This window comes from Sphingomonas sp. Leaf33, from assembly GCF_001421785.1.
Classification (GTDB): Bacteria; Pseudomonadota; Alphaproteobacteria; order Sphingomonadales; family Sphingomonadaceae; genus Sphingomonas.
This window is the reverse complement of sequence record NZ_LMLB01000001.1, coordinates 1,430,711-1,479,662: the sequence shown is the minus strand read 5'-3', so window position 1 is coordinate 1,479,662 and position 48,952 is coordinate 1,430,711. Positions and strand designations below refer to the sequence as shown.

Sequence of the window (48,952 nt, the reverse complement as noted above, 5' to 3'; positions counted from 1 at the left end):
GGCCGGCACGGCAAGCCGGTCCACAGGACACGGCTTCGCCGGGTCCGACGGGCCGGCGGGTGGAGAAAACGATGACAGATCCCCAATACATGACCGGCTTCGGCAACCACTTCGCCACCGAAGCGGTCGCAGGCAGCCTGCCCGTGGGCCGCAATTCGCCGCAGAAGCCAGCCTACGGCCTGTACGCCGAGCAGCTGTCGGGCACCGCCTTCACTGCGCCGCGGCACGAGAACCGCCGGTCGTGGCTCTACCGCCTCCGCCCGTCGGCCAGCCACCCCGCCTTCACCCGCTACACCGGTGCCGAGCACTTCGCCCCCGGCACTAGCGACGCACCGCTTGCGCCCAACCGCCTGCGCTGGCGCCCGCTGGAACAGGCGCATCCAGGCGACTGGCTCGACAGCCTGACGACGATGCTGGTCGCCGGCGAAGGCCCGGCGGCGCAGACGGGCGTGGCCGTGCACCTGTACCACGCGACGACCGACATGGTCCGCCGCGCCTTTGTGTCCGCGGACGGCGAACTGCTGATCCTGCCCGAGCTGGGCGCAATCCGCCTGCTCACGGAGATGGGCCGGATCGACGTCGCACCCGGCCAAGTCGCGATCGTCCCGCGCGGCGTCCGCTTTCGCGTCGAGCTGCCCGATGGCCCGGCGCGCGGGTATGTCGCCGAAAACCACGGCCAGCCGTTTCGCCTGCCCGACCTTGGCCCGATCGGCGCCAACGGCCTCGCCAATCCGCGCGATTTCGAAACGCCGGTCGCGTGGTACGAGGATGTCGAGGGCGACTATGAACTGGTCCAGAAATTCCTCGGGTCGCTGTGGACGACGCAGGTCGGCCGCTCGCCGCTCGACGTCGTCGCCTGGCACGGCAATCTCGCGCCGTGTCGCTACGATCTGTCGCGGTTCAACACGATCGGCACGGTCAGCTTTGACCATCCCGATCCGTCCATCTTCACCGTTCTGACCTCGCCGAGCGACATGGTCGGTACCGCCAACGTCGACTTCGTCATCTTCCCGCCGCGCTGGATGGTGGCGGAAGACACGTTCCGCCCGCCGTGGTTCCACCGCAACACGATGAGCGAGTGCATGGGTCTGATCCACGGCGCCTATGACGCGAAGGCCGATGGCTTCCGCCCCGGCGCGCTGTCGCTGCACAACCAGATGAGCGGCCACGGCCCCGATGTGGCCAGCTGGAAGGGCGCGAGTGAGGCGGAGCTGAAACCGCACAAGATCGACGGCACGATGGCTTTCATGATCGAAAGCCGCTGGGTCTTCCGCGCGACCGATTACGCCCTGGAAACGAGCGCGCTGGACGAGGATTACGACGAGGTTTGGGCGGACTTTCCCAAGGCGCGGTTGCCCTGAAGCGCGGCCGTTAGCCCTTCACCGACTGCGCGATCGTCCGCCAAGTCGCCTTGCCATAGGGCGGCTTCAGCCCGGCCAGCTTCGCCACATCCAGGCGCGATTGCCTGAACACCGCCTTGGCATGACTGAAGGTGCGGAACCCGTCGCGGCCGTGATAGGCGCCCATGCCCGACGGCCCGATCCCGCCGAAGGGCAGATCCTCCATCGACACGTGCAGCACGACATCGTTGACGGTCACCCCGCCGGAGATCGTCCGATCGAGCACCCGCGCCTGTTCGGCTGCATCCGCGCCGAAATAGTACAGCCCCAGCGGCCGGTCGCGGCGGTTTACTTCGGCGATGGCGTCGTCGACGCGCTCGTAACGGCGGATCGGCAGGATAGGGCCGAAGATCTCCTCCTGCATCACCGTCATGTCGTCGGTCGCACCGCGGATGATGTGGAGCGGCATCTTGCGGCTGTTGCTCGCAGCGAAGTCCTCGCCTGCCGGGTTCACGACCTCGACGTCGGCGCCCTTCGCGCGCGCGTCGGCGATCCAGTCGGTCAGGCGGGCATGATGCCGGTCGTTGATGATCGCGGTATAGTCCGGGTTCGCGAGCAGCGTCGGATACATCGCCGATGCCGCCGCCTTCAGCCCGTCGACCACCGCCCCCTCCTCGTCGGCCGGCACCAGCAGATAATCGGGCGCGAGGCAGATCTGCCCCGCATTCAGCATCTTGCCGAGCGCGATCCGCTCGGTCGTGCGCGCGATATCGGCCGACCGCCCGACGATCACCGGCGATTTGCCGCCAAGCTCCAGCGTGACCGGCACCAGATTGTCCGCCGCTGCATGCAGGATGTGCCGCCCGATCCCGGTCGCGCCGGTGAAGATCAGGTGGTTGAACGGCAGCGCGGCAAAGGCCTGTCCGACCTCCGGCCCACCCGACACGAAGGCGAGTTCGTCCGCTGCGAAATATCGACCCGCCAGTTCCTCGAACAACGCAGCCGTTCGCGGAGTGTATTCGGATGTCTTGACCATCGCCCGGTTGCCCGCCGCGAAGATGCCGGCGAGCGGCGCCATCACCAGGTTGACCGGGAAATTCCACGGCGCGATCACCCCGACGACACCCTTGGGCTGATACTCGACCCACGCCCGCGCCCCCAGCAGCCCGAGCGGAAATCGCACGCTGCGTCTCTCGCGGGCCATCCAGCGATCGACATGTCTCAGCGCATGGGACAGCGGGCCGATCGACGCGCCGATGTCCGTAATCATCGACTGTTCGCGGCTGCGGTGACCGAAATCCTCGCTGAGCGCATCGCACCAGGCGTCGGCATGGTCGCGAACCAGCGCTATGGCACGCTTCAGCCGATCCTTGCGCACCGCCGCGGCGACGGGAATCTCTATCATGATGGCGGCGCGCTGGCGTTCGAGCAATTGGACAAGGTCGGTCATGCGCGCGATCCTATCGCAGATTAAGGGCGATCCACATCCCGAAAGCCGCAACCGCGAGCAGCGTGCCGAGCGGCAGCCGATCGTCCGCACGCATCCGCCGTAGGAGCGCCCAGCCCAGCCCCATCAGGCAGGCGACAACCACCACCCAGGGAAGCGCCCGCCAACCGAGCCAAAGCCCGATCGCACCGAGCAGCTTCGCATCGCCCCCGCCAAGCCCCATCCGGCCGCGCAGGCGCCGGTATCCGGCAGCGATCAGCCAGAGGGTGCCGAAGCCCGCAACGCCGCCGACCGCGCGATCGGTCAGGTCCGGCGCCAGACCGGCGACACCCGTCGCCAGCCCCAGCATGGCGAGCGCCATCGTCACCGGGTTGGGCAGGCGAAACGCAACGAAATCGATCGCGCCGGCGAGCAGCAAAATCCATCCGAACACCGCGCCGGCGACCGCCAGCGATCCCGTAGCGGCGACACCCGCCGCCATCCCGATTACGGCGCCGATCAGCTCGATCGCCGGATGCAGCGTACCGATGCGTGCCCCGCATGTGCTGCAGCGCCCCCGCAGGACCAGCCAGATCAGGATCGGGATCAGCTCGAGCGCTCGCAGCGTCCGCCCGCAGCCATCGCACCACGACCGCCCACCGAGTGCAGACGCGGGCCAGCGCACCGCGACGGTCGCGATGAAGCTGCCGAAGATCGCCCCCAGGCCCCCGAGGCCGATCGCCCAGTAAATCGCGCGTTACTCGCTCTTCTTGCGGATCAGATAGCGATACACGCCGAACAGGTTGATGCCCAGCAGCACGCCGTTCTGCGCCGTCAGCGCCCAGTCCCGCGTCAGCACCGCCCCTCCGATCCAAGCGATGGCAGAGGCGACGAAGATCACGAACCCCCACCCGGTCACGCGTCGCCCGCTGTCGAGCGACACCATAAAGGCGGCGGTGATGCCGGTGCCGGTGGCGAACCACTTCAGGCCGGTAACGAAGGGGCTCTCATCCATGCGTCTCCAACGCCTACGTCAGGCGCCGGGCCGCGCAGAATCGTTGCGATCCAGATCGTAAGGGCCGATCAGCCCTTCTTCAAATGCCGCCGCCCGAGCAGTTCGGCGATCTGCACCGCGTTCAGCGCCGCACCCTTGCGCAGGTTGTCGCTGACGCACCACAGTGCGAGACCGTTTTCGACCGTCGGGTCCTCGCGCACGCGGCTGACGAAGGTCGCATAGTCGCCGACGCATTCGACCGGAGTGACATAGCCGCCGTCCTCGCGCTTATCGACCAGCATCACGCCCGGCGCTTCGCGCAGGATCTTCTGCGCGTCCTCGGCCGACAGCTCGTTCTCCATCTCGATATGCAGCGCTTCTGCATGTCCGACGAAGACGGGTACGCGGACGCAGGTCGCGACGACCTTGATCTTGGGGTCGAGGATCTTCTTCGTCTCGACCACCATCTTCCATTCTTCCTTGGTCGATCCGTCGTCCAGAAAGCTGTCGATGTGCGGGATCACGTTGAACGCGATCTGCTTGGTGAACTTTCTGGGCTCGGCCGAGTCACCGACGAAAATGTTGCGGCTCTGCTCGAACAGCTCGTCCATGCCGGCCTTCCCCGCGCCCGACACCGACTGATACGTCGCGACGACGACGCGCGTGATCCTGGCGGCATCATGGATCGGCTTCAGCGCGACGACCATCTGCGCGGTAGAGCAGTTCGGATTGGCGATGATGTTCTTCGCCTTGTAACCGTCGATCGCGTCCGGGTTCACTTCGGGCACGATCAGCGGCACGTCCGGGTCCATCCGGAACAGCGACGAATTGTCGATGACGGTGCAGCCGGCGGCAGCAAAACGCGGCGCGTGAAGCTTGGTCGCCTCCGACCCGATCGCGAAGATCGCCATGTCCCAGCCCGCGGGGTCGAAATGCTCGATATTCTGGATCTTGAGCTTGCGGCCGGTTTCGCCAAAATCGACCTCGTCGCCCTGGCTGCGCGCAGACGCGAGCACCGCGATCTCGTCGATCGGAAATTCGCGATCGGCCAGGATGGCGAGAACCTCGCGCCCGACATTGCCCGTCGCGCCGGCGACTACGACCCGATACCCCATGAAACCCTCCACTTGCTCGCGCGCGGCCCTAGCGGTGGGCCGGCGCGCGGGCAAGCAAAGCTCTACTTTCCGCCGGCCCCAACCGTCCTATCGAGGAAGTTCAGGATCGTCGTCCAGACGTGGATGTCGCGGCCGGCCGAGTGGGTCTTGCCGGGGTAGAACATCATCTCGAACGGCGTGTTCGTCGCCTGCATCTTGGCGGCGAAGGCGGTCGAATTGTCGAGCACGACGTTATCGTCCGCCATGCCGTGGATCAGCAGCAACGGGTCGCTGATCTTAGGGCCATCCTCGATCGCCGCCGACTTCGCATACGCCGCCTTGTCGCGGCCCATCGGGTCGGTGCCCATGTAGCGTTCGGTGTAGTGGGTGTCGTAGAGTTCCCACTTCGTCACCGGCGCGCCCGAGATACCGGCGGCATAGACGCCCGGATTCGCCTCCAGCATCTTCAGCGTCATGTACCCGCCGTAGGACCAGCCATAGGTCGCGATGCGCCTGGGATCGACGAAATCCAGGGACTTCAGGTAGTTCGCGCCGGCGAGCTGGTCGCGCACCTCGACCCCGCCCATCGCGTGCCAGATCGCATCCTCGTAGGCCTTGCCACGATTGGCGGAGCCGCGGTTGTCGATCATGAAGACGATGTAGCCCTTGTCAACCAGCAGCTGGTGCAGCGGCGGTCCCCAGTTGCGCGTCACCGTCTGGCTGTGCGGGCCGCCGTAATGTTCGAAAAACACCGGGTATTTCTTGCCCGGCTCGAGCTTGGGGGTCAGCATTTCCCAATACAGCGTCTCGCCGTCCGGCGCTTTCAGGCTGCCGAACTTGGTCTCCGCATGGCTGGCGAGATACGGGTAGTAGGGGTGCCCCGGCCGGATCGCATTCTCGGTGATCCACGACAGTCGCTTGCCGGTTGCGTCCGCCAGATAGACCTGCGTCGGCTGTGTCGGGTTGGAGCGCTGGACGATGAAGCGGCTGGTGCCCTCGTCGGCGGTGGCATTGTTCCACCAGCCCGCCTCGGTCAGGCGCGTGGTCGCCAGCGTCTTCAGGTCGAGCGCATAGACGTGGCGTTCGAGCGCGCCGTCCTTGTTGCCGTTGAAGTAGAGCTTTCCGGCCTTTTCATCGACGCCGTTGATCCCGGCGACCTCCCACGGCCCCTTCGTCAGCTGCGTCCATTTGCCGGCATCGAAGCGGTAGAGGTGGCCGTGGCCATCGCGTTCCGACCACCAGACGATACTGCCGTCCGTCATCGGCACGAACACGTTCGACAGGTTCACCCAGCTCTTCGACCCCGACTTTTCGGTGAAGAGGACGCTCGACGCGCCGGTCGCGGGATCGACCTTCAGCACGTCGAGCACGGTCTGCTCGCGGTTCTGACGCTGGACGTATAGCGTCTTGCCGTCCGGCGCCCACTTCACGCGGGCCAGATAGATGTCGCGGTCCTTGCCCAGATCGACCTTTACCGCGCCAGTGCCGTCCGGGCGCATCACGTAAAGCTCGACCAGTACGTTCGGCGTGCCGGCGGCCGGATAGCGTTGTTCGAACACCCGCGTCCCGTCCGCACCGATCGCTGCGCGGACGACGGTGCCGACCGGCGCCTCGTCGAACCGTTCGACAGCGACGTACTGCTCGTCGGGCGACCACCAGTAACCGGTGGTGCGATCCATTTCCTCCTGCGCGACGAATTCCGCCTCACCCCAATGCACCGTCCCGGCGCCATCGGGCGTGATCTTGCGCGCTTCCCCGCCGTTCAGGTCGGAGACGTAGAGGTTCTGGTCGCGGACGAAGCTGAGCAGATTGCCGCGCGGGCTGACCAGCGGATTGAGCTCGCCGCCCGGCGTGTTGGTCAGGCGCTTCACCTGCCCGTCGAGCGTCGCGAGATAGAGATCGCCATCGAGCGGGACGAGGATCGACTTGCCGTCCGACGACCATTGATAGGAGACGATCCCGCGCTGGCCGCCGATGCGCGCCCGTTCGCGCTGCATCTTCTCAGCCTCGCTCAGATCGGCGCCGGTGCCGACCTTCTTGCTATCGACCAGCATCCGCCACTGGCCGGTCGCGGTGTCCATCGCCCAAAGATCGAAGCGATCCTTCTCCTCCGCCCGCGGGCGCAGCGAGGTCAGCAACCGGCCATCGGGCGACAGTTTCAGCGCGCGCGGCTGCTCGCCGGCCAGGTCGGGACTGGCGAAGACGCGGTCGAGCGTCAGGTCGTCGGCTTGGGCGGGAATGGACATGACGGCGACGGAAGCGGCAAGCGCCGCGAGAGTGGTGCGAAGCATGGGGCGCAGCCTATCCGACCGCCGCATGCTTCGCCAAGCGCTCAGGCTGCGACCGGCACCCCTCCTGCAACGAGCGGCGACCGCTTGCGGATCGGCAGGACGCGGCGCGCGACGATCGACCGCCACGCCCATTCGACCGGCGCGATCCGGTACTGGCCGACATACCAGTTGGCCGCGATCAGCAGCACGGCATTCACCGCGACCGCGGTCAGCATCAGCGCCATCCAACCCTGCGTACCGTACAGGCCGAGTGCGAACGGCGGATAGAGTATCCAGAGGCAGATGATCGTCTGGCCGATGTAGATCGTCAGCGCGGTCCGCCCCGCCGCCTCGAACGGTCGCAGCAGCTTCGTGCCGAACGCAGTCGCCAGCAGCAGATGCACCAGCCCGATATGCCCGAGCGTCGTCGCAAGGCGCGACACCTCCGACAGCCCCCACATGATCGAGGGCGCGTCGTCGAACCGCATGCGATCGAACGCGCCGATCGTCCGGCTACCCAAGCCGATCGCATAGGCGATCAGCGTCATGCGCACATAGAATGCCCGCGACCGCGCACCCTGGATGACGCCCCATTTGAACAGCGCGGCACCGATCAGCATCGTCGCCGCCGCTTCCCAAATGAACAGGATTTCAAGGCCCTGCGTCTGGATATGCGTGAAGAACCCCCAGGCAGCATCGGCCCAGCCGGCAAAGCTTCCGGTCGCGGCACTGCGCGCCTTGTCCTCGGCAGCGACCCGGACGCCCTCCTCAGCCTTCGCCTTGGCACGCTCCGTCCGGCGCTCGACGGCAGCCTTGACCTGTTCCGCCTGCGCCTTGGTCAGAACGGTGCCGCGCGCCTGTTCGGCTTCCAGCCGGGCGATCTCGGCGCGCTGGCCGGGAACGGTCAGATAGCCGATGCCCCCCCCGACAAGTTGCAGCATCGCCATGCTCAGACCGATCCCGAGCAATGTCTTGGGCCCCAGCCGTAGAAACAGCACCGCAACCAGTGCAGCAAGACCATAGGTGTGCAGGATGTCGCCCGGCCACAGCAGGACGAACACGTGGACCAGACCGAACAGGAACAGGACGATGTTGCGCCACGCATAGCTGCGCAGGATCGGCCACGGGCCGAACAGCTTGCGCACGATCCGACCGGTCCGGCTCGCCGGCGGCGCGGCGGCGACCGCGCCGGCCGCGCGATCGGTCAGAATGACCATGCCGACGCCGAACAGCATTTCGAGCATGCAGCGCGCGGTACCGTCGGCGAAGACCTCGCGCAGGAACCACGCGACCTGGTCGGCCTGCGACCAGCCGACATGGCGGATGTCCTGTGCCCAGAACGCCCAGATCGACGCGCCCATGTCGTTGATGTTCATGAACAGGATGCCCAGGATCGCGAGCCCGCGCAGGATATCCAGGCTGGCGACACGCGGTGCGCCATCCGGCTCGGTCGCGGTCGTCATCGTCATGGCGTCGGTCAAGAATCGTCTCCCCCCGGAGTGTATCGCCAGACTACCACACTTTGCGGTTTGCGCAAGCTTGTCGTCGTCGTGGCATCGGGTAAGGGTGCGCACATGGACGGCGACGACTCCATAGAGCGCGGCTGGCGCGACCGGTTGCCCTACGTCATCGGCGTCCTGGGCCTGCTCGCCTGGTTTGCCCTGCTGTACTTCATGCTGCGCGACGTCGCGTAACCACTGTCGCCGGGGATTTGATCGCGCCCGCGGCACCGGCACTTGGCAGGCGCCGCTGAAAGCGAATCCACTGACCGCCAAACGAAAAGAGCCGCCTCCCTCGCAGGAGACGGCCCTTCGCAACCCTGACGGGCGCGCAGCTTATTCGGCTGCGGCGGTCTCGGTCGGACGCGGGTCGCGACGCTCGGCGATACGTGCCGACTTGCCGGTACGACCGCGCAGATAGTACAGCTTGGCACGACGCACGACACCGCGACGGACGACGGTGATGCTGTCGATGTTCGGCGAATACAGCGGGAAGACACGCTCCACGCCTTCCCCGAAGCTGATCTTGCGGACGGTGAAGCTCGACCCCATGCCCTTGTTCGCGCGCGCGATGCACACGCCTTCATAGGCCTGGACGCGGGTACGCTCGCCTTCGACGACGCGCACGCCGACGCGCAGCGTGTCGCCCGGGCGGAACTCGGGGATCGACTTGCTGTCGGTGAACTTGGCGATCTGCTCGGCTTCGAGCTGCTGAATGACGTTCATGTCTTGTCGTCCTCTGACGGTTGCCGCGCGCCAGAGGGAGGGTGGACCCGAGCGCCGACATGACGCTCCCACAGGTCCGGCCTCCGTAGCCGTGTATCGGTCTCGGCCTGTGCTTTACGCCAGGCCGCGATCTTCGCATGATCCCCCGATCGCAGCACTTGCGGGATCGTGCGGCCCTCCCACTCGACGGGTCGGGTGTAGTGCGGATATTCGAGGAGGCCGCTCTCGAAGCTTTCCTCATCCCCACTGAGGGCCGCGCCCATTACGCCGGGGAGCAGCCGAATGCAAGCGTCAAGCAGGACCAGCGCGCCCATCTCGCCGCCCGACAGGATATAGTCGCCGATCGATACCGGCTCGACCTCCCGCCCCTCGAAGATACGTTCGTCGAACCCCTCGAACCGCCCGCACAGGATCGCGACCCCGGGCCCCGCCGCCAGTTCGCGCACCCGCGCCTGGGTCAGCGGCCGTCCACGCGGGCTCATCGCAAGAATAGGCACGGGATCGGTTACGCTATCGATCGCCGCCGCGAGCACGTCGGCCCGCAGCACCATCCCCGCCCCGCCGCCCGCCGGCGTGTCGTCGACCGTCCGGTGCTTGTCGGTCGCGAAGTCGCGTATCTGCGTGGTCGTGAGCGACCATTTCCCCTCGCGCAGCGCGCGGCCGGCAATCGACGCGCCGAGCGGTCCGGGGAACATCTCCGGGTACAGCGTCAGGATGGTGGCAGCGAAGGTCATTGCGCCCAGTTCTCGACGCGCAGGCCGGGAATGTCGGTGAAGTCGCGTGTATTGTTGGTGACAAGGGTCAGATTTCGCGACAGGGCGTGGGCCGCAATCAGTCGATCGAAACTCGCGCGCCGAAATGGCAGACTGGCGTAGGTCATCGCTGCGTCCCGGTCGAAATCCAGGACAGGCACTTCCTCGACGAACGCGCCGAGCACGTCGAGAGACGGGAGCCGCCCCTGAAACGATCCATAACATGTTTCTGCGAACGCGATCGACGAAGTGACGATGTCGTCGTCATCGCATTCCGATGCGCGTCGCACGACATTGGCATCCAGATTGCTCAACAGGACGATGATGACGTTGGTGTCGATCAGATAGCGCATCAGTCGAAGGTCAGCCGGCGTTCCTCGAAGAGGCGTTCCTCATCAGGGATCAGTCTCAAGCCCGGCACCGACCCAACCACTTTCGCGACATTGAACTTGCGTTTGGGCTTGTCGGCGAGCTTGATCATGAGCCCGCCGTCCTCATCCTGAACGATCGTCGCCATGTCGCCCTCGGCCAAGCCAAGCGCCTTCGGCAGGCGCAGCGCCATCGAATTGCCCGATCGAAAGATTTTGGCCGGGTATTCTCTGCTCATCCGCCTGGCGTATATACACCCCGTATATACGTCAATCCCGCACGAGCCTGAAGTCGAGCACCTGCAGGCTCAGCACCGGGGTCGGTGCGCGCTGGATGCGGCCGGCGATGTGGCCGCGCTCGCAGTGCCAGTCGAACGTCCCTTCCATCGCGGAAATGGGCCGGATCGCCTCCGACATCGCGCAGGCGCCGACGTCCGTCTTGGCGTCGGCGATGTCGCGCGCCCGGCGGGTGGCGTCGCGGTCGAGCAGGACGTTGTTGGCGAGCGGCGCAGCGGTAGCATCGCCGGCGGTCCACGCCGTCTTGGCCGTCGCATAAGCCGCCGCCAGACCGTCCGATACGGGGGTCGCCCGCGGCTTGGCGAGGCCGGCCTCACGCAGAGCAAGTAGCGACTTCATGACCGCCGTGCCCCCGCCGGTGTAGGTCCGGCTGGAGAACACGAACACGCCCACCCCGGCGTCGGGCAGCAAGGCGACGTTCGAACCGTAGCCCGGATATCCGCCGCCGTGCGTCACCACGCGGCCAAGGTCGCAGTCGTCGATCACGCGCCAACCCATCCCGTACGCGCCCGCCTGCCGACAGGGCGTACCCACCGTCGCGGATCGCATCTGGCCGCCAGCGAAGTTCGCGCCTTCGACGATCTCGCGCACGGTCGATCGCCTGACCGGCCCGGTGTCGGCACCATCCCGCGCAGGCCAGCCCGACAGCAGGAAGGCGACCCAGCGCCAATAATCGTTCACGGTCGTCTCGACCCCGCCCATCGCCCCGAACGCACCATCGGCCATGTCGGGTTCGCGGACATAGCCGCCGTCCTGCCAGCGATAACCGATCGCCCGCGCGTCCTTCGGCGAGGCAAAGATGTCGTAGCCGGTCGCGGTCATCGCCAGCGGTCTCATGATCTCGCGGCGGATATACTCCTGGTACCGCACGCCAGAGACGTTCGAGACGATCCGCCCCAGCGTCGCGTAGCCCAGGTTCGAATATTCGAACGCAGTGCCCGGTGCGGTCGCGAACGGCACGCCGTCCTTCAGCATCTTCGTGAATACGGGCTCGGTCAGCACCTGCTGCCGGTCGCCCCACGGGTTGTCCTCGACATAGCCGGCGATGTGATGAAGCAGGTCGCGGACCGTGATCTTCGGGCTGTCGCCGGTCGGATATGTCCACCCGCGCATCTCGGGCACGTATTTTTCGGCCGGCGCGTCGAGCGACAGCTTGCCCGCATCGCGCAGCTTCAGGATGGCAAGCGCAGTGAACGCCTTCGACATCGACGCGATGCGGAACCGGCTGTCGGCGGTGACGGGACGCCTGCTCTCCTGGTCCTGCGTGCCGATCGTCCCGACGTGAACCAAGCGTCCGTCCTTGACCACCCCGTAGGCCGCGCCCGGCACGTGATTTTCCCGCGCCCAGTCGGCGAATATCGCATCGATCCTGGGGGTCACGCTGGCGACATCGGCGGCCGGCGCCACCTGCGCCACGGCCGGGTTCGCGATACCCGCCAGAGCCAGTGCGATCGCCAGACGTTTCATGAGCATCTCCCCCGTTTGCGCGATGGATACGTGGCAATCTCGAACGCGCCAAGCGGAACCGCGGCCGGCTTCGTCGTTTGGGAGCGCGTGGACGACTGTATCATCATCGGCGCCGGCCCGGCCGGCCTGACCGCCGCGATCTATCTCGCGCGCTTTCACCTCTCGATCCGGTTGTTCGATTGCGGGTCGAGCCGTGCCGCGCTGATCCCGCGGACGCACAACCATGCCGGTTATCCGGAGGGAATCGAGGGGCCGAAGCTGCTCCACCGAATGCTGCGCCAGGCCGAGCGCTATGGCGCGGTGCGCGAGTGCGTCGAAGTCACGCGGATCGAGCCGGTCGGCCGCGACTTCCGCATCCACGCCGGCGATCGCACGTTCGAGGCGCGGACGGTCCTGCTGGCGACGGGCGTCGTCAACAACCGCCCGGATATGCCGCGCGAGGCGCACGACGCGGCGCTGGCGGCGGGCCTCATCCGCTATTGCCCGATCTGCGACGGCTATGAAGTCACGGACAAGCGTGTCGGCGTCATCGGAACCGGCGACCATGGGATGCGCGAGGCGCTGTTCCTGCGCGGGTACACAAAAGATGTGACGCTGATCGCCCACGACGGCGAACACGACCTGCCGGACGCCTGCCGCCGCGAACTGGCCGATGCCGGGATCGAGTGGGTCGATGGCCCCTGCACCCCGCTGATGGCCGATGGCGCCGAGATGGTCGTGCAGACGGCTGCGGGCGAGCGCCGCTTCGACAGCGTCTATCCGGCACTCGGGTCGGTCATCCGCTCCAGACTGGCGGTCGCCGCCGGCGCAAAGGCGACCGACGATGGCTGCCTAGAAGTCGACGACCACCAGCGCACGTCGCTTCCCGGCCTGTTTGCCGCCGGCGATGTCGTGAAGGGCCTCGACCAGATCAGCAATGCCATGGGACAGGCCGGTGTGGCTGCGACGACGATCCGCAACGAACTGGCCGAGCGCGCGCCCCTTCGGCGATGATCAGGGCGAGACCCGGCCGGTCTCTATCCACAACGCCCAGTCTTCGAACCCCGCCTCTCGCGCCCGTGTCGCGGCGGAACCGAAATCGTAATCGACGGCACGACCCGTCAGCCTTCCCTCGTCGAGAATGGCGTAGCGTGCGCGCGGGTCACCGTTTGCGACCGCGTAGAAGAATGGCCGGTCATCGGTAAAGGCCTGCAAGCCGACGCTGCCGGGATTGGCGATCCGCCGCCCATCCGACACGCAGCGGTCCGCGGCGACATGCGAATGACCGCACAGCACCAACGGCGGCGTGTCGCCGAGACGCCCGACGATCTCGGCATCGGTCGATGCGCGAAAGCCCGCCGCATCGACCGAGAACAGCAGGTGCTCGACATCGCTCGACGGACTGCCATGGCAGAGCAGCTCACCGTCCACCACGCGTATCGCGGGCAGGCTCTCGACCCAGCGCCAGTGACGGTCGGTCAGACGTGCGGCGGCGAAGGCGTCGCTGGCGCCAAGCGCCGCGCCGAACAACTGTCGCTCGTGATTGCCCGCGATCGTCGGCCAATCGAGTGCGATCAGGCGATCCGCGGTCTCCGCCGGCCACAGCGGACCGGACAGGCTGTCGCCAAGGTTTAGAAAACTATCGCAACCCCTTTCGATCGCATCTGCGATCACCGCGTCCAGCGCGGCCAGATTGCCATGGATGTCGGACAGGACTGCGGTGCGGGTCAATCCGCCCAGCCGTCTGCGACAGTCAGCGTGGTCGCATCCCACCGTGGCACTGCGGCTTCGGTCATCGGGATCATGAAGCGCTTGCCGTCCGGCCGTTCGATTTCGATCACGTCGCCCGCGCCGAAATTGTCGATCGCGACGACGGTGCCCAAGGCCGCCCCATCCTCGGCCACGGCGGACAGGCCCAGCAGGTCGGCGTGATAATATTCGCCTTCGCCCAGCGGCGGCAGGCTGTCACGGGGCACGGTCAGTTCGGTGCCGCGCATCCTTTCGGCCGCGGTGCGGTCGGGGATTTCGGCAAAGCGCGCGATGGCGCCCTGCGGGGTGGTGCGCAGCGCCTTCAGCGTCAGCGCGCCTCCGTTGAAGCTTTTATGCACGCCCAGGTCTTGGGCGAACACCTTCAGCCGCACTTCGCCGTTGATCCCGTGCGCACCGATGACCGCTGCTAGCGTCACCGCACGCGTACGGGGCGCGGCGGCTTGCGACATGTCCTTCGTTGGCATCGTGGTCATCGGCGGGCAGTCCCCGGAACAGAACGGCGGTCGCGGTGCCCGGTGCGGCGAATACCGCCGGACCGATGCACCACGACCGCCATCGCCTTACGCCTCGGCGTTCGGCGTGGTTTCTTCGCTGGCTTCGGTCGTCTCGGCCGGAGCGGCTTCTGCTGCCGGAGCAGCAGCAGCGGCTGCGGCGGCTTCCTCGGCGGCCTTCTGCTTCTCGGCACGCTCTTCGGCGCGCTCGGTCGCCTTCTCGCCCGGCTTCGCCTTGTTCGGGTTGTTGCGCGCGGTGCGCTCGCGAACGCCGGCGGCGTCCAGGAAGCGGGCGACGCGGTCGGTCGGCTGCGCACCGACGCTCAGCCAGTGCTTGGCACGTTCGCCGTCGAGCACGACACGCTTCTCGTCGTCCTTGCCCAGCAGCGGGTTGTAGGTGCCGATCTTCTCGATGAACTTGCCGTCACGCGATGCGCGCGCGTCGGCCACGACGATGCGGTAATACGGACGCTTCTTGCTGCCGCCACGCGACAGGCGAATGCTAACTGCCATTATCTTCTTCCTTCTCTAAACGATTACGTCTGTTACTTTTTCTTGATAAGATTCTCGAAGCCCGGCGGCAGCTTCATGCCGTCCGGTCCGCCAAGACCCGGCAGGCCTGGAAGCCCTGAGCCCTGCTGGTCGAGCTTGCCCATCATGTCGCCCATCTGGGCGCCGCCAATGGCGTTGCCGATGCCGCCAAGACCACCCTTGCCGAACATCGACATCATGCCCTTCAGCCCGCCCATCTTCTTGATGCGCTTCATGGCCGTCGACATTTCGAGGTGCATCTTCAGCAGCTTGTTGACGTCCTGCACGGTCGTGCCGGAGCCCTTGGCGACGCGGATCTTGCGCTTGGCGTTGATCAGCTCGGGCTTGGCGCGCTCCCTTACGGTCATCGACCCGATCATCGCGTCCATGCGCAGCAGAATCCTTTCGTCGACCGCGCCCGACGCCATCGCGGCCTGCGCCTTCTTCATACCCGGGATCATGCCGGCGAGCGCACCCAGCCCGCCCATGCGACGCATCTGCGCCAGCTGTGCGCGCAAGTCGTTCATGTCGAACTGCCCCTTGGCAAGCCTCGCGGCCATGCGCTCGGCATCGTCGGCCTCGATCGACTGCGCGGCCTTTTCGACGAGCGACACGACATCGCCCATGCCCAGGATGCGCCCGGCGACGCGGCCGGGATGGAACGGCTCGATCGCGTCGAGCTTTTCACCCATACCGGCGAACTTGATCGGCTTGCCGGTGACGGCGCGCATCGACAGCGCCGCACCGCCGCGGGCGTCGCCGTCCATGCGGGTCAGGATTACGCCGGTCAGCGGCACCTGCTCGCTGAAGTTCGTCGCGACATTGACCGCGTCCTGGCCGGTCAGGCTGTCGACGACGAGCAGTATCTCGGTCGGCGTCGCGATATCGGCGACCGCCTTCATCTCGTCCATCAGCGCCTGGTCGACGTGCAGGCGACCTGCGGTGTCGAGCATCAGCACGTCGAAGCCCTGGAGCTTCGCAGCCTGCAGCGCGCGCCGCGCGATATCGACCGGCTGCTGTCCGGCGACGATCGGCAGCGTCGCGACTTCGGCCTGCGTGCCCAGCACCGCCAGCTGTTCCTGCGCAGCCGGACGGTTGACGTCCAGCGAGGCCATCATGACCTTCTTGCGCTCGCGCCCCTTCAACAGCTTGGCGAGCTTCGCGGTCGTCGTCGTCTTGCCCGAGCCCTGGAGGCCCACCAGCATGATGACCGCAGGCGGCGTCACGTCGATGTCGAGCCCGACATTATCGCTGCCCAGCATCTCGACCAGCGCGTCGTTGACGATCTTGACGACTTGCTGGCCCGGCGTGACCGAGCGCAGGACGTTCTGGCCGACCGCCTTTTCCGTTACCTTGTCGACGAAGTCGCGCGCGACGGGCAATGCCACGTCGGCCTCGAGCAACGCGACGCGCACTTCGCGCATCGCCGCACGCACGTCCGCTTCGGTCAGCGCGCCGCGACCCCGCAGGCGGTCGAACACTCCGCCAAGGCGGTCGCTCAGGCTGTCGAACATCGCGCGCACTCCAAAAAAACTCACCCTCGCTTATCCGGGCCACGTAACGCGAAAAACGCCGGCGGACGAAACCTCGTCGGCCGGCGTCGCCGTTTCCTGAAAGGGAAATCCGGCGGCAGATGCGTCACGCAGCCCTTTGCCAAGGGAACGATCGCTGCGGCCCCTAGCCCGGCCGCTGCCGAAACGCAAGCCGCCCGTCCCTTAACCCGATCTACACCGCCACCGGTGCAGGCAGGCGTGTTGCCTTTGTGGGGTGGGAATGGAACGCGAGACGATCGATGTGAGCGGCCGGCGCCTGCGCGCATCGCGAGCCGAACTGATGACCGGCGTGACCTGTGTCGCGGCGATCCTGCTGTTCGTCGGTATCGGCAGCACGGTCCTGTCCGGCGCGCTCGCCCGGCTGGTCGACCGATCCGCCGCCCCGGTCGACCAGCCGCTGGCGCTCGCCCTCATCCTGAACGTCGCGCTGATCCTGCTCGGCTGGCGTCGCCACCGCGCGCTGCGTCGCGAGGTCGAGGATCGCACCGCGGCCGAGGAACGTGCGCAGACGCTCGCCGCGCGCGACCCGCTGACCGGCTTCCACAACCGGCGCAGCGTCGCGGAGGAAGGCGCTGCGATGGTCGCGCGTGCGGTGCAGCGCGGCAAGGCGCTGGCGGTGCTCGCGATCGACCTCGATCATTTCAAGACGGTCAACGACATGCACGGCCACGCGGTCGGCGATGCGCTTCTCCGCCTGGTCGCGCAGGAAATGGACGGTGTCCTGCCGCCCAACGCCCTGACCGCGCGGCTGGGCGGCGACGAGTTCGCCTGCGGCTTCCTGTTCGATTCGGGCAATCCGGATGTCGTCGTCCGCATCGCCGAGCGCCTGGTCAGCCGCATGGCGCAGCCGTTCGACGCCGAGGGTATCCGCTGCCACATCTCCGCCTCCGTCGGCATTGCGCGATCCGACATCGACGGCGCGTCGATCGAGACGCTGCTGCGCGCCGCCGACATCGCGATGTATGCCGCCAAGAAGTCGGGCAAGAACCGTTTCGCCTGGTTCGACGCGGCAATGGAGCGCGAGTTGCAGGTTCGCAACGAACTGGAAAGCGGCCTGCGCCTGGCCATTCCGCGGCAGGAAATCGTGCCCTATTTCGAACAGCAGATCGATCTGGCGACCGGGCGGCTGACCGGGTTCGAGATGCTCGCGCGCTGGGAACATCCGACCCGCGGCCTCATCAGCCCGGAGGCGTTCATCCCGATCGCCGAGGAAACCGGCATGATCGCCGACCTGTCGCTGTCGGTGATGCGCCAGGCGTTCGCCGCAGCGCGGGACTGGGATCCGGACCTCGTCATCTCCGTGAACATCTCGCCCTGGCAGCTGCGCGACGCCTGGCTGGCGCAGAAGATCATCAAGGTGCTGACCGAAACCGGCTTTCCGGCGCAGCGCTGCGAGATCGAGATCACCGAGACCGCGCTCTTCGACAACCTTGCACTGGCGCAATCGACCGTCGGCAGCCTCAAGAACCAGGGTGTCCGCCTGGCGCTCGACGACTTCGGAACCGGCTATTCCTCGCTCGCCCACCTGCGCGCGCTGCCGTTCGACCGGATCAAGATCGACAAGAGCTTCGTCACGTCGATGACCGAAAGCCCGGATTCGGCCGCGATCGTCGGTGCGATCGCCCGGCTGGGCGAGAGCCTGAACCTGCCGGTGACCGCCGAAGGGGTCGAGGACGGCGAGATCCAGGATCGCCTGATCGCGCTCGGCATCGCCAAGGGGCAAGGCTGGCATTTCGGCAAGCCCCTGTCGGTCGGCGGCGTCCGCCGCTTGCTGGCGGAGCGCCGGATGCTCGGCGTTTCGGCCCAGCCTACCAGCCGGCGCCTGGCTGGCTGAGATAATCCAGCTCTTCCTCGGTCGATCCGCGCCCCAGCGCATCGTTGCGGCTGGGAAAGCGGCCGAACCGATCGAAGACCGCGCGGTGGTCATGCGCGAACCGGGCGTTGTTCTCGCGACCCAGCGCGTCGAACTTCTCGACGCTGACCGCCTGCGCCGCCGCATCCTCGGCGTGCATCAACGGCATCAGCAGGAACACCGCCTGTTCGGGCGGCAGGGATCTGTCCCAGCGTTGCGCGATCGCGTCGTAGGTCAGGGCCAGCGCCAGATCGTCCGCCTCGAACGCCTTTGCCTGACCGCGATAGAGATTGCGGCTGAACTGATCGAGCAGGATGATGGCGGCGAGCATCGTCTGCGGGTCGTCGCGCCAACCCTGCGCCCGGGTGTCGAAGACCTGCTGGCGAAGCGCGCCGAACCGCTCGCCGATCTCGCGGTCGAGCGCGGCATCCTTGGCGAATTGCTGCTTCTCAGTAAGCCCGAACCAGAAGTCGATCACCGCCCGGGCTTCGTCATGGACTTCATGCGCCGTCCCACCTAGATGCCCCGTCATGCTCGCTCCCTTGGCGCCAGAGGTGATTACGCTCGGCTGCAGGCTCAACATCGCCGAAAGCGAAACGATCCGGGGTTTTCTCGGGTCGCGCGATGTCGTGGTGGTGAATAGCTGCGCGGTCACCAACGAAGCGGTAAAGGCGACCCGCGCCGCGATCCGCCGTGCCCGGCGACGGCGGCCGGGCGCGGAAATCGTGGTCACCGGCTGCGCGGCGACGATCGATCCGGCGGGGTTCGCCGGGATGGCGGAGGTCGACCGTATCGTCGGCAATCCCGACAAGCTGGCGCCCGGACACTGGGGCGCGCCCGATCTGCCCACCACCGTCCGGTTCGAAGGCCACGCCCGCGCACTGGTCGAGGTCCAGAACGGCTGCGACCACCGCTGTACGTTCTGCGCCATCCCCTTCGGCCGAGGTCCCAGCCGATCGGTCCCGGCCGGCGCGGTGGTTGGTCGCATCGCCGAGCTGGTCGATGCGGGTCATAACGAGGTCGTGCTGACGGGCGTCGATCTGACCAGTTACGGCCACGACCTGCCCGGCAGCCCGACGCTCGGGCATTTGGTCGAACGCATCCTGAAACTTGTCCCCGGACTGCCCCGATTGCGGCTGTCGTCGCTCGACGGGATCGAGATCGACGACCGCCTGTTCGACCTGCTGACCGCTGAGGCGCGGGTCATGCCGCACGTCCACCTGTCGCTGCAGGCCGGCGACGACATGATCTTGAAGCGCATGAAGCGCCGCCACACCCGCGCGCAGTCGGTCGCGCTGGTCGGGCGGCTGAAGGCCAAGCGCCCGGAGATCGCGATCGGCGCCGACATCATCGCCGGCTTCCCGACTGAGGATGAGGCGATGTTCGCCAACAGCGCGGCGCTGATCGCCGATTGCGACATCGTCCATGCCCATGTGTTTCCCTATTCGCCGCGTGCGGACACGCCGGCCGCCCGGATGCCGCAGGTTGCGCCGCCGGTCGTGAAGGACCGCGCGGCCCGGCTGCGGGCGGCGGCGGAGGCGCATCGCACGCGGTGGCTGGAAACGCTGGTCGGGACCGAGCAGCGCGTGCTGGTCGAGGCGCCGGGCGACCGTGGCCGCGCCGAAAACTTCGCCGAAATCAGACTGGCCCCCACCCCGTTCGCCCTGAGCTTGTCGAAGGGCTGCCCTTCTTCCGACGAAGAACAGGACAGGGCTTCGACAAGCTCAGCCCGAACGGGGGATGTTGTATCGGCGACGATCACGCGCACCGCCGACAACGAATTGATCGGAACATTTGCATGAGCACCACTCCCTCCTGGTCGCAGCGCCTGCTCGGCGGATTCAAGCGGACCTCCGACCGCCTGACCGGCAACCTTGCCGGCCTGGGCGCCGCTCGGCTCGACGATGCGACGCTCGACGAAATCGAGGAGGCGCTGATCGCGTCCGACCTCGGCCCCGCAACGTCGGCACGTGTCCGCCAGCGGCTGGCCGACGGGCAGTATGAGCGCAACATGGAGGAGCTTGGCATCCGCGTCGTCGTCGCGGAGGAGATCGCCAAGGCGCTTGCTCCGGTCGCCAGGCCGCTGGAGATCGCGGCTTTTCCGCGCCCGCAGGTCATCCTCGTCATCGGCGTCAACGGCAGCGGCAAGACGACGACCATCGCCAAGCTCGCCAACCTGTTCCTCGAACAGGACTACGGCGTGATGCTGGCGGCGGGCGACACGTTCCGCGCCGCCGCGATCGGCCAGCTGCGCACCTGGGCGGAGCGGATCGGCGTGCCCATCGTCTCCGGGGCAGAGGGCGGCGATGCGGCCGGCATCGTCTATGAAGCGGTCAAGCAGGCGACGGCGACCGGCATCGACGTGCTGATCGTCGACACCGCCGGGCGACTCCAGAACAAGCGCGAGCTGATGGACGAACTCGCCAAGATCCGCCGTGTCCTCGGTCGGCTGAACGTGGAATCGCCGCACGACGTCGTGCTCGTGCTGGACGCCACCACCGGCCAGAACGCGCTCAATCAGATCGAGGTTTTCAAGGAAGTCGCCGGCGTCACCGGCCTGGTGATGACCAAGCTCGACGGCACCGCGCGGGGCGGCGTGCTGGTCGCCGCGGCGGAGAAATACGGTCTGCCGATCCACGCGATCGGGGTGGGCGAAAAGATCGACGACCTGCGCCCGTTCGACCCCAACGAGGTCGGGCGGATGATCGCCGGGGTGGATGAACTTCTATAACGGTCACCCGTTGCGGGCCAAACCTGCCTGTCTGCGGTCGTGCCGAGCCTGTCGAAGCACCATTCTGTGATAGGCACGCGCGTCGCTCGCGGCATGAAATACGGTGCTTCGACACGCTCAGCACGAACGGAAATTTTGCGAATGGCTGCCGACAAAGCCCCCTCCACCCTTCTCCGCCTCGGCATCGACGCCGGGCCGCTGGTCGTGTTCTTCGCGGTCAACCAGCTTGCGCCCGGCCCGCAGATCGCCAAGGCACTGACCGCGACCGTCGCGTTCATGGTCGCCATCGCCATCGCCATGATCGTATCGCGCGTGAAGCTTGGCCGGATATCACCGATGCTGTGGTTCTCGGGCGGGCTGGTGCTCGTGTTCGGGGGGCTGACGCTCTATTTCCACGACACGACCTTCATCAAGGTCAAGCCGACGATCGTCTATGCGATGCTGTCGGGCATCCTTGCGTTCGGTGTCGCCACCGGCCGGCCGATGCTGAAACTGATGCTGGAAAGCGCGTATCCCGGCCTTACGGATCGCGGCTGGCGCAAACTGACGATCAGCTGGGCGGTGTTCTTCGCGGTGATGGCGGTCGCGAACGAAGTCGCATGGCGGATGCTGGCGCCGGGCGACGACTTGGCGCGCTGGGCGGCATTCAAGCTGTGGCTCGTGATGCCCGCGACGTTCCTGTTCGCGATGGCGAACATCCCGATGCTGCTGAAGAACGGACTGGCGGTCGACGACACGCCGGTGCCGCCGGAGCAGTAAAGACCTGTTCTCATCCCCGAAGGCGGGAATGACGGGCGAGGTGCTGCGCACCCCGCCCTCGCCATTTACTTCTTCGCAGCCTCATACCGCTCGTTGGCGACGTCCCAGTCCACCACGTTCCACCAGGCCTTCAGATAATCCGGGCGCACGTTGCGGTAGCTGATGTAATACGCGTGCTCCCACACGTCGTTGCCCAGGATCGGCGTGCCCTTCGTCTCGGCCACGTCCATCAGCGGATTGTCCTGGTTCGGCGTCGACGTGATCGCCAACTCGCCGTCCTGCCCGACGATCAGCCATACCCAGCCCGAACCGAACTGGCCGACGCCCGCCGCATTGAACTTTTCCTTGAAGTCGTCGATCGAGCCCCATTTGGCTTCGATCGCATCCTTCAGCGCCCCGGTCGGCTGCGACCCGCCGCCCTTCATCGACTTCCAGAAGAAGTCGTGGTTCCAATACCCGCCGCCGTTGTTGCGCAGGCCGGCCGGCTTGCCCTGCAGGCTGCCCATGATCTCCTCGATCGACTTGCCCTGCAGGCTGTCGTCGCCATCGACGAACTCGTTCAGCTTGTCGGTATAGGCCTTGTGGTGCTTGTCGTGGTGGAGCGTCATCGTCTCCTTGTCGATCGTCGGCTCCAGCGCGTCATAGTCATAGGGCAGCGGCGGAAGTTCAAAGGCCATCGGTCGTCTCCATCTCAGGAATGTCGTCGCAGCAACGCGCGGGCGCCCGTCCGGGTCCGCGGTCGTTACGGTAGCGATATGGATAATCAACCGGCGCCGAGCAACCCATGTCGCCGCAGCGCGTGGCGCAACTGGTCGTAGCTGAGCCCCAGTGCCGCGGCGGCATGGCGCTGGTTGTAGCGATGCTCGGCGAGGCACTTCGTCAGCAGCTCGCGCTCGAACCGGGCGACGCGCGCCTTGAAGTCGGACGGGCCTTCTTCGCACGCCACCACAGGCTCGTCGGTCGGCACGTTCGACCCCGGCTGCGGCGTCTCGGCCGGCTTCGCTCGCGGCGCGCCGGGCCGGTGCGGGGAAGCGAACGGGTCGATCTCGATCTCGTCGATCGGCCCGGGGCGATCCCAGCGATAGACGGCACGTTCGACGACGTTGCGCAGCTCGCGGACGTTGCCCGGCCAGCGATGGTTGGCAAGCTGATCGGTCGCGTGTGCGCCGAAGCCTGCGAAGCGATCGCGACCGATCTCCGACGACATCCGGCGCCCGAAGAAGTCGGCCAGCACCATGATGTCGCCCGACCGCGCGCGGAGTGGCGGCAACGTGATGACCTCGAAGCTCAGCCGGTCGAGCAGGTCGGCGCGGAACGTGCCCTTGTCCACCCGATCCGGCAGATGCTCGTTCGTCGCCGCGACGATCCGCACATCGACGCGCAAGGGCCGCGAAGCACCGATCCGCGTGATCTCGCCATATTCGACCGCGCGCAGCAACCGGTCCTGCGCCGCCATGCTGAGCGTGCCCAGTTCGTCGAGGAACAGCGTGCCGCCGTCCGCCTCCTCGAACCGCCCGGCGCGAGTTTTGGTCGCGCCGGTGAAGGCGCCCGCCTCGTGCCCGAACAGCTCGGCCTCGATCAGCGTTTCGGGCAACGCGGCGCAGTTCATCACGACCAGCGGCTGGTCCCACCGCGGCGACAGGCGGTGGAGGCGTTCGGCGACCAGTTCCTTGCCCGTCCCTCGCTCGCCGATCACCAGCACCGGGCGATCGAGTGCCGCCGCCCGGCTTGCGCGCTCCAGTGAATCGAGGAAAGCGCTCGATTGTCCGACGACCTGGGTGGTGCGTTCGATGGCCATTGCCGAGGCATGGCGCATTCCACCAACTGTTAGCAAGCCCCGAAATCACATCTGCGTAACGATCGGCAAGAAGCCGCGGAAAAGCGCCATTCCTGAAATTGGCACGCGCCCTGCAAAGCTGTTTGCAACCGTCTGGGACAGGGTCCTGCACCAGGCGAGCCGGGGTGGGATCCCTCGCCCCACCCCGGCGAGACATGCGAAGTGAGTGTAGGAGTTTTCGATGGGTATCTTCTCCCGAACCCGCGACATCATCGCCGCCAACGTGACCGACCTGCTCGACAAGGCGGAAGACCCCGCGAAGATGGTCCGCATGATCATCTCCGAGATGGAGGACACGCTGGTCGAGGTTCGCGCATCCGCGGCTCGCACCATCGCCGACCAGAAGGAAATGCGCCGCCACATCATCAAGCTCGAAGGGCTGCAGGCGAGCTGGACCGAAAAGGCCGAGCTGGCGCTGTCGAAGGACCGCGAGGACCTGGCCAAGGCGGCACTGCTCGAACGGCAAAAGGCCGGCGACATGTGCGACCAGCTGAACGCCGAGATCTCGGTGCTCGACGACGCGCTGCGTGCCTACGAAATCGATATCGCCAAGCTCCAGAAGAAGCTGAGCGAGGCCCGCGCCCGCCAGAATTCGGTCGAGACGCGGCTGGAAAGCGCCAACAACCGCTTCCGCCTGCGCGACATGTATGCCGGGCCGAAGACGGCGGAAGCCTTTTCGCGGTTCGACATCATGGAACGCCGGGTGGACGAAGCCGAGGGTCGCGCGGATGCCGCCGGCCTGGGTGCGATCCGCACGCTGGAGGACGAATTCGCCGACCTGCGCTCCAGCGACAAGGTCGACGCCGAACTCGCCGCGCTGAAGGCGCGCCTGAACAAGGAGGGCTGAGGCGATGGAAGAGATCTTTGTCCCGCTGATCGCGATCACGTGCATCTTCATCGGCCTGCCCTGGCTCATCTTTCACTATGTCACCAAGTGGAAGCAGGCGCCGCGGATCACCGACGAGGACGAGAAGCTGCTCGACGAGCTCTATCACTTCGCCCGCCGTCTCGAGGACCGGGTGCAGACGGTGGAACGCATCGTCGCCGCCGACAACCCCGATTTCCGCCAGCTCTCGGCTCCGACGCCCGATGCGTCGCCCAGCCTGAGCACGGCGAAAGACTATGATTTTTCGCGGAGGAACTGAGACATGGCTGCCCGCACGAAATTCTACACCGACAAGCCCAACGGCAAGTGGATGGGCGTCTGCGCCGGCATCTCGGACTATACCGGGATCGACGTGACCCTGGTCCGGGTCGGCATGGTCCTGCTGACCGTCGTCAGCAACGGTATCGCGCTGGTCGGCTACGTCGCCGCCGGCTGGCTGGCGCCGAAGAAGCCCTACGACCTGTACGAGACGCCGGACCAGGAGAAGTTCTGGCAGGGTGTGCGCTCGAACCCCAAGCGGTCGACCGCCGAGGTCCGCAGCAAGTTCCGTGAGCTCGACCGTCGCCTGGCCGACATCGAGACGCACTATACCAGCCGCAACACGCGCCTGGCCGAAGAGATCGAGGCGCTGCGCTAAGCGCAGGCCTCAAACGGGAGAGCCGACATGGAATGGGGTGGACCTGCCTTCGTCATCGCGATCATCGCGATCACCACCGGCGGCTGGGTGCTGAACAACTGGATCCGCGCGCGCCACGGCTTCGAGCCGACCGATGACTGGGGCGGCACCGGCGAGAGCAAGAAGGCGATTGCCGACGGTCGCAAGATCGAACTGCTCACGACCGAGAACGCCGCGCTGCACGGCAAGGTCGGCCGGCTGGAGGAGCGGATCGCGGTGCTGGAACGCATCGCCACCGATCCCGCCGTCCGCACCGCCGGCGAAATCGACGCGCTGCGCTAAGGAAACGAGACGATGAACGGCTTCACCATCTTCATGATCTGCTTCGTGGTGGTCGGCCTGCCGGTCATCCTCGGGATCGGCAGCGAGATGTTCAAGCGCTGGCTCCGCCACAAGGAAGTGATGGCCCAGGCGCTGAACGCCCAGACCGCGGAAAAGGCGGCGCAGTATGCCGCTCACACCGAACGGCTGGAACAGCGGGTGCGGGTGCTGGAGCGGATCGCGACCGATCGCGGCGTGGCTATCTCCGACGAGATCGAACGGTTGCGCGACGACCGACCGGGCGCACCGCTGAACTGAATTACGAGGGGTGTGGGCGGCACATTTCCGCCCGACCGACCTGACAAGGATCACACGAAATGCTGGTATTTTGCATCGTCATGGCGGCGGTGGCCGGAGTCGGCTGCTTTCTGACCGAGCGGGTCGACCGCCCCCGCCGCCGCGAGGCCCGCGAAGCGACCCTCCAACCCGCCGAATAACCCGGCTACACAAGACCAGAACGACAAGAGGGAGTTACGAGCATGTCCGGTGGCCAATTCATGGTGGTGATGATCGTCGCGATCGTGATGTTCAGCAGCATCATCAAGGCAAAGATGGGCATTCGCCGCAATCACCGCGGCGAGGAATACAGCGTCCGCGACGATGCCGCCGTCAGCGCCGAGAACCATCGCCTGAAGGGCGAGATCGCCGACCTGCGCGAACGCATCCAGGTACTGGAGCGCGTCGTGACCGACACCGAAGGCAGCCTGGCCCTCGACCGCGAGATCGAAAAACTGCGCGGCCCCCGCGCCTGAACCACCAATCCCAGGGAGTATGGTACGATGACCGACCCCAATTACTACCTCACCCTCGCGTCGGCCGGCCTCGTCGGCCTCGGCATGGTCACGATGGCGGCCCTTAGCGGCTGGCGTGGCTGGCTGGCGCTGAAGGCCCAGGAAATGACCAATCGCCGCGACCTGGACGACGCCCCCAGCGTCCCCAGTGCCGGCGCCCGCATCGAGATGGCGGACCTGAAGGAACGCATCCGCAAGCTGGAAGCGATCGCCGCCGGGGTGGACCTGTAAGGTGGGGTGCGGTTAGAGTCCGGTCCCATAAACGGTAAAGGTCGTGATTGCCCTGCCGTGTTCGTCCGGCAAGGAGCGGGGTGCAGCAGGTAGCGGCGCTACCTGCAAGGCTCGCGACGCAGACCGGCGGGCGGGACAGGGCAACCGCTTCGGCGGCGGGTCGATTTTGCCCCAGGGCGGCGGCGCTCGTCGGTCACGATGCATGAGCATCGCTCCACGCCTCGCTTCTAGCCCTGAACCAAAATCGACTCCGTCACTACCATTGCCGTATATGGGTCCGGACCCTACGGGCGAGGGATGACCACCCTCGCCGACCTGACCGACGAATACGGCTTCCTCGATGCCGACGATCGCTACCGCCTGCTGATCGACCTCGGCCGCGACCTGGAACCGATGCCCGGCGCGCTGAAGACCGATGCGACGTTGGTGCGCGGATGCTCTGCCTCGGTCTGGGTCTATCCCACCGTCCGCGACGATGGCACCCTGCACTTCCTGGCCGACAGCAACGCCGCGATCACCAAGGGGATCATCGCGCTGGTACTGCTGACCGTGCAGGATCGCGCGCCGGCCGAGATCCTGGCGGCCGACATCGAGGGCGCGCTGGCGCCGTTCGACCTCAAGAAGCAGCTGAGCTCAAACCGGACGCAGGGCATCCCAAACATGATCGCCCTGATCCGTGAGACGGCGCAGCGCTACGCTTGACCTGAGAGATCGAGAGCAGTCTTCGGGCTCACGCGCATCCCGCCCGAGTTCAAATCGCGCCCCTAACCGTTCGTGCTGAGCTTGTCGAAGTACCCGTCTTCTTGCGGCACGCCTATCGCTCGCGGATCAGAGAGCGGTGCGTCGACCAGTGCAGCACGAACGGTTGGTAGGCTCATCGCTACCTATCCCTCAGCCCCAGTTCCGCCGCCACCTGATCGACGTCGGTCCCCTCGGGCACGACCAGCCAACCGCCGGCCCGCCCGACGACCACCGCGCGCTTGGGGCATACACCCAGGCATTTCGTCTCGACGATCCCGACCCTTGCCTTGCGGCCCTTGCCCAGCCCGAGCCGCTTGCGCAGTGCCTTGACGAGCGACTGCCGGCCCTTCGCGCCGAAACCACCACCCAGCTTCTTCGAGCATTTTCCGCACACGACGATCGCGTCTTCCCAGCCCGACGGCAGGCGACGGATCACGCCGGCTTCCACTGCCGCCGTTCCTCGGCCGCGCGCAAAACCTCGTACGCGGTCTGGATGGCCTGGAACTTCGTCGCCGCATCGGCGTCGCCCGGCTTCACATCCGGGTGACTTTCCTTCGCCAGCCGCCGCCATGCGATGCGCACGGTGTCGAAATCGGCGTCGGGCTCCAGCTCCAGCACGTCGAGCGCCCGCATCTCGTCGCGCGAGCGCGTGCCGTCGCCCGGCCCCGCCCAGCTGTTATGCTTCGACTGCGAGAAACCGCCGGCATCGCGTCGCTCGTTCGCCTCGCGCTCCGCGGCTTCCTCTGCGGACAGGCCGGCGAAATAATCCCAGCCCTTGTTGTACTCCGCTGCGTGCACCTGGCAGAAATACCAGCGGTCCGGGCTGTTCGGCGCCTTGGGCGCGGGACATTTGCCCGGCTCCTCGCAGCCATGCCGATCACAGATGCGTACGGTCGTCGCCTCACGCGACGCGCCATAGCTGCCCCAGCGCGGGAAACCCCAATTGTCTGAACGTGTCGGCCGCGGCATCGCCCCGACATAGGGCCGACGCCGGGCGACGCAAGGCGCGGCGTTACTGTTCGAGATTGAACCGCACGCGCGTCGATGTCCCCCCGCAGCCCAGGCCTCCATCGGGTCGGAAGGTCTTGGAGAAGCGCGCCGTTCTCACCAGATCGCGTCCGCCATCGCTGAACACGAACGGCGGATAGGCGGCGACCACGCGGGTATTCAGCGCCTTGCCTTCGGCATCGATGTCGGTTTCGACCTGCGTCCAGCCTTCGAACCCCCAGCGCCGTGCTTCCTGCGGAAACTCGCCGCTGAATCTCAGCAGCTTCGGCTCCTTGTCGACGAGCGCACATTGGCTGGCCGCCAGCCCCGACCGTTCGAACATCGACCGCGCTTCGACGGCGCGTCCGGCGATCTTTTCCGCCGAGGCAAGACGGACGAGCGCGCCGACCTTCAGCGGGTCCTTTGCCGGAAGTGCGGGATCGTCGGCGACGGCGCGCAGCAGATCCGCGGCGCGCGGCGTACCGGGCTTGTAGGTGTCGGCGAGTTCCAGTCGCAGCGCTGCGCGTGCCTGGGCGTCGCCGGCATAACCCGGCTCGGCCAGCATCGCCTCCAGGCGTCCGCGCACCGGTGACGAGCGCCAGTCCTGCGCGCTTCCCGCCTTCGCCATGGGCAACGCGATCGCCAGTCGGGCGAGAACGGGCGCGCCGGCCCGATCGACGACCGCCAGTGCCCGGCGGCCATAGTCCAGCGTTTCCTCCCGCCCGATCGCCGGGCTGACCATCAGCCGGTAAAGCGTCGGCACCGTCTGCAGGCTCTCGATACCGGCCACAGGCAGCGCGGCGCGCAAGGCTGCGATCTGGGCTGGGCTCGGCCGCGTGTCGTCGAGGGGCATACTGACGCCCTTGCCGCTCAACCATTCGGCCAGATCGCCCGCCAGCGCGGCGAGCAGCGACGGTCGTTCGAACGCCGTCGAACAGCGTAGCTCGACGCGGACATTGTATCGATAGAAGGGCGGCAGTGCCGCCACGTCCTCGGGCTTCCACGACCAGCGCCGCGCCGCGCGCGCGAATTCCAGCGCAACCGCGCCGCCGCCCGCGGCATAGACGGGCTGGCTGTCGGTCACCGACCCGTCGGGATCGATGGTGAACTGTATGACCGCGACATCGGTCGGTTTCAGCCCCGCTTCGCCACCGCAGTCGGGCGGCGTGATGCCGAGTCCCGGCGTCAGCGTCTTGTCGCCCAGCCGCCCGGCACCGGTAAACGCCATGTACCGGCGCGCCTCGTCCTTGTCGCCCGCCAGCAGCGCCGCGATCGCCGCGTCCGAACGCGACTGTACGTCGCGCTGGTCGATCTTCAGCGTCAGCCCGCCCAGCGTCTGCACCGCCTTCATCGTCATCTTGCGCGCGCCTGCGATATCGCCGGTATTCATCAGCAACAGGCCGCGCATCCGCTGGAAATCGCCCGCCACATTCGGCGCGACCTTTTGCGTGAGCATGATCGCATCGGCGCGGTCGAGTGCGGCGCGGGCAGTCTCAGGCGCGACGAAAATAGCGGTTTCGGCCTCGACCATCAGCGCGCCGAGCTTCTCCGCGGGCGCTTCGGCGAAGCGTTCGGCCTCCGCAAACAACGTCATCGCCCCGGCATAGTCGAGTGACGCCCGTGCCACGACACCGAGGAGAAGGAGCGTGTCGTACCGATCCTGCCGCAGCGTCGTGTCGCTTTCCGGCAAACCGGCCAGCGCCAATCGCGCCGCCGCCGTCGCTTCGTCGCGGCGATCGAGCTTGTAGAGCGGCACGGCCTTGCGCGCGGCGATGACCGCAAGCGTGCGACGGTTGGTAGAGACACGTTTTTCCAGCGCCTCCCACGCGGTGACCGCTTCGGCGAACTTGCCCTGTTTCTGCAGCGCTGCGGCGGCATCAAAGGCCTGCTGGACGGTCGGTTGCGCAGCCGGTGTGACGGGCGCGGCCTGTACGGCAGCGGCCAGGATGATGGATGTCAGCATACGCAATTACTCCCCGGGTCGCGTCGTCGGTCTGTCCGCCGATTCGATGCTTTCGTGCGAGTTTATCAGCTTGGATGTTCGGCACACGGGGAAGAATTTGGGTCGATTTGACAGGAATATTTGACGGGAAGTTCACGCGCGCCTGGTCACGCGAGTGAATCGCGTGCCCGTCGGTCCTCGTTAGCGCGAAGCCGGCCGTGCTTCGCCATGCGGCTTGCCGCACCGGCGATTAGCGCTGCCAATCGCCTCGGCGAAGCGCCAGAGGGTCTGTAAGCCGGGTTCTGTCCACCGCGCGAACGCGGATAGGCGACCATTCCTCTAGGACGACGCTTGCGCGCCGCCTCCAGCAACCAACCCGGACGACGGGCCGGAACGAGGCCCATGTGCCGTCCCTATTCGGTCTTGCTCCCGGTGGGGTTTACCGTGCCGCTTCCGTTACCGGTCGCGCGGTGCGCTCTTACCGCACCCTTTCACCATGACCGGGCCGAAACCCGGACGTCTGCTCTCTGTTGCACTGTCCCTGGGGTCACCCCCGGCGGGCGTTACCCGCCACCGTCGTTTCCGTGGAGCCCGGACTTTCCTCGCGTGTCCGAAGACACCCGCGGCCGCCCGACCCTCTGGCGACGACGGCTCTAGCCGGGGGGAAGCCCGGGCGGAAGTGAATTCCGCCCGTCGGTCTGCGCGATGCGCCGCCGGCCGCGCTTGCCCGAATCCTGCCGCGGCGCGCGGCAGGCCGGGCTACGCGTCGTCGCCCTGCGGTTTGGGAAGCAGAAGCGCGAGGAGGATCATCCGGCACTCGGCATCGATCTCGCCGTCGACCAGCTCCGGGCGGAAGCGCCGCTGGAACGCGACGATCGCCGCCATCGGGTTGGTGACGTCGTATCCGAAACGCTCCAGCGCCAGCAGGAACCCGGCCTCGGTCCAGTGCGGGTCGATCAGATTCCGGGTCGGCCGCGGCAGCGCCAGGCGACGGCGAGCGAGCTCGTGCCAGGGAAACAGCTCGCCCGGATCACGCTTGCGCGCCGGCGCGATGTCCGAATGGCCGACAATGTTGCCGCGGGTGATCTGCCAGCGGTCCTTGATCTCCGCCACCAGCCGCACGACCGCATCGATCTGCTCAGGCGGATAGGGGACGTATTTATATTCGTGACCCGGATTGACGATCTCGATCCCGACCGAGGCACTGTTGAGATCGGTCAGCCCACGCCAGTGCGACTTGCCGGCGTGCCACGCGCGCTTCTCCTCTGCCACCAGTCGGTGGACCGTACCGTCCTCATAGACCAGATAATGCGACGAAACCTTGGCCTCCGGATCGCACAGCCGCTGGAGCGCGGATGGCGCATCGAGCATCCCGGTGTAGTGCAGCACGATCGCGGAGATCGGCAGCAGCCGCTCGTCGAAATTGGGCGAAGGCGTGTCGATGACGTCCATAGGCCGGGGAGAGTGCTAGCCCGCGCGGCGAAAGGCAACCGTCAGTGCGGCCGATCGGTCCGGACATAGGCGCCGCGCCACGCCTGCGACGGGTCGAACCGGTCGGTCTGGCCGAGCGTCGTCTCCCCCGCCCCCATCACCAGCAGACCGCTCGGCCGCAGCGAATCGGCCAGCGTATCGAGCAGGCGCCGCCGCACCTCGGCGCTGAAATACAGCATGACGTTGCGGCACAGGATGACGTCGAAGACGCCGGCCGGTGGCGTGTCGTAGACCAGATTGTGCGTGCGATACTGGATGCGGCGAACGAGCTCCGGCCTGGCGGTCCATGTCGTGTCGTCGCCGTCAAACCAGGCGATCATCCGCCCCATCGACAGGCCGCGCTGGATTTCGAAATGGGTGTAGGTGCCGGCTCGCGCGCGCGCGATCGATTCGACCGACACATCGGTCGCGACGATATCGTATCCGGCCGGATCGATGCCGCGTTCGTCCAGGCGGATGGCAAGGCTCAGCGGCTCCTGCCCGGTCGCGCAGCCCGCGGACCAGATCCGAAGCCGGCGGCCCGGCGCGGCGTCGTGCATCGCCACGATCGCATCGACCACCATGTCGATCGTCGCGGGGTCGCGGAAGAACGAGCTTTCCTGGTTCAAGAGGGCATCAACCACCTTTTGCGTCAACATCGGTTCGGCCCCGCTCTTGAGCCGGACCGCGAGCTGGTCGAGCGTCGCCAGCTTCAGGTCGCGCAGCAGAGGGTTGAGCGCGGAATCGACGCGCCACAGCCGCTGTTCGCCCAGCAGTTGCCCGGTGCGCTGTTCGAAGATCGTCGCGATCGCCGCCGCGGGATTGCCTGCGCCGCGGACGGGCGCGGATCGGGGCGCGATCATGCCGTTCCACCGCGCAGTGCGATCAGTCGTCCGATCTCGTCGGGCGGCAGCACCGCGCTGGCAGCGCCGGTGCTGGCGATGGCGCCGGGCATACCCCAGACGACCGACGTCTGGCGATCCTGGACGATGACCGCCGCGCCTTCGCGCAACAGGTCCTGCGCGCCGATGCTGCCGTCGCGCCCCATCCCGCTCAGCACGACACCCAGCGCGCGCTTGCCATAGACCTGCGCGGCGGAGGCGAACATCGGATCGACCGACGGCAGGCAGCCGCTGGCGGTGGGTTCGCTCGACAGGCGGATCGCGGCGCCGTCGCTGGTGCGCGACAGGCTCATGTGGGCGTGACCCGGCGCGACCACGATCCGGCCGGGACGCAGCCGCATGTGATTGTCCGCAACATCGCAGGGCCGACCCGCGATCAACGCGATCTGCGCGGCGAAGTAGGGCATGAACGACGCCGGCAGATGCTGGGTGACCAGGATCGGCTTCGAAAACTCCGGCGGCAGCGCGCGCAGCAGGGCGCTCAAGGCGTGAATCCCACCGGTCGAGGCGCCGATGGCCACGATGTCGAATGCGCCGATCTGCGGCAGCGGCGGGGCGCGCGACGCCGCCGGCATCGCCACGACACCGTCGTCCGCGCGGACCAGCCGGTCGAGCTTGTCCCGCAGCGCCTCCTCGAACCGTCCGGCAAAGGCGCCGATGCCAGGCTTCGCCAGCGTATCGGCCGCGCCCAGCGCCAGCGCCTGGATCGTCGCGATCGCGCCCTCGCCGGCGGTCGCGGATACGACCAGCACCTTCGCCCCCTTCCCCGCCGCCAGCAGGTCGGGCAGGCCGGTCAGACCGTCGATGCCCGGCAGTTCCAGGTCCAGCAGGACGATATCGACGCTATGCCGCGCCAGGAATTCGAGCGCCGGCGCGACTCCGCTGACCGCGCCCACCACGACGAAGCGGTCGGTGCCGTCGATCATCCGGCCGAGCGCAGCCCGCGCAACGACCGAATCGTCTATGATCAGGACGGTGCGGACAGGCGCATCGACGGTCGTGGCGGGGGACAGGGCGGGCATCGGTGACCTCGGCTGTGCAAACGGCGCGTCCGGATCAGGCCATGCCCACGATCTGCAGCTTGCTCTCCAGCGTCTCGCGGTCGAACGGCTTCATGACATATTCGTCGGCCCCCGCCTCGATCGCGGCGCGGATATAGGCCATGCCGTTCTCGGTCGTGCAGAATACGACCTTGGGCCGGGTCGGGATGTCGGAGCTGCGCAGCGCGCGCAGGAAATCCATACCGCTCATCACCGGCATGTTCCAGTCGAGCAGGATCACGTCGGGCGCTTCCTTCAGGCAGCTTTCCAGCGCCTCGCGACCGTCGCCGGCCTCGCGTACTTCGAAGTCGAGCGTTTCGAGGATGTGCCGGGCGACCTTGCGGATCACCTTGGAATCATCGACGACGAGACAGGTCTTCATCTACGCACTTTCTGCTGCGAGCTTGTGGTTCACGACCCTGCGCCGGGAACCGTAAGAGTCGTATTAACGGTCAGAATGGATCAATCACGCGGCCACCGCAACACGCGGCACCAGCGCGGTCAGATCGATGGCCAGGACCGGTTCCCCGTCCCGCTCGACGATTCCGGTCGCGATCGCCTGCCACTTCGGCGTCAGCGCCGTCCCGTTGGCGAGCGGTTGCAGGGTGAAGGCGGACACGTCGTCCAATGCGTCGACCAGCAGCGCATAGTGGTGGCCATCGACCCGCACGATGACCGCGCGCCCCGCGGTGTCGCTGCGATCGAAATCGAGCGCGAGTCGCGCGTCGATGACGGTGACCACGCGGCTGCGCAATGTCGCCAGCCCGCGGACCATCTCGGCGGCGCGCGGCACCGGCGTCACCTCGCCGATATCGACGACCGATTCGACCTGGTCGGAACAGATGGCGACGGTGCGCCCCGCGATATGCGCGATCAGGAACAGGTTCTTCAGATCGCTCATCGCCGCGCCCCCGCCACCTTGGCCTGCACCGCGGACAGGATGGCCTCGCGGTCGTAACGATAGATGCTGCCGGGTACGGTCGACCGCGTGTCGGTCAGCCGGATCGCATCGCCGGATGTCGCCGGATCGAGCGTGAGGACGGCATCGACCGGGCTGGCCGTCGCGTCCTCGACGACGCGGTAGCCCGCCCGCACCAGCATCGGCGCGACGAAACCGCGCAACCACGGATCCTTGCCGATCGCGCAGACCGGCTGGTGCTCTGCCACCGGCGCGACCGCGGGGCTGCCAGCGGCGAACAGCCAGAACGGATCGACGACCTCGACCGGCTGATCGTCGATCAGCGCGACGCCCGAGATCAGCCCCTGCGCCAGCGGATCGGCCAGCGTTTCGGGCAGGGTCACGATGTCCAGCGCCTCCGCGATCGCATAGCCCATGTCCTGCGTGCCGTCGGTAATCCGCACGACATCCAGCGTCGGCTGGTCCGACCAGTCGCCGCTTGCGATCAGCGGAATGATCTTGCCATCGACGACCAGGCGCAGCGCTCCGCCCGAGGTTCCGACGCGGTCGATCGACACTGTCTCAACGCGGTCGACCGCGGCGAGCGGAATGGCGCGAAGCTGGCCATCGATGTCGCGGAACATCAGTGCCTCGATCCCGACGATCTGCGCCTCCGCTTCCTCGTCGTCCCGCTCGGCTTCGCGCACGAAGGTCAGCCCGGCGTCAGCGGCTAGGCCCGAGCAATCGAGCATCAGCATCGGGCGGCCGTTGTCCGGCAGGGTCTGGCCGGCGAACAGGCCGCACGCCATGATCGCGGGCGCAGCGGGCTTGATGACCAGTTCCTCGGTGTCGTGCACCGAATCGACCGCGATGACATAGCTGCCGATGCCGATGCCGACGATCACCAGCATCCGCGGACCCGGATTGCGCTTCAGGTGCAGGCTGTCGCCCAGATCAAGCAAGGGCAGGCGCCGGTCGCGGACCGTCGCGACCACCGCGCTGCCCAGATGATCGATGCGGATCGCTTCGGCGTCCTCGCTCACGATCTCCTCGATCGCCTGGCGCGGAATCGCGAAGCGCTGGTCGCCGACGCCGACGATGATCGTCGGAATGATAGACAGCGTCAGCGGCACATGGATCGCGATGCGGAGCCCTGCGCCGCGCTTGTTGTCCAGTTCTATCCGCCCGCCGATCCCCTCGATCGCGGCGCGGACGATATCCATGCCGACGCCGCGGCCCGAGATTTCGGTGACCTCGTCCTTCGACGACAGGCCGGGTTCGAAGATCAGGTCGAGTTGCTGGCGGGCCGACAGCGCGCGAAGCTCACGTTCCTCGCGCGCGCCGTTGCCGGCCAGCTTGGCGATCAGCCGGTCGGTGTCGATGCCGGCGCCGTCGTCGATGATCTCGACGATGATCTGGTTGCCGGCCTGGCGCGCGGTTACGGTAAGGCGGCCGTTCTCGCGCTTGCCCGACGCACGGCGGGCCGTGGGCGACTCGATGCCGTGGTCGATCGAATTGCGGACGATATGGACCAGCGGATCGCGCAGCACCTCGATCATCTCGCGGTCGAGCTCGACGTCGGCGCCTTCGACCGTGACCGTCACCGACTTGCCCAGGTTGGCCGCCGTATCGCGAACCATCCGCGGCAGCGCGGAGAACAGCGTGTCGATCTTTTGCATCCGCGTGCGCGTGACCGTCTCGCGCAGGTCGGCGACCGTCGCGGACATGCGCTCCAGCGCCGCCTCCAGCGCGGGGTCGGAATGTTCGTCACGGACGCGCCGGGCGAGTTCGTTGCGCGCCAGCACCATGTCCGACATGCCCGACATCATCCGGTCGAGCAGGTCGACGCTCAGCCGCACGCTGCGGGTCGCGGCGCGATGCCCGGCGGGTGTCGGTGCTTGAACGACGATCTCGCGCCCCTCGGCCAGCGCCGCGATCAGCAGGTCTTCGCCGGTGTCGTCCAGCGCGACCTGCGCATCGATCGCCTCGACCAGTTCGCCGATGCGGTCGACCACCGCCAGCACGGCGTTGACCAGCGCGCGATCGGGCGTCCGCCGCCCGTCGCGGACCGCCGCCAGCACGTCCTCGGCGGCATGGCTCAGCCGGGCGAGACGCGGAAGGTCCAGGAAGCCGCAACTGCCCTTGACCGTGTGAACGAAGCGAAAGATCGCGTCCAGCCGCGCGCGATCGACCGGATCGGCCTCCCAGGCGACGATCTCTCCGGCAAGCGCTTCGAGCGTCTCGCGAGTTTCGGCAATGAATTCCTGAAGTAGATCGTCCACCTGAAGCCCCGCTGGCAGTCGCAGACGACCATGGCGGGACTTGGGTTAAATCGGCGTTTACAAGATCGCCGCGCGCGTCACGACGCGTTGAACACCGCGCCGAACATAAGGACCGGCGCGTCGGGCGGCGAAATCTGCAGCGACCCGCCGTTTTCCACGACCAGCGACCGCGCCAGATGCGCGGCCGCCGCGCGCGGGGTTACGGCGGCGGTCGCCGTCCCGGTCAGGGCGCCGCGCAGTTCGTCGTCCAGCACGATCCGGGGGCCTTCGCCGCGCACCACGATCTCGACATGGTCGTCGCGCTGTTCGGCGCCGACGTCCAGTTGCCCGCCGCGAACCAGTGCGTCGCCGGCGATCAGGATCAGGTTCAGCAACACCTTCACGGCGCCCTTGGGCAGCACGGGGTCCTCGATCATCCAGCCGATGGTGACCCGGCGATTGTCGCCGAACAGCCCCATGACCGCGGCCTGCGCCTCGCGCGTGTCCACCCGCTCGCCGAAACCGCCCGCGGCACCGAACGCCAGGCGGAAGAATTTCAGCTTGTTCGCCGACGCCCGCGCGCTGTCCGACAGCAGCTCCAGGCAACGCTGGCGCATCTCGGGATCGGTCTCGTCGGCCAGCAGCTCCAGCCCGTTGTTGAGCGCGCCGATCGGACTCAACAGATCGTGGCACAGCCGGGAGCACAGCAGGCTGGCGAATTCGGTCGAGGATGTCGGCAAGGCAGTGCTCCTGGGGAAGCACGCGGCCTTACAGGAACGGATGCACCCGCCGCAACCGTTCAGGCGCTATCGAACGGGGCGGACCTCGACCGCATCGAACCGGTCGTGGTGCGAGCCGCCGTCGACGACCCGCCAGGCGCGAATCGCAGACCCGCCGGCGATCAGCCACAGCCATCCGGTCGTCGCCGCATCCGCGGCATCCCGGCGCGAGGGCTGCGGATCGCCCGAGGGATGCGAGTGGTAGCAGCCGACGATCCGCTGCCCCCCGCCTCGCTCCGCCCGGTACGCCGCGATCAGCGCCGCCGGATCGATCTCGAACCGTGTCGCTGGGTCGGCCGCGACATTCGCGCACGGCTGGTGCGCGATGACGCGACCGGAATCTCCGAATAACAGCCCGCAGACCTCGCGGTCGGGATCGGCGGCACTTTCCGCCGCGACCGCGCGCAGCACCGATCTTGAAATTTCGACGAAACGTCCCATCTCTCACCAGCTAATGGACCGGGGGGTTTCCATCATACAAGCGCGGATCGCCGCGGCGGCCGATGGCTGGCGGCTCGACCGAGCGCTCGCCGATGCCGTACCGATGATGTCGCGCGAACGGCTGAAGGTGCTGATCTCCTCGGGCGCTGTCACCGGCCCGGCCGGCCTCGTCCGCGACCCGGCCAAGAAGGCGATCGGCGACGGCCTATACGACATTGCGGTGCCCGACCCGACGCCCGCGCATAACGAACCGCAGGATATCGCGCTCACGGTCGTCTATGAAGACGATCATCTGATCGTGATCGACAAACAGGCCGGGCTGGTGGTCCATCCCGCCGCCGGCAATCTCGACGGGACCTTGGTCAACGCGCTGCTCCATCATTGCCGCGGCTCTCTGTCAGGCATCGGCGGCGTCGCGCGGCCGGGTATCGTCCACCGCATCGACAAGGATACTTCGGGCCTGATGGTCGCGGCCAAGACCGACCGTACGCACGAAGGCCTCGCGCGCCAGTTCAAGGCGCACAGCATCGACCGGCGGTACAAGGCGATCGTATCGGGTGTCCCACGGGTGAAGGCGGGGACGGTCGACGCTCCGCTCGCCCGCTCGCCGCAGAATCGCAAGAAGGTCGCGATCGTCGCCGGCGGCAAGCGCGCCGTCACGCATTGGTCTCAACTTTCTCAACTTCGCGACGCGGCGCTCGTCGAATGCCGGCTGGAAACGGGGCGTACGCACCAGGTGCGCGTGCACATGGCCTCGCTCGGTCATCCGCTGGTCGGCGACCCCGTCTATGGCCGGACGAAGGCGTCGCACCGCGCGCTGCTGGAAACGCTCGGTTTCCGCCGCCAGGCGTTGCACGCGGCGCGTCTGGGGTTCATTCATCCCATCACAAGCGTCGCTTTATCGTTCGAAAGCGAAATGCCTGCCGATATGCAGGAACTGTTCAACCAGCTTCGAGTATAGGAATTGGGACTTTCGCCGCGGTGCGGCATGGTCCGGCAAGGAGGACACGACGGTCATGGCAAAAAGCAGCAACGTCCCAGCGACGATTCCTGCGCTCGGCGGTGAGGCGAGCCTCAACCGCTATCTCGCCGAGATCAAGAAATTCCCGATCCTCGCGCCCGAGCAGGAATATATGCTCGCCAAGCGGTTCCAGGATCATGGCGACCCCGATGCCGCCGCTCAGCTGGTGACCAGCCACCTGCGGCTCGTCGCCAAGATCGCGATGGGATATCGCGGCTACGGCCTGCCCGTGTCCGAGCTGATCTCGGAGGGCAACATCGGCCTGATGCAGGGCGTGAAGAAGTTTGAGCCCGACCGGGGCTTTCGCCTGGCGACCTACGCCATGTGGTGGATCCGCGCATCGATCCAGGAATTCATCCTGCGCAGCTGGTCGCTGGTGAAGATGGGCACGACCGCTGCGCAGAAGAAGCTGTTCTTCAACCTGCGCCGCATGAAGTCCAAGCTCGACGCGTTCGAGGAAGGCGATCTGTCGCCCGAACACCTGACCAAGATCGCGACCGACCTGGGCGTGACCGAGGACGAAGTGACGTCGATGAACCGCCGCATGGCGATGGGCGGCGACACCTCGCTCAATGTGCCGATGCGAGAGGATGGCGAGGGGCAGTGGCAGGACTGGCTGGCCGACGACGCGCCCTTGCAGGACAAGATCGTTGCCGACGCGCAGGAAGCCGACGTGCGCCACGACATGCTCGTGTCGGCAATGGACGAGCTGAACGACCGCGAGAAGCACATCCTGACCGAGCGCCGCCTGACCGACGACCCCAAGACGCTCGAGGAGCTGTCACAGGTTTACGGTGTCAGCCGCGAACGCGTCCGCCAGATCGAGGTACGCGCCTTCGAGAAGCTGCAAAAGGCGATGATGCGCCTGGCGGGCGGCAATCGGATGATCCCGGTCGCGGGCTGAGGCTAAAATCGGCGGGCGACCCCGACATACAGGTTGAGATCGTCCGTCGTCCGATTGAGCCCGACGTTCACCCCGGCGTCGAACTGAAGGTTCGTTCCCCGTTGCCGGGCGAGAGACAGGCCGGCCGTCGACCGCGTGCTGTGTCCGGCCGGATCGTCGTCATGAAACACCGACAGTTCGCCCGTCGCCAGCACAGCGTGCCCGACCGGAACCTCAAGACCTACGGCGCTCCCATAGGCGACATGGCGTCCATGGCCGTCCTCATCGACTGCGGCGTCGATCTCGGGCGTGAGTTCGAGGTCGATCTTTGCGGGTAGGTTGATCGACATCGGCGCCAAGAGCGCCGCGCCCCAGTCCCCTGCGCCGATGGCACGACCGCCGGTGGGAATCGTCGCGACACTCATGATCGCCAGCGAAACGCCTGAGCCTTCCGGATTGCGCAGATTCCGGCGGAGCGCCACCGTCATGTCGCCGACGCCGCGGCTGCGCTCGGCCGTGCCGGCGATCGCGTCCCGGTCACGCCGGATGCCGAACGCCGTCCAGCCGACCTGCGCTTCGGTCCGCGAATCAAGCCCCACACGCACCAAAGTGTCGGTAAATGTCATGGTATCTGCCCGCTGCGCTCCGTCGTGGTCCCGCGTCCAGTCCACCAGGCCGGATTCGATCATGACATGACCGGGATCGAGCGTGCAGGCAGGCGTATTGAGCCCAGGCCGATCCGCGCAAAAATCCCGCAGGCTCTGGGCGCTCGCGGGCACGACGGCGATGATCGCTACGGCCGCTCCGGTCGCAATCAGGAAAAGGCCACTACGCATCGTACGATCTCCCTCGCGTCAAATTGCCTACGTACGCCCGCGCCGGGCCCTTTCTTATACGCCCCTGCCCCGCTAGCAGCACCGGGTCATGGCCACCACCCGCCCGCCGCGCGCCCGTCGAGGGCCTTTCCGCATGATCCTGGGCTGGCTCGGCACGCTGCTGATCGCCTTCCTGCTCGTTAGTGTCGCGATGACGCTCATCTATCGCTTCGTACCGCCGCCGATCACGTGGACTATGCTGGGCGATGTCGTCTCCGGCCATGGCGTAACCAAGGACTGGACCCCGCTCGACCGGATCGACCCCGATATGCCGCGCGCCGCAATCGCCGCCGAGGATTCACGTTTCTGTTCGCATTCCGGCTTCGATTACAAGGCGATCGCAGCGGCCGCGTATCGCAATGCCAAGGGCGGGCGCATCCGGGGCGGGTCAACGATCAGCCAGCAGACCGCGAAGAACGTCTTCCTGTTCCAGGGCGGTGGTTATGCCCGCAAGGCGCTGGAGGCGTATTTCACCGTCCTGATCGAGACGCTATGGAGCAAGCGGCGGATCATGGAGGTCTATCTCAACGTCGCGGAAACCGGCATCGGCACCTACGGGGTCGAAGCAGGCGCGCACCGGTATTTCAAGCACGGCGCGGGGACGCTCGGCCCGCGGGAAGCGGCCCAGATCGCCGCCGTCCTGCCCTTGCCCAAGAAGCGCGCCGGAATCGCGCCGCGAGGATTTACCGGCCGCTATGCCGGACTGATCCAGCGACGGATTTCGGCGGTTCGGAACCAGGGGCTCGACGCCTGCCTGCGGTAAGGCGCTTCACTAATGGTCAGGGGAGAGCGAACGCCCTCCCCCGAACGCCTCACTCGACCGCCTTCTTGGCCGAGTCGCCAACGTCCTTCGCCGCGTCGCCGACCGACTTGGCGGCCCCGGCGATCGCATTGTCCTTGCGGGTTTCGCTGCTGTTCTGCGTGAACAGGAAGAACACACCGACCGCGACGACGACCAGAACCAGCAACCCGATCACCAGGCCGCCACCGCCGCCGCTGCGGCGTTCGATGACAGTCGTCGTGTGGGCCGGCTGCACGCCAGGCGTCGTAGTGGTCGTTTCGGTGTACCGGTCGTCACTCATCACGCATCCCCTTTTTGAAAAGTCGATGCGCGCGCAACGGTTTAACTCGCGATTCCGTTCCGCCTGAGAAACGGTATCAGAACGGCAGCTTGAAGCCCGGCGGCAGCGGCAGTCCGCTGGTCAGCTTGCCCATCTCTGTCGACGATGCCGCATCCGCCTTCGCCCGCGCATCGTTGAACGCGGCGGCGACCAGGTCTTCGAGCATCCCTTTCTCGCTCGGCGCGAGCAGCGAATCGTCGATGGCGACGCTCATGATCCGGCCCTTGGCCGACGCCTTCACGCGCACCAGCCCGCCGCCCGACACGCCCTCGACCTCGATCGTATCGAGGTTAGCCTGCGCCTTCTGCAGCTCGTCCTGGACGTTCTGCGCCATCGCCATGATGTCTTCGATACTCTTCACGCCTGATTGCCTCCGGCCAGTTTGAATTGCTTGAGTTCGGCGTTCGGGAACGCCGCCAGCGCCGCAGCGACCATCGGGGTCGCCAGCACCGCCGCGCGCGCGGCTTCCTCGGCCGCTGCACTCTGTTCCGCCAAAGTGGGGTCGCCCGGCGTCGGCGACAACGTCACCTTCCACGTCTTGCCGGTCAGCGCGCGCAGTTCGCTGGCGAGTTCCTTCGGCAGCTCTGCCGGCAGCGGGGCAAGGTTGCTGAGAATGATCTGCGGGAAATCGAAGCTGACCACACGCAGCCGGTGCCAGACATCGACCGCGAGCCGCATCCGGTCCGACGCGTCGAGCAGCGTGTGCACGTCGCGCAGGCTGGCCGGCAGCGCTGGCTCGGCAGCCGCGGCGGCAGGTGCGGCCGGAGCCGGCGTCGGTGCCGGCACGCCCTGCCCCGCCGCCGGGGCCGGCACGCCGCCGGTCGCGATCTGTCTGGCGAGTTCGCCCGGATCGGGCAGGCTCGCGGCATGGATCACGCGCAGCAGCGCCATCTCCGCAGTCTCGATCGGCAGCGCCGCGCGAGCGACTTCGTCATGGCCCTTCAGCAGCAACTGCCACAGCCGGTGGAGCGCCGGGAAGCTGAGCGCGGTCGCCCATTCGGCAAGCGCCGCCCGCTCCTCCGCCGCCTGTCCGGCCGCGCTCAGGTCCGCGCCGATCTTGATGAGCGTGGCGCCGTGGACCGTCTCCAGCAACGTATTCAACACCGCGGTCGGATCGACGCCCAGGTCATATTGCTGGCGCAGGTTGGCGAGCACACCCGCCGCATCGCCCTCCAGCAGCTTGCCGAACAGCGTGCGGATCGCGCCGCGGTCACTGAGGCCCAGCATGTCGCGCACCGCGTCGGCGGTCACCGCACCACCCTCGATCCCGGCGTGCGCGATCGCCTGGTCAAGGATCGACAGGCCGTCGCGCGCCGACCCTTCCGCCGCGCGCGCGACCAGAGCCAGGGCGTCCCCCTCCGCCTCAACGCCCTCGGCCCGGGCGACCTCGGCGAAGTGCGCGGCGAGCAGTTCGGCCGGAATCCGCTTCAGGTCGAACCGCTGGCAGCGCGACAGCACCGTCACCGGCACCTTGTTCACTTCCGTAGTGGCGAACAGGAACTTCACATGGCCCGGCGGTTCTTCCAGCGTCTTGAGCAGGCCGTTGAACGCGGCCTTCGACAGCATGTGGACTTCGTCGATGATGTAGATCTTGTAGCGCGCCGACACCGCGGCATAGCGCGACGCCTCGATGATTTCGCGGATGTCGTCGATGCCGGTGTGGCTGGCGGCGTCCATCTCGATCACGTCGATATGGCGCCCCTCGGCGATGGCGCGGCACGGCTCGCACACGCCGCACGGATCGATCGTCGGCCCCCCGTTGCCGTCCGGTCCGATGCAGTTCAGCGCCTTGGCGATCAGCCGCGCGGTCGATGTCTTGCCAACCCCGCGCACGCCGGTCAGCAGAAACGCGTGCGCCAGCCGATCGCGCCGGATTGCATTGCCCAGCGTCGTGACCATCGCGTCCTGGCCGATCAGTTCACGGAACGTCTGCGGCCGGTATTTGCGGGCGAGCACACGGTACGCAGCGCCCTTGGGCTGCGGAGGTTCGCCGAGGTCGAGGGAGTCGGACATTGCAGTCTTCTCTAGGGCCAAGCGCAGGCGTTGTCGAAGGGTCGGTTCGAGGACGGGCGGCGCAAAGTTGACCGAAACGCGGTGAATCCGACGCCGCTTGTCACCTTTGTCACCTTTGCTCCGTCCCTCGACGCAGATGCGGCGGCAACGGCGGCTCACGCAACGCGGCCAGGCCGGCGGCATTGTCGTGGAAGTGACGAAAACCGACAATCCCGCCGCGATACTTGCGCGGCATCAGGACGCCGACCGTAGCACGCTGAAAGAGCGCCTCGAACAGTCTTGCATGTGCCTCGGCAAGCGCCGCATCCCAGGCGGCGGCAAAGCTCTCCGCACCCGAGCGGCGACGCAGCCTGTCCACACCCGCCCGGCTGGAGCCGACGGACCGCGCCGCAGCATGGACGCTGCCAAGTTCGGCGAGCGCCGCGATGAAACAGCGCTGCCGCTCGGGGGACCAGCCGTCGTGGCGTGCGCGGGCGATCGGCACGGGGGTGAAGGGATAGGCTTCGGCGGCGGTGTCGGGCGCAGTCATCCGATACATGGAGCAGATTTGGCGCGTGTAGGAAAGTTCTTCTTTTGTTCCGGTCGAGCATTCTTTCGTTTAGCGCCGCGGCATCATAAGGTCAGACCGATGCTCCCGCCATTCCATGCCCTGGACCTTGCCGCCGCGGGCCGACTACCGGCGCAGTGGCAGGACGATGTCCGGACACTGGCCAGTTCGCCGATGCGTCAGGTTCTGCACGACGGCGATCCGGGCGTGCCGGACGATCAACGCGGTCTGTTCGCCTGTGTCGATGGAGCGGTCATCCGGTCGGGGCTGCCCTGGATGTGGTCACTGTACCATCGGGACCTGCGAGATTTTGCCGCACGTAGCGTGGGATATCCGCTATTCGCGGCAAATCGCCTGCGTGCCGCCGTCACGCTCAATATTCTGGAGCGCGAGGGCGCTGCGAACACCTGGCATTCTGATATGAATGCCGTCACCGGCGTCTTCTACGCGATGGTGCCAGACAGCGGTGGCGAGCTTCAGTTTCGCGACAGTAGCGGAACCATCGCATCGCTCCGACCGCGGCCCGGGCTTTTCGTCTGTTTCGAGGGCGCGATGGAGCATCGGGTCACGCCACTGCCGGCAGACGGACTGCGGCTGGCGATCCCGATGGTGTATCACCGCAGCGCGACGGATCAGCCACCCGCCTACGGTGACGACGTCTACACTGTCGCTGATGAATCCTGATATACGAGGCGGCGCAGGGAAGACTCGACGCATTGGCAAAAGTGGCGGCGCTTGACGGTTATACGCCGCACCAAAGCCGCGTCGTCGGTCGGGCCGCTGGCCCGCCGGCCGCGCTTGCTTGCGTGGAGCGGCACAGCCGCTCTCTCGCAAGCTGCGCGGTGGGAGCCGGGACGACCCGGGGCGAAATCGTTGTGGCTGCTGCCTTCCGGCCCTGACCAGGTTGGCGACGACCCCGTCCGCCCGACTCCCGTGCGCCAGATAGGGGAGCCGGGCGGCGCGATCAAGCCACCGAATTATCGATGGCAGTTACCGGTAGCAGCGGCGCTCCGGGCCGTTCCAGCCGCGGACCCAGACGCAGCGCACGCGATTACCGCGATAGCCGCGGTCCCAGCCGCCATTCCAGCTGCCGCGGTTCCAGCCGCGCCCGCCGCGCCGGTCCCCACGCCAGCCACGGCGGTCGTCGCGCCAGTGGCGGTCATGGCCACGGTTCCAGCCGCGTCCGTCGTTCCAGCCGTGACGCTGTGCCTCGGCGGGGGTCGGGGTGACGGCGGTGGCGGCGATCAGGCCGGCGGCGGCCAATGCGATCATCTTCATGATCCTGCTCCTCTTTTACACGCCCGAAACGCGGGCTCCTGAGGGCAAGAATGGATAGCAGGCCATGCACGTTCCATGAATGAGACGTTATCTCCCGTTCATCGACCGCGCATGTCGCGCGCCTCCGCCGGCACGCGCACGGTGAGGCCGTCGATCGCCGGCGTCAGCACGATCTGGCAGGCCAGCCGGCTGGTCCGCGTCGCCACGGCGGCGAGGTCAAGCATATCCTCCTCCTCCTCGCTCGCCGGCGGCAGGCGGTCGAAATCCTCCGCCGCGACGATCACATGGCAGGTCGAACAGGCCATCTGGCCTTCGCAGGTGCCCTCCAGCGGCTGGCCTGCGGCTTGGGCAAGACGCAGCAGGGTGTCGCCCGCCTCGCCGTGCGCCTCGGTCGTTCGGCCATCGGTACCGATCAGATGGACGCGGATCATGCGGCGATGCACTGGGCGTGCGCGGCAGCGGTGAGGCGAGTCATGGCGTCGTCGATGTCCTGCGCGGTGGTGTAGCGGCCGAAGCCGATCCGGACACTTTCGCGCGCCTGGGTGTCCGACAGCCCGATCGCGCGCAGCACATGGCTCGAGCGACCCGATCCGCTGGCGCAGGCCGATCCGGCGGAAAAGGCGATGTCGCGCAGGTCGCTCATCAGCCGCGCCACGTCCAGGCCCGGCAGGCGGACGTTCAGGTTGCCATAGTAACGATGCTCGATCGATCCATTCACCACCCAGTCGCCGCCCAGAAGGCTGTCGGCTAGGCCGAAGAGCGAGAAGACATGCTCTGCGTCCGTCATCTGCCGCGCCTTCGCCAGCGCCGCCGCCGCACCGAATCCCGCACACAGCGCAGGGCTGAGCGTGCCCGATCGCCCGCCCGCCTCCTGCCCACCGCCGTGCATCAGCGGCGCGAGATCGACGCCGTCGCGAATCCACAAGGCGCCGATGCCCTTCGGCCCGTGGATCTTGTGCGCGGACACCGCGATCAGGTCGCAGGTGTCGGGGATGGGAATGCGGCCATAGCCCTGCACCGCGTCGCACAGAAACAGCGCGCCCGCGGCATGGGCGATCGCGGCCAGTTCAGCGATCGGCTGAATCGTGCCGATCTCGTTGTTGACCAGCATGGCTGCGACCAGCGCCGTACCGGGGCGGATCGCCTGTCGCGCGGCGTCCAGATCGACCAGCCCGTCGCCGCCGACCGGCAGGACGGTACACCGGCCACCCGCCCGCGCCGTTTCCAGCACCGCCGCATGTTCGGTGGCGATCGTGACGACCGGCCCCGCGATACCCTGGATCGCCCAGTTGAGCGCTTCGGTCGCGCCGCTGGTGAAGCTGACCCGACCGCCCGCGGGCAACAGCGCGGCGACCTGATCCCGCGCGACCTCGACCGCTGCTTTCGCCCGGCGGCCGGCGGCGTGCGGCGAATGGGGGTTGGCGAAGCCGTCGCGCAGCCACGGCAGCATGGCGTCGAAGGCTTCCGGCGCGATCGGCGTCGTCGCCTGATAGTCGAGGTAGATCACAGCAGCTCTTCGGCCGGCTCGCCTCGCGTGCGCAGGTCGCGGGCGACGCTGGCCCAGGCGGCGATGAACCGCTCGACATCGGCCGGGGTCGTGGTGCGCGCGAAGCTGACGCGGACGACTTCGCTGGCCGCCGCCCCGTCCCAGCCCATGTGCGCCAGGACGTGGCTGGGGCGCATCGTGCCCGACGAGCACGCCGACCCCGCCGACACCGCGATGCCGGCCAGGTCGAAGCGGATCAGCTGCGCCGCCGCCGACAGTCCGGGCATCCGGTAGGACGCGATGTGCGGCGCGCGCAGCGCGCGGGCGGCGACCACTTCGCCGCCCAGCGCCTCGATCGCCGAATCGAGTCGCGCGCGCAGCGACACCATCGCGGCAAGGTCTTCCGCTACCGCCACCGCGGCGGCGAACCCCAGCGCGGCCGGCATGTTCTCCGTCCCGCCGCGATAGCCGCGCTCCTGCCCGCCGGTCGGCAGCAGCAGCGCGAGGTCGCGGACCAGCAGCCCGCCGATGCCGGCCGGGCCGCCGCGCTTGTGGCCCGAAATCGCGATCAGGTCGGCGACGTCCTGCGGCGGGTGGTCGTTCCACGACGACGGCATCTGCGCGGCATCGACGAACAGCCGGCCGCCGGCGGCGTGGACGATCTGCGCGATCTCGGCGATCGGCTGGATGACGCCCGTCTCGCTGTTGGCCCATTGCACCGCGACCAGCGCAGGCGCTGGCGCGACGGCGAGTTCGCGGGCGAGCGCGTCGAGGTTCAGGATACCGTCGGGCCGGACGCCCAGGCGCACCGCCTCGGGTGCGGCGCGCAGCACGGCCTCATGCTCGGTCGCACCGACCAGGACGCTGGCGACCTGCGCGCGGGTCAAGGCCATCCAGATCGCTTCGGTCGCCCCGCTGGTCAGGATCAGCTCGCCCGGCCAGCGATAGGCTGTCTTCAGCACATTGCGCGCGCTCTCCAGCATCGCGCGCGCGGCACGACCCTCCGCATGCGGGGACGACGGATTGGCCCAGCACGCCAGGCCGCGCACGACCGCCTCGGCCGCCTGCGGCAGCATCGGGGTGGTGGCGGCGTGATCGAGGTAGAGACGGTTGGCCACGGGGCTCCCTTACGAATGTCGAGTTTCGTTGCGCCCGCGTGGCAGCTTCTTATATAGCGCCCGCTTTCCACGCGCGCCATTGCAACGCGCCGGCCTCCCTCGCAGGTTCCGCTCATCATGCCAGAAGTCATTTTCCCCGGTCCCGAAGGTCGCCTGGAGGGGCGGTTCGCCCCCGCCCCCCGCCCGCGTGCGCCTGTCGCCATGATCCTCCACCCGCACCCGATGTCGGGCGGCACGATGAACAACCGCATCGTGCAGGAACTGTACAAGACGTTCCAGCGCCGCGGTTTCGCGACGCTGCGCTTCAATTTCCGTGGCGTGGGCAAGAGCCAGGGCGTGTTCGACAACGGCGTCGGCGAGCTGTCGGATGCCGCCAGCGCGCTGGACTGGGTGCAAAGCTTCCATCCCGAGGCATCGACGACCTGGGTCGCGGGCTTCGGCTTCGGCGCGTGGATCGGCATGCAGCTGCTGATGCGCCGCCCGGAAATCCGCGGCTTCATCTCGGTCG

General features: G+C 67.2%; 58 protein-coding genes and 2 other RNA genes (1 of these 60 only partly in view). 20 read left to right on the top strand and 40 right to left on the bottom strand.

Annotation, left to right across the window (positions count from 1 at the left end; genetic code table 11):
* The first annotated feature begins 71 nt into the window (after positions 1-71).
* A complete protein-coding gene (gene hmgA / locus ASE86_RS07365) occupies positions 72-1,361 on the top strand; it encodes a homogentisate 1,2-dioxygenase (RefSeq protein ID WP_056424107.1) in 1,290 nt (429 codons plus the stop codon).
* Positions 1,362-1,371: 10 nt separating this feature from the next.
* Here the strand turns inward: hmgA and ASE86_RS07360 are convergent, their stop codons facing one another.
* The 6 genes from ASE86_RS07360 to ASE86_RS07335 form a co-directional block, all read right to left on the bottom strand.
* On the bottom strand, positions 1,372-2,790 hold the full coding sequence (locus tag ASE86_RS07360) for a coniferyl aldehyde dehydrogenase (RefSeq protein WP_056424105.1): 1,419 nt from the start codon (positions 2,788-2,790) through the stop codon (positions 1,372-1,374).
* Between the two features lie 10 nt (positions 2,791-2,800).
* A complete protein-coding gene (locus ASE86_RS07355) occupies positions 2,801-3,481 on the bottom strand; it encodes a prepilin peptidase (RefSeq protein ID WP_321162991.1) in 681 nt (226 codons plus the stop codon).
* 42 nt (positions 3,482-3,523) lie between these two features.
* On the bottom strand, positions 3,524-3,781 hold the full coding sequence (locus ASE86_RS07350; protein WP_235524015.1) for a hypothetical protein: 258 nt from the start codon (positions 3,779-3,781) through the stop codon (positions 3,524-3,526).
* A 68-nt stretch (positions 3,782-3,849) separates the two neighbouring features.
* On the bottom strand, positions 3,850-4,875 hold the full coding sequence (locus ASE86_RS07345; RefSeq protein ID WP_056424102.1) for an aspartate-semialdehyde dehydrogenase: 1,026 nt from the start codon (positions 4,873-4,875) through the stop codon (positions 3,850-3,852).
* A 62-nt stretch (positions 4,876-4,937) separates the two neighbouring features.
* Positions 4,938-7,145: a DPP IV N-terminal domain-containing protein gene (locus tag ASE86_RS07340; protein ID WP_056424100.1), complete on the bottom strand. Its 2,208-nt coding sequence runs from the start codon at positions 7,143-7,145 to the stop codon at positions 4,938-4,940.
* Positions 7,146-7,186: 41 nt separating this feature from the next.
* A complete protein-coding gene (locus tag ASE86_RS07335) occupies positions 7,187-8,605 on the bottom strand; it encodes a DUF418 domain-containing protein (RefSeq protein WP_235524014.1) in 1,419 nt (472 codons plus the stop codon).
* Positions 8,606-8,653: 48 nt separating this feature from the next.
* Here ASE86_RS07335 and ASE86_RS15950 point away from each other — a divergent pair, with 48 nt between their 5' ends.
* Entirely contained in the window at positions 8,654-8,818 is a 165-nt protein-coding gene (locus ASE86_RS15950; protein WP_156347059.1) for a hypothetical protein, read from the top strand.
* Positions 8,819-8,959: 141 nt separating this feature from the next.
* Here ASE86_RS15950 and rplS read toward each other — a convergent pair whose 3' ends face one another.
* The 5 genes from rplS to ASE86_RS07310 form a co-directional block, all read right to left on the bottom strand.
* Positions 8,960-9,349, bottom strand: coding sequence for a 50S ribosomal protein L19 (gene rplS / locus ASE86_RS07330; RefSeq protein WP_056424096.1), 390 nt, complete (start codon positions 9,347-9,349; stop codon positions 8,960-8,962).
* Positions 9,346-10,083, bottom strand: a complete 738-nt coding sequence (trmD, locus tag ASE86_RS07325; protein ID WP_056424095.1) for a tRNA (guanosine(37)-N1)-methyltransferase TrmD — start codon at positions 10,081-10,083, stop codon at positions 9,346-9,348. The genes rplS and trmD overlap by 4 nt, the downstream gene beginning before the upstream one ends.
* Positions 10,080-10,454: a type II toxin-antitoxin system VapC family toxin gene (locus ASE86_RS07320; RefSeq protein ID WP_056424093.1), complete on the bottom strand. Its 375-nt coding sequence runs from the start codon at positions 10,452-10,454 to the stop codon at positions 10,080-10,082. The genes trmD and ASE86_RS07320 overlap by 4 nt, the downstream gene beginning before the upstream one ends.
* Complete coding sequence (locus tag ASE86_RS16465) at positions 10,454-10,663, bottom strand: hypothetical protein (protein WP_235524013.1); 210 nt, start codon at positions 10,661-10,663, stop codon at positions 10,454-10,456. Before ASE86_RS16465 ends, ASE86_RS07320 begins: the two co-directional genes overlap by 1 nt.
* A gap of 76 nt (positions 10,664-10,739) precedes the next feature.
* Entirely contained in the window at positions 10,740-12,233 is a 1,494-nt protein-coding gene (locus ASE86_RS07310; RefSeq protein WP_056426799.1) for a serine hydrolase domain-containing protein, read from the bottom strand.
* A gap of 87 nt (positions 12,234-12,320) precedes the next feature.
* Here ASE86_RS07310 and ASE86_RS07305 point away from each other — a divergent pair, with 87 nt between their 5' ends.
* On the top strand, positions 12,321-13,226 hold the full coding sequence (locus tag ASE86_RS07305; RefSeq protein WP_056426795.1) for an NAD(P)/FAD-dependent oxidoreductase: 906 nt from the start codon (positions 12,321-12,323) through the stop codon (positions 13,224-13,226).
* Here the strand turns inward: ASE86_RS07305 and ASE86_RS07300 are convergent, their stop codons facing one another.
* From ASE86_RS07300 to ffh, 4 genes are all read right to left on the bottom strand, one after another.
* Positions 13,227-13,943: a metallophosphoesterase family protein gene (locus tag ASE86_RS07300; protein WP_056424089.1), complete on the bottom strand. Its 717-nt coding sequence runs from the start codon at positions 13,941-13,943 to the stop codon at positions 13,227-13,229. It abuts the gene before it with no gap.
* Positions 13,940-14,455, bottom strand: a complete 516-nt coding sequence (gene rimM / locus ASE86_RS07295) for a ribosome maturation factor RimM (protein ID WP_235524012.1) — start codon at positions 14,453-14,455, stop codon at positions 13,940-13,942. The genes ASE86_RS07300 and rimM overlap by 4 nt, the downstream gene beginning before the upstream one ends.
* A gap of 87 nt (positions 14,456-14,542) precedes the next feature.
* Positions 14,543-14,986, bottom strand: coding sequence for a 30S ribosomal protein S16 (gene rpsP / locus ASE86_RS07290; protein ID WP_056424087.1), 444 nt, complete (start codon positions 14,984-14,986; stop codon positions 14,543-14,545).
* A 32-nt stretch (positions 14,987-15,018) separates the two neighbouring features.
* Positions 15,019-16,518 carry a signal recognition particle protein gene (ffh, locus tag ASE86_RS07285; protein WP_056424085.1) on the bottom strand — a complete coding sequence of 500 codons (1,500 nt, stop codon included), beginning with the start codon at positions 16,516-16,518 and terminating at the stop codon, positions 15,019-15,021.
* 259 nt (positions 16,519-16,777) lie between these two features.
* Here ffh and ASE86_RS07280 point away from each other — a divergent pair, with 259 nt between their 5' ends.
* Positions 16,778-18,391 (top strand): putative bifunctional diguanylate cyclase/phosphodiesterase, encoded by a 1,614-nt coding sequence (locus ASE86_RS07280; protein WP_056424082.1) that lies wholly within the window; start codon positions 16,778-16,780, stop codon positions 18,389-18,391.
* Here ASE86_RS07280 and ASE86_RS07275 read toward each other — a convergent pair.
* Positions 18,366-18,941 (bottom strand): DUF924 family protein, encoded by a 576-nt coding sequence (locus tag ASE86_RS07275; protein ID WP_056424080.1) that lies wholly within the window; start codon positions 18,939-18,941, stop codon positions 18,366-18,368. The genes ASE86_RS07280 and ASE86_RS07275 overlap by 26 nt on opposite strands.
* On the opposite strand from ASE86_RS07275, the gene ASE86_RS07270 reads away from it, so the two are divergent.
* The 3 genes from ASE86_RS07270 to ASE86_RS07260 all read left to right on the top strand — a co-directional run bounded on the left by ASE86_RS07270 (position 18,940) and on the right by ASE86_RS07260 (position 21,899).
* On the top strand, positions 18,940-20,211 hold the full coding sequence (locus ASE86_RS07270) for a MiaB/RimO family radical SAM methylthiotransferase (protein ID WP_056424078.1): 1,272 nt from the start codon (positions 18,940-18,942) through the stop codon (positions 20,209-20,211). The genes ASE86_RS07275 and ASE86_RS07270 overlap by 2 nt on opposite strands.
* Positions 20,208-21,140 carry a signal recognition particle-docking protein FtsY gene (ftsY, locus tag ASE86_RS07265; RefSeq protein ID WP_056424076.1) on the top strand — a complete coding sequence of 311 codons (933 nt, stop codon included), beginning with the start codon at positions 20,208-20,210 and terminating at the stop codon, positions 21,138-21,140. Before ASE86_RS07270 ends, ftsY begins: the two co-directional genes overlap by 4 nt.
* Positions 21,141-21,281: 141 nt before the next feature.
* Positions 21,282-21,899, top strand: coding sequence for an inner membrane-spanning protein YciB (locus ASE86_RS07260; protein ID WP_056424074.1), 618 nt, complete (start codon positions 21,282-21,284; stop codon positions 21,897-21,899).
* A 65-nt stretch (positions 21,900-21,964) separates the two neighbouring features.
* Here the strand turns inward: ASE86_RS07260 and ASE86_RS07255 are convergent, their stop codons facing one another.
* Positions 21,965-22,576: a superoxide dismutase gene (locus ASE86_RS07255; RefSeq protein ID WP_056424072.1), complete on the bottom strand. Its 612-nt coding sequence runs from the start codon at positions 22,574-22,576 to the stop codon at positions 21,965-21,967.
* 86 nt (positions 22,577-22,662) lie between these two features.
* The gene (gene pspF, locus ASE86_RS07250; RefSeq protein ID WP_056426789.1) at positions 22,663-23,691 is read right to left on the bottom strand and encodes a phage shock protein operon transcriptional activator; all 1,029 of its coding nucleotides are present in this window, start codon (positions 23,689-23,691) and stop codon (positions 22,663-22,665) included.
* A 226-nt stretch (positions 23,692-23,917) separates the two neighbouring features.
* Between pspF and pspA the strand changes: the two genes are divergently transcribed.
* The 8 genes from pspA (at position 23,918) to ASE86_RS07210 (ending at position 27,343) form a co-directional block, all read left to right on the top strand.
* Positions 23,918-24,583: a phage shock protein PspA gene (gene pspA, locus ASE86_RS07245; RefSeq protein ID WP_056424069.1), complete on the top strand. Its 666-nt coding sequence runs from the start codon at positions 23,918-23,920 to the stop codon at positions 24,581-24,583.
* 4 nt (positions 24,584-24,587) lie between these two features.
* On the top strand, positions 24,588-24,881 hold the full coding sequence (gene pspB, locus ASE86_RS07240) for an envelope stress response membrane protein PspB (RefSeq protein ID WP_056424067.1): 294 nt from the start codon (positions 24,588-24,590) through the stop codon (positions 24,879-24,881).
* A gap of 3 nt (positions 24,882-24,884) precedes the next feature.
* Positions 24,885-25,259 (top strand): envelope stress response membrane protein PspC, encoded by a 375-nt coding sequence (gene pspC, locus ASE86_RS07235; protein WP_056424065.1) that lies wholly within the window; start codon positions 24,885-24,887, stop codon positions 25,257-25,259.
* Between the two features lie 27 nt (positions 25,260-25,286).
* Positions 25,287-25,580, top strand: coding sequence for a hypothetical protein (locus ASE86_RS07230; protein ID WP_056424063.1), 294 nt, complete (start codon positions 25,287-25,289; stop codon positions 25,578-25,580).
* A gap of 12 nt (positions 25,581-25,592) precedes the next feature.
* Positions 25,593-25,877: a hypothetical protein gene (locus ASE86_RS07225; protein WP_056424061.1), complete on the top strand. Its 285-nt coding sequence runs from the start codon at positions 25,593-25,595 to the stop codon at positions 25,875-25,877.
* 221 nt (positions 25,878-26,098) lie between these two features.
* Entirely contained in the window at positions 26,099-26,371 is a 273-nt protein-coding gene (locus ASE86_RS07220) for a hypothetical protein (RefSeq protein ID WP_056424059.1), read from the top strand.
* A 27-nt stretch (positions 26,372-26,398) separates the two neighbouring features.
* The gene (locus tag ASE86_RS07215; protein ID WP_056424056.1) at positions 26,399-26,641 is read left to right on the top strand and encodes a hypothetical protein; all 243 of its coding nucleotides are present in this window, start codon (positions 26,399-26,401) and stop codon (positions 26,639-26,641) included.
* Between the two features lie 297 nt (positions 26,642-26,938).
* On the top strand, positions 26,939-27,343 hold the full coding sequence (locus tag ASE86_RS07210; RefSeq protein ID WP_056424054.1) for a SufE family protein: 405 nt from the start codon (positions 26,939-26,941) through the stop codon (positions 27,341-27,343).
* A 178-nt stretch (positions 27,344-27,521) separates the two neighbouring features.
* Here ASE86_RS07210 and ASE86_RS07205 read toward each other — a convergent pair whose 3' ends face one another.
* The 12 genes from ASE86_RS07205 to ASE86_RS07155 all read right to left on the bottom strand — a co-directional run bounded on the left by ASE86_RS07205 (position 27,522) and on the right by ASE86_RS07155 (position 38,102).
* Complete coding sequence (locus ASE86_RS07205) at positions 27,522-27,818, bottom strand: (2Fe-2S) ferredoxin domain-containing protein (protein WP_156347057.1); 297 nt, start codon at positions 27,816-27,818, stop codon at positions 27,522-27,524.
* A complete protein-coding gene (locus ASE86_RS07200) occupies positions 27,815-28,351 on the bottom strand; it encodes a J domain-containing protein (protein WP_056424050.1) in 537 nt (178 codons plus the stop codon). Before ASE86_RS07200 ends, ASE86_RS07205 begins: the two co-directional genes overlap by 4 nt.
* A gap of 43 nt (positions 28,352-28,394) precedes the next feature.
* Positions 28,395-30,332 carry a hypothetical protein gene (locus ASE86_RS07195; protein ID WP_056424048.1) on the bottom strand — a complete coding sequence of 646 codons (1,938 nt, stop codon included), beginning with the start codon at positions 30,330-30,332 and terminating at the stop codon, positions 28,395-28,397.
* Positions 30,333-30,586: 254 nt separating this feature from the next.
* An RNA gene (rnpB, locus tag ASE86_RS11780) (RNase P RNA component class A) lies at positions 30,587-30,953 on the bottom strand.
* 117 nt (positions 30,954-31,070) lie between these two features.
* A complete protein-coding gene (locus ASE86_RS07190; protein WP_056424046.1) occupies positions 31,071-31,763 on the bottom strand; it encodes an N-acetylmuramoyl-L-alanine amidase in 693 nt (230 codons plus the stop codon).
* A gap of 41 nt (positions 31,764-31,804) precedes the next feature.
* The gene (locus ASE86_RS07185) at positions 31,805-32,644 is read right to left on the bottom strand and encodes a CheR family methyltransferase (RefSeq protein ID WP_056424044.1); all 840 of its coding nucleotides are present in this window, start codon (positions 32,642-32,644) and stop codon (positions 31,805-31,807) included.
* Positions 32,641-33,705 (bottom strand): chemotaxis protein CheB, encoded by a 1,065-nt coding sequence (locus ASE86_RS07180; protein WP_056424042.1) that lies wholly within the window; start codon positions 33,703-33,705, stop codon positions 32,641-32,643. Before ASE86_RS07180 ends, ASE86_RS07185 begins: the two co-directional genes overlap by 4 nt.
* Before the next feature lie 34 nt (positions 33,706-33,739).
* Positions 33,740-34,105, bottom strand: coding sequence for a response regulator (locus ASE86_RS07175; RefSeq protein ID WP_056424040.1), 366 nt, complete (start codon positions 34,103-34,105; stop codon positions 33,740-33,742).
* An 84-nt stretch (positions 34,106-34,189) separates the two neighbouring features.
* On the bottom strand, positions 34,190-34,624 hold the full coding sequence (locus tag ASE86_RS07170) for a chemotaxis protein CheW (RefSeq protein WP_056424038.1): 435 nt from the start codon (positions 34,622-34,624) through the stop codon (positions 34,190-34,192).
* Positions 34,621-36,903, bottom strand: coding sequence for a chemotaxis protein CheA (locus ASE86_RS07165; protein WP_056424036.1), 2,283 nt, complete (start codon positions 36,901-36,903; stop codon positions 34,621-34,623). The genes ASE86_RS07170 and ASE86_RS07165 overlap by 4 nt, the downstream gene beginning before the upstream one ends.
* A gap of 77 nt (positions 36,904-36,980) precedes the next feature.
* On the bottom strand, positions 36,981-37,622 hold the full coding sequence (locus ASE86_RS07160; RefSeq protein ID WP_056424033.1) for a histidine phosphotransferase family protein: 642 nt from the start codon (positions 37,620-37,622) through the stop codon (positions 36,981-36,983).
* 66 nt (positions 37,623-37,688) lie between these two features.
* Positions 37,689-38,102, bottom strand: a complete 414-nt coding sequence (locus tag ASE86_RS07155; RefSeq protein WP_056424031.1) for a Mov34/MPN/PAD-1 family protein — start codon at positions 38,100-38,102, stop codon at positions 37,689-37,691.
* 13 nt (positions 38,103-38,115) lie between these two features.
* Between ASE86_RS07155 and ASE86_RS07150 the strand changes: the two genes are divergently transcribed.
* Together ASE86_RS07150 and rpoH are read left to right on the top strand one after the other, a co-directional pair.
* The gene (locus tag ASE86_RS07150) at positions 38,116-39,063 is read left to right on the top strand and encodes an RluA family pseudouridine synthase (protein ID WP_056424029.1); all 948 of its coding nucleotides are present in this window, start codon (positions 38,116-38,118) and stop codon (positions 39,061-39,063) included.
* Positions 39,064-39,118: 55 nt separating this feature from the next.
* Positions 39,119-40,027: an RNA polymerase sigma factor RpoH gene (gene rpoH / locus ASE86_RS07145; RefSeq protein WP_056424028.1), complete on the top strand. Its 909-nt coding sequence runs from the start codon at positions 39,119-39,121 to the stop codon at positions 40,025-40,027.
* A 2-nt stretch (positions 40,028-40,029) separates the two neighbouring features.
* On the opposite strand, the gene ASE86_RS07140 is transcribed toward rpoH, so the two are convergent.
* Positions 40,030-40,842, bottom strand: a complete 813-nt coding sequence (locus tag ASE86_RS07140) for a transporter (RefSeq protein ID WP_082441743.1) — start codon at positions 40,840-40,842, stop codon at positions 40,030-40,032.
* A 133-nt stretch (positions 40,843-40,975) separates the two neighbouring features.
* Between ASE86_RS07140 and mtgA the strand changes: the two genes are divergently transcribed.
* Entirely contained in the window at positions 40,976-41,644 is a 669-nt protein-coding gene (mtgA, locus tag ASE86_RS07135) for a monofunctional biosynthetic peptidoglycan transglycosylase (protein ID WP_056424025.1), read from the top strand.
* A gap of 49 nt (positions 41,645-41,693) precedes the next feature.
* Here the strand turns inward: mtgA and ASE86_RS07130 are convergent, their stop codons facing one another.
* The 4 genes from ASE86_RS07130 to ASE86_RS07115 all read right to left on the bottom strand — a co-directional run bounded on the left by ASE86_RS07130 (position 41,694) and on the right by ASE86_RS07115 (position 44,553).
* The gene (locus ASE86_RS07130) at positions 41,694-41,963 is read right to left on the bottom strand and encodes a hypothetical protein (RefSeq protein ID WP_056424023.1); all 270 of its coding nucleotides are present in this window, start codon (positions 41,961-41,963) and stop codon (positions 41,694-41,696) included.
* A gap of 76 nt (positions 41,964-42,039) precedes the next feature.
* Complete coding sequence (locus tag ASE86_RS07125; RefSeq protein ID WP_056424021.1) at positions 42,040-42,363, bottom strand: YbaB/EbfC family nucleoid-associated protein; 324 nt, start codon at positions 42,361-42,363, stop codon at positions 42,040-42,042.
* Positions 42,360-44,015 (bottom strand): DNA polymerase III subunit gamma/tau, encoded by a 1,656-nt coding sequence (locus ASE86_RS07120; protein WP_056424019.1) that lies wholly within the window; start codon positions 44,013-44,015, stop codon positions 42,360-42,362. The genes ASE86_RS07125 and ASE86_RS07120 overlap by 4 nt, the downstream gene beginning before the upstream one ends.
* Positions 44,016-44,124: 109 nt before the next feature.
* Positions 44,125-44,553, bottom strand: a complete 429-nt coding sequence (locus ASE86_RS07115) for a hypothetical protein (protein WP_056424017.1) — start codon at positions 44,551-44,553, stop codon at positions 44,125-44,127.
* Positions 44,554-44,643: 90 nt separating this feature from the next.
* On the opposite strand from ASE86_RS07115, the gene ASE86_RS07110 reads away from it, so the two are divergent.
* A complete protein-coding gene (locus ASE86_RS07110) occupies positions 44,644-45,246 on the top strand; it encodes a hypothetical protein (RefSeq protein ID WP_056424015.1) in 603 nt (200 codons plus the stop codon).
* A 154-nt stretch (positions 45,247-45,400) separates the two neighbouring features.
* Here ASE86_RS07110 and ffs read toward each other — a convergent pair.
* From ffs to ASE86_RS07090, 5 genes are all read right to left on the bottom strand, one after another.
* Positions 45,401-45,498, bottom strand: an RNA gene (gene ffs / locus ASE86_RS15665) — signal recognition particle sRNA small type.
* A 54-nt stretch (positions 45,499-45,552) separates the two neighbouring features.
* A complete protein-coding gene (locus ASE86_RS07105; protein WP_056424012.1) occupies positions 45,553-45,840 on the bottom strand; it encodes a hypothetical protein in 288 nt (95 codons plus the stop codon).
* 98 nt (positions 45,841-45,938) lie between these two features.
* Complete coding sequence (locus ASE86_RS07100; protein ID WP_056424010.1) at positions 45,939-46,271, bottom strand: 2Fe-2S iron-sulfur cluster-binding protein; 333 nt, start codon at positions 46,269-46,271, stop codon at positions 45,939-45,941.
* A complete protein-coding gene (locus ASE86_RS07095; RefSeq protein ID WP_056424008.1) occupies positions 46,268-47,347 on the bottom strand; it encodes a cysteine desulfurase family protein in 1,080 nt (359 codons plus the stop codon). The genes ASE86_RS07100 and ASE86_RS07095 overlap by 4 nt, the downstream gene beginning before the upstream one ends.
* The gene (locus ASE86_RS07090) at positions 47,344-48,444 is read right to left on the bottom strand and encodes a cysteine desulfurase family protein (protein WP_082441741.1); all 1,101 of its coding nucleotides are present in this window, start codon (positions 48,442-48,444) and stop codon (positions 47,344-47,346) included. Before ASE86_RS07090 ends, ASE86_RS07095 begins: the two co-directional genes overlap by 4 nt.
* A gap of 117 nt (positions 48,445-48,561) precedes the next feature.
* Between ASE86_RS07090 and ASE86_RS07085 the strand changes: the two genes are divergently transcribed.
* Positions 48,562-48,952, top strand: partial view of an alpha/beta hydrolase gene (locus ASE86_RS07085; protein ID WP_056424006.1) — the 5' portion only. 266 nt of this gene lie beyond the right edge of the window; the window shows 391 of its 657 coding nt (coding positions 1-391); the start codon lies at positions 48,562-48,564; its stop codon lies beyond the right edge, outside the window.

What these genes read in the sequence shown, in the direction of transcription:
- ASE86_RS07320 (WP_056424093.1), bottom strand. Translation starts at nt 10,454, where the DNA reads ATGCGCTATCTGATCGACACCAACGTCATCATCGTCCTGTTGAGCAAT.
- ASE86_RS07180 (WP_056424042.1), bottom strand. Translation starts at nt 33,705, where the DNA reads ATGCCCGCCCTGTCCCCCGCCACGACCGTCGATGCGCCTGTCCGCACC.
- ASE86_RS07225 (WP_056424061.1), top strand. Translation starts at nt 25,593, where the DNA reads ATGAACGGCTTCACCATCTTCATGATCTGCTTCGTGGTGGTCGGCCTG.
- trmD (WP_056424095.1), bottom strand. Translation starts at nt 10,083, where the DNA reads ATGACCTTCGCTGCCACCATCCTGACGCTGTACCCGGAGATGTTCCCC.
- hmgA (WP_056424107.1), top strand. Translation starts at nt 72, where the DNA reads ATGACAGATCCCCAATACATGACCGGCTTCGGCAACCACTTCGCCACC.
- ASE86_RS07230 (WP_056424063.1), top strand. Translation starts at nt 25,287, where the DNA reads ATGGAATGGGGTGGACCTGCCTTCGTCATCGCGATCATCGCGATCACC.
- ASE86_RS07110 (WP_056424015.1), top strand. Translation starts at nt 44,644, where the DNA reads ATGCTCCCGCCATTCCATGCCCTGGACCTTGCCGCCGCGGGCCGACTA.
- ASE86_RS07175 (WP_056424040.1), bottom strand. Translation starts at nt 34,105, where the DNA reads ATGAAGACCTGTCTCGTCGTCGATGATTCCAAGGTGATCCGCAAGGTC.
- pspA (WP_056424069.1), top strand. Translation starts at nt 23,918, where the DNA reads ATGGGTATCTTCTCCCGAACCCGCGACATCATCGCCGCCAACGTGACC.
- ASE86_RS07120 (WP_056424019.1), bottom strand. Translation starts at nt 44,015, where the DNA reads ATGTCCGACTCCCTCGACCTCGGCGAACCTCCGCAGCCCAAGGGCGCT.
- ASE86_RS07345 (WP_056424102.1), bottom strand. Translation starts at nt 4,875, where the DNA reads ATGGGGTATCGGGTCGTAGTCGCCGGCGCGACGGGCAATGTCGGGCGC.
- ASE86_RS07210 (WP_056424054.1), top strand. Translation starts at nt 26,939, where the DNA reads ATGACCACCCTCGCCGACCTGACCGACGAATACGGCTTCCTCGATGCC.
- ASE86_RS07130 (WP_056424023.1), bottom strand. Translation starts at nt 41,963, where the DNA reads ATGAGTGACGACCGGTACACCGAAACGACCACTACGACGCCTGGCGTG.
- pspC (WP_056424065.1), top strand. Translation starts at nt 24,885, where the DNA reads ATGGCTGCCCGCACGAAATTCTACACCGACAAGCCCAACGGCAAGTGG.
- ASE86_RS07275 (WP_056424080.1), bottom strand. Translation starts at nt 18,941, where the DNA reads ATGACGGGGCATCTAGGTGGGACGGCGCATGAAGTCCATGACGAAGCC.
- ASE86_RS07170 (WP_056424038.1), bottom strand. Translation starts at nt 34,624, where the DNA reads ATGAGCGATCTGAAGAACCTGTTCCTGATCGCGCATATCGCGGGGCGC.
- ffh (WP_056424085.1), bottom strand. Translation starts at nt 16,518, where the DNA reads ATGTTCGACAGCCTGAGCGACCGCCTTGGCGGAGTGTTCGACCGCCTG.
- ASE86_RS07140 (WP_082441743.1), bottom strand. Translation starts at nt 40,842, where the DNA reads ATGCGTAGTGGCCTTTTCCTGATTGCGACCGGAGCGGCCGTAGCGATC.
- ASE86_RS07115 (WP_056424017.1), bottom strand. Translation starts at nt 44,553, where the DNA reads ATGTATCGGATGACTGCGCCCGACACCGCCGCCGAAGCCTATCCCTTC.
- ASE86_RS07190 (WP_056424046.1), bottom strand. Translation starts at nt 31,763, where the DNA reads ATGGACGTCATCGACACGCCTTCGCCCAATTTCGACGAGCGGCTGCTG.
- ASE86_RS07270 (WP_056424078.1), top strand. Translation starts at nt 18,940, where the DNA reads ATGCTCGCTCCCTTGGCGCCAGAGGTGATTACGCTCGGCTGCAGGCTC.
- ASE86_RS07105 (WP_056424012.1), bottom strand. Translation starts at nt 45,840, where the DNA reads ATGAAGATGATCGCATTGGCCGCCGCCGGCCTGATCGCCGCCACCGCC.
- ASE86_RS07255 (WP_056424072.1), bottom strand. Translation starts at nt 22,576, where the DNA reads ATGGCCTTTGAACTTCCGCCGCTGCCCTATGACTATGACGCGCTGGAG.
- ASE86_RS07200 (WP_056424050.1), bottom strand. Translation starts at nt 28,351, where the DNA reads ATGCCGCGGCCGACACGTTCAGACAATTGGGGTTTCCCGCGCTGGGGC.
- ASE86_RS07260 (WP_056424074.1), top strand. Translation starts at nt 21,282, where the DNA reads ATGGCTGCCGACAAAGCCCCCTCCACCCTTCTCCGCCTCGGCATCGAC.
- ASE86_RS07195 (WP_056424048.1), bottom strand. Translation starts at nt 30,332, where the DNA reads ATGCTGACATCCATCATCCTGGCCGCTGCCGTACAGGCCGCGCCCGTC.
- pspB (WP_056424067.1), top strand. Translation starts at nt 24,588, where the DNA reads ATGGAAGAGATCTTTGTCCCGCTGATCGCGATCACGTGCATCTTCATC.
- rpsP (WP_056424087.1), bottom strand. Translation starts at nt 14,986, where the DNA reads ATGGCAGTTAGCATTCGCCTGTCGCGTGGCGGCAGCAAGAAGCGTCCG.
- ftsY (WP_056424076.1), top strand. Translation starts at nt 20,208, where the DNA reads ATGAGCACCACTCCCTCCTGGTCGCAGCGCCTGCTCGGCGGATTCAAG.
- rpoH (WP_056424028.1), top strand. Translation starts at nt 39,119, where the DNA reads ATGGCAAAAAGCAGCAACGTCCCAGCGACGATTCCTGCGCTCGGCGGT.
- mtgA (WP_056424025.1), top strand. Translation starts at nt 40,976, where the DNA reads ATGATCCTGGGCTGGCTCGGCACGCTGCTGATCGCCTTCCTGCTCGTT.
- ASE86_RS07360 (WP_056424105.1), bottom strand. Translation starts at nt 2,790, where the DNA reads ATGACCGACCTTGTCCAATTGCTCGAACGCCAGCGCGCCGCCATCATG.
- ASE86_RS07340 (WP_056424100.1), bottom strand. Translation starts at nt 7,145, where the DNA reads ATGCTTCGCACCACTCTCGCGGCGCTTGCCGCTTCCGTCGCCGTCATG.
- ASE86_RS07220 (WP_056424059.1), top strand. Translation starts at nt 26,099, where the DNA reads ATGTCCGGTGGCCAATTCATGGTGGTGATGATCGTCGCGATCGTGATG.
- ASE86_RS07100 (WP_056424010.1), bottom strand. Translation starts at nt 46,271, where the DNA reads ATGATCCGCGTCCATCTGATCGGTACCGATGGCCGAACGACCGAGGCG.
- ASE86_RS07155 (WP_056424031.1), bottom strand. Translation starts at nt 38,102, where the DNA reads ATGGGACGTTTCGTCGAAATTTCAAGATCGGTGCTGCGCGCGGTCGCG.
- rimM (WP_235524012.1), bottom strand. Translation starts at nt 14,455, where the DNA reads ATGACCACGATGCCAACGAAGGACATGTCGCAAGCCGCCGCGCCCCGT.
- ASE86_RS07350 (WP_235524015.1), bottom strand. Translation starts at nt 3,781, where the DNA reads ATGGATGAGAGCCCCTTCGTTACCGGCCTGAAGTGGTTCGCCACCGGC.
- ASE86_RS07150 (WP_056424029.1), top strand. Translation starts at nt 38,116, where the DNA reads ATGGACCGGGGGGTTTCCATCATACAAGCGCGGATCGCCGCGGCGGCC.
- ASE86_RS07215 (WP_056424056.1), top strand. Translation starts at nt 26,399, where the DNA reads ATGACCGACCCCAATTACTACCTCACCCTCGCGTCGGCCGGCCTCGTC.
- ASE86_RS07280 (WP_056424082.1), top strand. Translation starts at nt 16,778, where the DNA reads ATGGAACGCGAGACGATCGATGTGAGCGGCCGGCGCCTGCGCGCATCG.
- ASE86_RS16465 (WP_235524013.1), bottom strand. Translation starts at nt 10,663, where the DNA reads ATGGCGCTGCGCCTGCCGAAGGCGCTTGGCTTGGCCGAGGGCGACATG.
- ASE86_RS07185 (WP_056424044.1), bottom strand. Translation starts at nt 32,644, where the DNA reads ATGATCGCGCCCCGATCCGCGCCCGTCCGCGGCGCAGGCAATCCCGCG.
- ASE86_RS07310 (WP_056426799.1), bottom strand. Translation starts at nt 12,233, where the DNA reads ATGAAACGTCTGGCGATCGCACTGGCTCTGGCGGGTATCGCGAACCCG.
- rplS (WP_056424096.1), bottom strand. Translation starts at nt 9,349, where the DNA reads ATGAACGTCATTCAGCAGCTCGAAGCCGAGCAGATCGCCAAGTTCACC.